Annotated in this window: 54 protein-coding genes (2 of these 54 running past the window's edge); 29 read left to right on the top strand and 25 right to left on the bottom strand. The window is 64.6% G+C overall.

Translation table 11 applies throughout. The features are described from left to right. The 3 genes from ABIB80_RS05625 to cobS all read right to left on the bottom strand — a co-directional run. A protein-coding gene (locus tag ABIB80_RS05625) for an esterase-like activity of phytase family protein (protein ID WP_007599235.1) crosses the window boundary here: on the bottom strand, positions 1-164 show its 5' end (the start). 910 nt of this gene lie to the left of the window's left edge; the window shows 164 of its 1,074 coding nt (coding positions 1-164); its start codon is at positions 162-164; its stop codon lies off the left edge, out of view. Next, the gene (gene cobT, locus ABIB80_RS05620; protein WP_007599234.1) at positions 161-2,065 is read right to left on the bottom strand and encodes a cobaltochelatase subunit CobT; all 1,905 of its coding nucleotides are present in this window, start codon (positions 2,063-2,065) and stop codon (positions 161-163) included. The genes ABIB80_RS05625 and cobT overlap by 4 nt, the downstream gene beginning before the upstream one ends. Positions 2,066-2,210: 145 nt before the next feature. Further along, entirely contained in the window at positions 2,211-3,209 is a 999-nt protein-coding gene (gene cobS / locus ABIB80_RS05615) for a cobaltochelatase subunit CobS (RefSeq protein WP_007599232.1), read from the bottom strand. Between the two features lie 309 nt (positions 3,210-3,518). On the opposite strand from cobS, the gene ABIB80_RS05610 reads away from it, so the two are divergent. Beyond that, a complete protein-coding gene (locus tag ABIB80_RS05610) occupies positions 3,519-4,178 on the top strand; it encodes a DedA family protein (RefSeq protein ID WP_007599231.1) in 660 nt (219 codons plus the stop codon). A 136-nt stretch (positions 4,179-4,314) separates the two neighbouring features. Here ABIB80_RS05610 and ABIB80_RS05605 read toward each other — a convergent pair whose 3' ends face one another. Next, positions 4,315-5,544 carry a citrate/2-methylcitrate synthase gene (locus ABIB80_RS05605; protein ID WP_007599230.1) on the bottom strand — a complete coding sequence of 410 codons (1,230 nt, stop codon included), beginning with the start codon at positions 5,542-5,544 and terminating at the stop codon, positions 4,315-4,317. Between the two features lie 75 nt (positions 5,545-5,619). Here ABIB80_RS05605 and ABIB80_RS05600 point away from each other — a divergent pair, with 75 nt between their 5' ends. Beyond that, a complete protein-coding gene (locus tag ABIB80_RS05600) occupies positions 5,620-6,714 on the top strand; it encodes a citrate synthase/methylcitrate synthase (protein ID WP_354127127.1) in 1,095 nt (364 codons plus the stop codon). A gap of 147 nt (positions 6,715-6,861) precedes the next feature. On the opposite strand, the gene ABIB80_RS05595 is transcribed toward ABIB80_RS05600, so the two are convergent. After that, complete coding sequence (locus tag ABIB80_RS05595; RefSeq protein ID WP_007599228.1) at positions 6,862-7,497, bottom strand: J domain-containing protein; 636 nt, start codon at positions 7,495-7,497, stop codon at positions 6,862-6,864. A gap of 152 nt (positions 7,498-7,649) precedes the next feature. Between ABIB80_RS05595 and ABIB80_RS05590 the strand changes: the two genes are divergently transcribed. After that, complete coding sequence (locus ABIB80_RS05590) at positions 7,650-7,925, top strand: BolA family protein (RefSeq protein WP_026232423.1); 276 nt, start codon at positions 7,650-7,652, stop codon at positions 7,923-7,925. A 167-nt stretch (positions 7,926-8,092) separates the two neighbouring features. Here the strand turns inward: ABIB80_RS05590 and ABIB80_RS05585 are convergent, their stop codons facing one another. The 3 genes from ABIB80_RS05585 to ABIB80_RS05575 form a co-directional block, all read right to left on the bottom strand. After that, a complete protein-coding gene (locus tag ABIB80_RS05585; protein ID WP_007599226.1) occupies positions 8,093-9,397 on the bottom strand; it encodes an HlyC/CorC family transporter in 1,305 nt (434 codons plus the stop codon). A 92-nt stretch (positions 9,398-9,489) separates the two neighbouring features. Then, the gene (aroB, locus tag ABIB80_RS05580; protein ID WP_007599225.1) at positions 9,490-10,638 is read right to left on the bottom strand and encodes a 3-dehydroquinate synthase; all 1,149 of its coding nucleotides are present in this window, start codon (positions 10,636-10,638) and stop codon (positions 9,490-9,492) included. Further along, positions 10,635-11,258, bottom strand: a complete 624-nt coding sequence (locus ABIB80_RS05575) for a shikimate kinase (RefSeq protein ID WP_007599224.1) — start codon at positions 11,256-11,258, stop codon at positions 10,635-10,637. Before ABIB80_RS05575 ends, aroB begins: the two co-directional genes overlap by 4 nt. Before the next feature lie 184 nt (positions 11,259-11,442). On the opposite strand from ABIB80_RS05575, the gene ABIB80_RS05570 reads away from it, so the two are divergent. From ABIB80_RS05570 to ABIB80_RS05550, 5 genes are all read left to right on the top strand, one after another. Further along, positions 11,443-11,589 carry a hypothetical protein gene (locus ABIB80_RS05570; protein WP_035669499.1) on the top strand — a complete coding sequence of 49 codons (147 nt, stop codon included), beginning with the start codon at positions 11,443-11,445 and terminating at the stop codon, positions 11,587-11,589. 17 nt (positions 11,590-11,606) lie between these two features. After that, entirely contained in the window at positions 11,607-12,587 is a 981-nt protein-coding gene (gene xerD, locus ABIB80_RS05565; RefSeq protein ID WP_007599222.1) for a site-specific tyrosine recombinase XerD, read from the top strand. Between the two features lie 285 nt (positions 12,588-12,872). Next, entirely contained in the window at positions 12,873-13,835 is a 963-nt protein-coding gene (locus ABIB80_RS05560) for an acetyl-CoA carboxylase carboxyltransferase subunit alpha (protein ID WP_007599220.1), read from the top strand. A 453-nt stretch (positions 13,836-14,288) separates the two neighbouring features. Beyond that, positions 14,289-15,833 carry a L,D-transpeptidase family protein gene (locus tag ABIB80_RS05555; RefSeq protein ID WP_245285965.1) on the top strand — a complete coding sequence of 515 codons (1,545 nt, stop codon included), beginning with the start codon at positions 14,289-14,291 and terminating at the stop codon, positions 15,831-15,833. A gap of 77 nt (positions 15,834-15,910) precedes the next feature. Continuing rightward, complete coding sequence (locus tag ABIB80_RS05550; RefSeq protein WP_007599216.1) at positions 15,911-16,141, top strand: AbrB/MazE/SpoVT family DNA-binding domain-containing protein; 231 nt, start codon at positions 15,911-15,913, stop codon at positions 16,139-16,141. Positions 16,142-16,576: 435 nt separating this feature from the next. On the opposite strand, the gene ABIB80_RS05545 is transcribed toward ABIB80_RS05550, so the two are convergent. The 7 genes from ABIB80_RS05545 to ABIB80_RS05515 form a co-directional block, all read right to left on the bottom strand. Continuing rightward, positions 16,577-17,272 carry a branched-chain amino acid ABC transporter ATP-binding protein gene (locus ABIB80_RS05545; RefSeq protein ID WP_007599215.1) on the bottom strand — a complete coding sequence of 232 codons (696 nt, stop codon included), beginning with the start codon at positions 17,270-17,272 and terminating at the stop codon, positions 16,577-16,579. Beyond that, positions 17,265-17,999 (bottom strand): ABC transporter ATP-binding protein, encoded by a 735-nt coding sequence (locus ABIB80_RS05540; protein WP_007599214.1) that lies wholly within the window; start codon positions 17,997-17,999, stop codon positions 17,265-17,267. Before ABIB80_RS05540 ends, ABIB80_RS05545 begins: the two co-directional genes overlap by 8 nt. After that, positions 17,986-19,083 (bottom strand): branched-chain amino acid ABC transporter permease, encoded by a 1,098-nt coding sequence (locus ABIB80_RS05535; RefSeq protein WP_007599212.1) that lies wholly within the window; start codon positions 19,081-19,083, stop codon positions 17,986-17,988. Before ABIB80_RS05535 ends, ABIB80_RS05540 begins: the two co-directional genes overlap by 14 nt. Before the next feature lie 6 nt (positions 19,084-19,089). Further along, complete coding sequence (locus tag ABIB80_RS05530; RefSeq protein ID WP_007599205.1) at positions 19,090-20,307, bottom strand: substrate-binding protein; 1,218 nt, start codon at positions 20,305-20,307, stop codon at positions 19,090-19,092. A gap of 4 nt (positions 20,308-20,311) precedes the next feature. Continuing rightward, entirely contained in the window at positions 20,312-21,169 is an 858-nt protein-coding gene (locus tag ABIB80_RS05525; protein ID WP_007599204.1) for a branched-chain amino acid ABC transporter permease, read from the bottom strand. A 108-nt stretch (positions 21,170-21,277) separates the two neighbouring features. Then, entirely contained in the window at positions 21,278-22,792 is a 1,515-nt protein-coding gene (locus tag ABIB80_RS05520) for an amidase (RefSeq protein ID WP_035993944.1), read from the bottom strand. A 174-nt stretch (positions 22,793-22,966) separates the two neighbouring features. Further along, the gene (locus tag ABIB80_RS05515; RefSeq protein WP_007599200.1) at positions 22,967-24,154 is read right to left on the bottom strand and encodes a substrate-binding domain-containing protein; all 1,188 of its coding nucleotides are present in this window, start codon (positions 24,152-24,154) and stop codon (positions 22,967-22,969) included. Between the two features lie 178 nt (positions 24,155-24,332). On the opposite strand from ABIB80_RS05515, the gene ABIB80_RS05510 reads away from it, so the two are divergent. Further along, positions 24,333-24,767, top strand: coding sequence for a MarR family winged helix-turn-helix transcriptional regulator (locus tag ABIB80_RS05510; RefSeq protein WP_007599198.1), 435 nt, complete (start codon positions 24,333-24,335; stop codon positions 24,765-24,767). Positions 24,768-24,979: 212 nt separating this feature from the next. Here the strand turns inward: ABIB80_RS05510 and secA are convergent, their stop codons facing one another. Then, entirely contained in the window at positions 24,980-27,820 is a 2,841-nt protein-coding gene (gene secA, locus ABIB80_RS05505; RefSeq protein ID WP_007599197.1) for a preprotein translocase subunit SecA, read from the bottom strand. A gap of 361 nt (positions 27,821-28,181) precedes the next feature. Between secA and ABIB80_RS05500 the strand changes: the two genes are divergently transcribed. After that, on the top strand, positions 28,182-29,114 hold the full coding sequence (locus ABIB80_RS05500; protein WP_007599196.1) for a peptidylprolyl isomerase: 933 nt from the start codon (positions 28,182-28,184) through the stop codon (positions 29,112-29,114). A gap of 103 nt (positions 29,115-29,217) precedes the next feature. After that, positions 29,218-30,459, top strand: a complete 1,242-nt coding sequence (gene argJ, locus ABIB80_RS05495) for a bifunctional glutamate N-acetyltransferase/amino-acid acetyltransferase ArgJ (protein ID WP_007599195.1) — start codon at positions 29,218-29,220, stop codon at positions 30,457-30,459. A gap of 16 nt (positions 30,460-30,475) precedes the next feature. Here the strand turns inward: argJ and ABIB80_RS05490 are convergent, their stop codons facing one another. After that, the gene (locus ABIB80_RS05490; protein ID WP_007599194.1) at positions 30,476-32,032 is read right to left on the bottom strand and encodes a TadE/TadG family type IV pilus assembly protein; all 1,557 of its coding nucleotides are present in this window, start codon (positions 32,030-32,032) and stop codon (positions 30,476-30,478) included. 140 nt (positions 32,033-32,172) lie between these two features. Between ABIB80_RS05490 and ABIB80_RS05485 the strand changes: the two genes are divergently transcribed. Beyond that, positions 32,173-32,583 (top strand): (deoxy)nucleoside triphosphate pyrophosphohydrolase, encoded by a 411-nt coding sequence (locus tag ABIB80_RS05485; RefSeq protein ID WP_007599192.1) that lies wholly within the window; start codon positions 32,173-32,175, stop codon positions 32,581-32,583. A gap of 115 nt (positions 32,584-32,698) precedes the next feature. On the opposite strand, the gene ABIB80_RS05480 is transcribed toward ABIB80_RS05485, so the two are convergent. Then, entirely contained in the window at positions 32,699-33,568 is an 870-nt protein-coding gene (locus ABIB80_RS05480) for a methyltransferase domain-containing protein (RefSeq protein WP_007599189.1), read from the bottom strand. Between the two features lie 117 nt (positions 33,569-33,685). Between ABIB80_RS05480 and ABIB80_RS05475 the strand changes: the two genes are divergently transcribed. From ABIB80_RS05475 to ABIB80_RS05455, 5 genes are all read left to right on the top strand, one after another. Next, entirely contained in the window at positions 33,686-34,000 is a 315-nt protein-coding gene (locus tag ABIB80_RS05475) for an NIPSNAP family protein (protein WP_007599187.1), read from the top strand. A gap of 65 nt (positions 34,001-34,065) precedes the next feature. After that, positions 34,066-34,863: a ComF family protein gene (locus tag ABIB80_RS05470; protein ID WP_007599185.1), complete on the top strand. Its 798-nt coding sequence runs from the start codon at positions 34,066-34,068 to the stop codon at positions 34,861-34,863. 47 nt (positions 34,864-34,910) lie between these two features. Continuing rightward, positions 34,911-35,186 carry a glutaredoxin 3 gene (grxC, locus tag ABIB80_RS05465; protein WP_035995401.1) on the top strand — a complete coding sequence of 92 codons (276 nt, stop codon included), beginning with the start codon at positions 34,911-34,913 and terminating at the stop codon, positions 35,184-35,186. Beyond that, positions 35,183-36,061, top strand: coding sequence for a carbon-nitrogen hydrolase family protein (locus ABIB80_RS05460; RefSeq protein WP_007599182.1), 879 nt, complete (start codon positions 35,183-35,185; stop codon positions 36,059-36,061). Before grxC ends, ABIB80_RS05460 begins: the two co-directional genes overlap by 4 nt. Beyond that, positions 36,058-36,543 (top strand): DUF1178 family protein, encoded by a 486-nt coding sequence (locus ABIB80_RS05455; RefSeq protein WP_007599181.1) that lies wholly within the window; start codon positions 36,058-36,060, stop codon positions 36,541-36,543. Before ABIB80_RS05460 ends, ABIB80_RS05455 begins: the two co-directional genes overlap by 4 nt. On the opposite strand, the gene ABIB80_RS05450 is transcribed toward ABIB80_RS05455, so the two are convergent. From ABIB80_RS05450 to ABIB80_RS05440, 3 genes are all read right to left on the bottom strand, one after another. Further along, positions 36,540-37,439, bottom strand: coding sequence for an EamA family transporter (locus tag ABIB80_RS05450; RefSeq protein WP_007599180.1), 900 nt, complete (start codon positions 37,437-37,439; stop codon positions 36,540-36,542). The genes ABIB80_RS05455 and ABIB80_RS05450 overlap by 4 nt on opposite strands. 264 nt (positions 37,440-37,703) lie before the next feature. After that, on the bottom strand, positions 37,704-38,477 hold the full coding sequence (gene ubiG, locus ABIB80_RS05445) for a bifunctional 2-polyprenyl-6-hydroxyphenol methylase/3-demethylubiquinol 3-O-methyltransferase UbiG (RefSeq protein WP_007599179.1): 774 nt from the start codon (positions 38,475-38,477) through the stop codon (positions 37,704-37,706). Between the two features lie 15 nt (positions 38,478-38,492). Further along, positions 38,493-38,960 (bottom strand): PH domain-containing protein, encoded by a 468-nt coding sequence (locus tag ABIB80_RS05440; protein WP_007599178.1) that lies wholly within the window; start codon positions 38,958-38,960, stop codon positions 38,493-38,495. A gap of 149 nt (positions 38,961-39,109) precedes the next feature. Between ABIB80_RS05440 and ABIB80_RS05435 the strand changes: the two genes are divergently transcribed. From ABIB80_RS05435 to prfA, 3 genes are all read left to right on the top strand, one after another. After that, positions 39,110-40,366, top strand: coding sequence for an aspartate kinase (locus ABIB80_RS05435; protein ID WP_035993939.1), 1,257 nt, complete (start codon positions 39,110-39,112; stop codon positions 40,364-40,366). 269 nt (positions 40,367-40,635) lie between these two features. After that, positions 40,636-42,903 (top strand): phosphoenolpyruvate--protein phosphotransferase, encoded by a 2,268-nt coding sequence (gene ptsP / locus ABIB80_RS05430; RefSeq protein ID WP_007599176.1) that lies wholly within the window; start codon positions 40,636-40,638, stop codon positions 42,901-42,903. A gap of 57 nt (positions 42,904-42,960) precedes the next feature. Next, positions 42,961-44,046: a peptide chain release factor 1 gene (gene prfA, locus ABIB80_RS05425; protein ID WP_007599175.1), complete on the top strand. Its 1,086-nt coding sequence runs from the start codon at positions 42,961-42,963 to the stop codon at positions 44,044-44,046. Positions 44,047-44,061: 15 nt separating this feature from the next. Here the strand turns inward: prfA and ABIB80_RS05420 are convergent, their stop codons facing one another. Further along, positions 44,062-44,544 (bottom strand): MarR family winged helix-turn-helix transcriptional regulator, encoded by a 483-nt coding sequence (locus ABIB80_RS05420; protein ID WP_007599174.1) that lies wholly within the window; start codon positions 44,542-44,544, stop codon positions 44,062-44,064. 113 nt (positions 44,545-44,657) lie between these two features. Further along, entirely contained in the window at positions 44,658-45,275 is a 618-nt protein-coding gene (locus tag ABIB80_RS05415; RefSeq protein WP_245285964.1) for a hypothetical protein, read from the bottom strand. A gap of 251 nt (positions 45,276-45,526) precedes the next feature. On the opposite strand from ABIB80_RS05415, the gene ABIB80_RS05410 reads away from it, so the two are divergent. The 4 genes from ABIB80_RS05410 to ABIB80_RS05395 all read left to right on the top strand — a co-directional run bounded on the left by ABIB80_RS05410 (position 45,527) and on the right by ABIB80_RS05395 (position 50,390). Next, positions 45,527-46,861: a substrate-binding protein gene (locus tag ABIB80_RS05410; RefSeq protein WP_007599170.1), complete on the top strand. Its 1,335-nt coding sequence runs from the start codon at positions 45,527-45,529 to the stop codon at positions 46,859-46,861. Between the two features lie 99 nt (positions 46,862-46,960). Next, on the top strand, positions 46,961-47,836 hold the full coding sequence (locus tag ABIB80_RS05405) for a branched-chain amino acid ABC transporter permease (protein ID WP_007599169.1): 876 nt from the start codon (positions 46,961-46,963) through the stop codon (positions 47,834-47,836). 11 nt (positions 47,837-47,847) lie between these two features. After that, entirely contained in the window at positions 47,848-49,695 is a 1,848-nt protein-coding gene (locus tag ABIB80_RS05400; protein WP_007599167.1) for a branched-chain amino acid ABC transporter ATP-binding protein/permease, read from the top strand. Beyond that, positions 49,692-50,390: an ABC transporter ATP-binding protein gene (locus tag ABIB80_RS05395; RefSeq protein ID WP_007599164.1), complete on the top strand. Its 699-nt coding sequence runs from the start codon at positions 49,692-49,694 to the stop codon at positions 50,388-50,390. The genes ABIB80_RS05400 and ABIB80_RS05395 overlap by 4 nt, the downstream gene beginning before the upstream one ends. On the opposite strand, the gene ABIB80_RS05390 is transcribed toward ABIB80_RS05395, so the two are convergent. Then, positions 50,387-50,806: an HIT family protein gene (locus ABIB80_RS05390; protein ID WP_007599163.1), complete on the bottom strand. Its 420-nt coding sequence runs from the start codon at positions 50,804-50,806 to the stop codon at positions 50,387-50,389. The genes ABIB80_RS05395 and ABIB80_RS05390 overlap by 4 nt on opposite strands. An 89-nt stretch (positions 50,807-50,895) precedes the next feature. On the opposite strand from ABIB80_RS05390, the gene prmC reads away from it, so the two are divergent. Continuing rightward, entirely contained in the window at positions 50,896-51,789 is an 894-nt protein-coding gene (prmC, locus tag ABIB80_RS05385; RefSeq protein ID WP_007599161.1) for a peptide chain release factor N(5)-glutamine methyltransferase, read from the top strand. Between the two features lie 462 nt (positions 51,790-52,251). After that, positions 52,252-53,049 carry a DUF4167 domain-containing protein gene (locus ABIB80_RS05380; RefSeq protein ID WP_007599159.1) on the top strand — a complete coding sequence of 266 codons (798 nt, stop codon included), beginning with the start codon at positions 52,252-52,254 and terminating at the stop codon, positions 53,047-53,049. A 72-nt stretch (positions 53,050-53,121) separates the two neighbouring features. Here the strand turns inward: ABIB80_RS05380 and ABIB80_RS05375 are convergent, their stop codons facing one another. Next, the gene (locus ABIB80_RS05375) at positions 53,122-53,868 is read right to left on the bottom strand and encodes a class I SAM-dependent methyltransferase (RefSeq protein WP_007599158.1); all 747 of its coding nucleotides are present in this window, start codon (positions 53,866-53,868) and stop codon (positions 53,122-53,124) included. A gap of 109 nt (positions 53,869-53,977) precedes the next feature. Between ABIB80_RS05375 and gloB the strand changes: the two genes are divergently transcribed. From gloB to ABIB80_RS05360, 3 genes are all read left to right on the top strand, one after another. Next, positions 53,978-54,745 carry a hydroxyacylglutathione hydrolase gene (gloB, locus tag ABIB80_RS05370; RefSeq protein ID WP_007599156.1) on the top strand — a complete coding sequence of 256 codons (768 nt, stop codon included), beginning with the start codon at positions 53,978-53,980 and terminating at the stop codon, positions 54,743-54,745. A 37-nt stretch (positions 54,746-54,782) separates the two neighbouring features. Then, positions 54,783-55,205 (top strand): cupin domain-containing protein, encoded by a 423-nt coding sequence (locus ABIB80_RS05365; RefSeq protein ID WP_007599155.1) that lies wholly within the window; start codon positions 54,783-54,785, stop codon positions 55,203-55,205. A gap of 75 nt (positions 55,206-55,280) precedes the next feature. Continuing rightward, positions 55,281-55,915 carry the 5' portion of a flavin reductase family protein gene (locus ABIB80_RS05360; RefSeq protein ID WP_007599153.1) on the top strand. The gene runs 49 nt beyond the window's last position, so 635 of the gene's 684 nt are visible here — the first part of the coding sequence; it begins with the start codon at positions 55,281-55,283; the stop codon falls past the right edge of the window.

The raw sequence follows: 55,915 nt of genomic DNA, 5'->3' as shown, positions 1-55,915 counted from the left end.
ATCGGCCGCGCGTTGACCTCGATGCCAACGGGCGCGGCGACGGCGTGCTCGATGAGCGCCGGCTTCGGCGCGGGCTGTGCCTGCGCCAGACGAGACAGTGCGAGAGTGGAAAATCCCGCCGCCGCGTGGCCGATAAAGCTGCGGCGGGATCGATGCTTGCTCACGAATGCAATTTGCGTCGCGGGCGGTTGGCCGGCTGCGTGGGCGCGGTGTTGGTCTCGCTGAAGAGTTCGGCGAGTTTTTCGGTGATGGCGCCGCCGAGCTCTTCGGCGTCCACGATCGTCACCGCGCGGCGGTAATAGCGCGTCACGTCATGGCCGATGCCGATCGCGATCAGCTCGACCGGCGAGCGGGTCTCGATCTCCTCGATGATGTGGCGCAGGTGCCGCTCGAGGTAGTTGCCGGGATTGACCGACAGCGTGGAATCGTCGACCGGCGCGCCGTCCGAGATCATCATCAGGATCTTGCGCTGCTCGGGCCGGCCGAGCAGGCGCTTGTGCGCCCAGTCGAGCGCCTCGCCGTCGATGTTCTCCTTCAGCAGCCCCTCGCGCATCATCAGGCCGAGATTCTTTCGCGCACGACGCCACGGGGCATCGGCCGACTTGTAGATGATGTGGCGGAGATCGTTGAGGCGGCCGGGACTGGCCGGCTTGCCGGCGGCAAGCCACGCCTCGCGCGATTGGCCACCCTTCCAGGCGCGCGTGGTGAAGCCGAGAATCTCGACCTTGACGCCGCAACGCTCCAGCGTGCGGGCGAGGATGTCGGCGCAGGTCGCCGCGACCGTGATCGGCCTGCCGCGCATCGAACCGGAATTGTCTAAGAGCAGCGTCACCACGGTGTCGCGGAACGTCGCCTCCTTCTCGTGCATGAAGGACAGCGGGTGATAGGGATCGGTCACCACGCGGGACAGGCGCGCGGGGTCCAGGATGCCCTCTTCGAGATCGAACTCCCAGGCGCGGTTCTGCTGCGCCATCAAGCGCCGCTGGAGGCGGTTGGCGAGACGGGCGACGATGCCCTGCAGATGTGCGAGCTGCTTGTCGAGATAGGCGCGCAGGCGCTCCAGCTCGTCATGGTCGCAGAGGTCTTCGGCGGCGATGATCTCATCGAACTTCGGCGCGAAGGCGTGATATTCCGGCCCGCGCGGCTCGTTCTTGCCGTGCGAATTCGGTCGCGTCGCCTCGCCCGGCGTCTCGTCGTCGCCGAGTTCGCCGTCGTCGAAGGTGTCGGAGGTCGAGGCCTGCGCGCTTTCCATCGCGCTCTCGCTCATCTCCTCGCTCGACGCCTGGGCTTGATCAGCGCTCATCTCCTGCGCGGCGTCGGAATCGGGCGAGCCCTCGGCGCCGGACTGATCGTTGTCGCCGTCCTGGTTCTCGTCGTTCTCGTCATTGTCTTCGCTGTCGGCGCTGCGCTCGTCGCCGATCTCGAGCGCCGTCAGGAGATCATGCACGGCATCGCCGAACCTGGTCTGGTCCTCGACCACGGTATCGAGCCGATCGAGCCGCCTGCCGATCTTGTCTTCGAGGATGGGACGCCAGAGATCGACCATCTTCTTGGCGGCCGTCGGCGGCGCCATGCCGGTCAGGCGTTCGCGCACCAGCATCGCCAGCGCGTCGGCGAGCGGCGCGTCGGCGCGATCGGTGATCTCGTCGAACTTGCCGCGATGGAAATGGTCGTCGAGCATCGCAGTGAGGTTCTTCGCAACGCCCGCCATGCGCCGCGCACCGATCGCCTCGACACGGGCCTGCTCCACCGCCTCGAACACGCCGCGCGCCTGCGGATTGCCGGGCATCAGCTTGCGATGCAGCTTCGGATCGTGACAGGCGAGCTTGAGCGCGATCGAGTCGGCATGGCCGCGCACGATCGCGGCATCGCGCCTGGTCATTTTTCGCGCGGGTTCGGGCAGCCGCGCCTTGCCCGGTGCGAGCCCGGGACGCTCGGCGGCGAAGCTGACGTCGAGCTCGGGCGCCTTGGCGATCGCCTTCAGGCAGGAGGCCACCGAGCGCTTGAACGGCTCGGTCGGAGCTTCCTTGGTGTTGCGGAATTTGGAGTTGGAGGTGGTGCTCATCTCGCCCTTACCCGTCGTCCCGGCGAAGGCCGGGACCCATAACCACCGGCGATCATTGCGTCAGGAGAAATTATCGGCGGCGCTTCACTCGAGACATCACGCGGTATGGGTCCCGGCGTTCGCCGGGACGACATATCGCGTGAAATCAGCTGAGCGCCACGTTCACCGCCGATTCCGGCAGCTCCGCGTTGAAGCAGCGCTGGTAGAACTCGGCGACGAGAGGACGTTCGAGCTCGTCGCACTTGTTGAGGAAGGTGACCCGGAACGCAAAACCGATGTCGCTAAAGATGTCGGCGTTTTCCGCCCAGGTGATCACCGTGCGCGGGCTCATCACCGTCGACAGATCGCCATTGGCGAAAGCGTTGCGGGTGAGATCGGCGAGGCGAACCATCTTGTTGACGATGTCGCGGCCCTCCGTGGTGCGATAGTGCTTGGCCTTGGCCAGCACGATCTCCACTTCCTCGTCATGGCTGAGGTAGTTCAGCGTGGTGACGATCGACCAGCGGTCCATCTGGCCCTGGTTGATCTGCTGGGTGCCGTGATAGAGGCCCGAGGTGTCGCCGAGGCCGACGGTGTTGGCGGTCGAGAACATGCGGAATGCCGGGTGCGGCTTGATCACCTTGTTCTGGTCGAGCAGCGTCAGCCGGCCGGAGACTTCCAGCACGCGCTGGATCACGAACATCACGTCCGGGCGGCCGGCGTCGTATTCGTCGAACACCAGGGCGACGTTATGCTGGAGCGCCCAGGGCAGGATGCCGTCGCGGAATTCGGTGACCTGCTTGCCGTCGCGGACCACGATCGAGTCCTTGCCGACGAGGTCGATACGGCTGATGTGGCTGTCGAGGTTGACGCGCACGCAGGGCCAGTTCAGTCGCGCGGCGACCTGCTCGATATGGGTGGATTTGCCGGTGCCGTGATAGCCCGTGACCATGACGCGGCGGTTGTGGGCGAAGCCGGCGAGAATGGCGAGCGTGGTGGCGCGATCGAAGCGGTAATCGGAATCGACTTCGGGGACGTGAGGATCGACTTCGGAATAAGCGGGGACTTCGAGATCGCTGTCGATCCCGAACACCTGGCGCACCGACACCTTCATGTCGGGCAAACCGGAAACTTCCTCAACTTTGGACATCGCGGCGGTCGTCATCAATCCTCCGAGGTCCCGGGCGATCCCGAGACCAGTTATTGCACGTTGGCTGCGGCTGGGTGCGATCGCGAACCTATCAGAGACAACCCGCGGGCAGAAGCCCGCCCCCCAATCAAAGTTCCGTTGTCTTTTCATTTAGATAGGCAAGGAACGCGATTTTTGGAAGGCTGCCCTGCGAATCACGCCTGAATTTCGTGCCGAGGGCACGGTCCTGCTCACGCGGGTGGCACTTTTACCGGCGCTCGTTACTTATGTAGGGTCCGAATGTAGGGTTCGAACCCCAAGGCCCAATCCCACCACAGAGACGATGTGACGTCCTTTCTCGATCCCCTCATTTCATTCGTCTCGGCCCATCCGTGGCTGGCCTATCTGACCCTCTTCCTGGCGGCCCTGCTGGAGGCGGTTCCGGTGGTGGGCTCGGTCATCCCCGGCTCGACCATCATCCTGGCGCTGAGCGCCCTGGTCCCAGGCGGCGAGCTCAGGCTGCAATGGGTGTTGCTGGCGGCAGCGCTCGGCGCAGTGCTCGGCGATGGTTCGGCTTACTGGATCGGGCACCGGCAGCAGCGGGAGATCCTCAACACCTGGCCGATGACCAATTATCCGCGTGTGGTCGAGCAGAGCGAGACTTTCTTCCACCGCTTCGGCACCTGGGCGGTGTTCTTCGCCCGCTTCGTGCCGCCGATCCGGGCCTTCGTCCCGGTCACCGCGGGCGCGCTGGGCATGCCCCCGGCCCGCTTCTACGCCATCAACATCCCCGCAATCCTGGTCTGGGCGCCGGCGCATGTGCTGCCGGGTGTTTTGGCGGTGTCGGCCCTGCACGAATATGCCGGGCTGCCGCACCATGGGCATCCGTACAAGCACATGTGGATTTTGACCGTGGTCGGCGTGGCAATCGTCGTAGGCGCGGCGGTTTGGATCTATCGCCGCCGGAACGGCGGCGGTGTCGCGGTGGCGAAGCCGCGGGGGTGATAGAGTGTATCCAGGCGCACCGCCTCATCCTGAGGGCCCGCCAACGGCGGGCGTCTCGAAGGATGGCCGCGGGCGAAAGCCGGGCCTGCATGGTTCGAGACGCGCGTTCCGCGCTCCTCACCATGAGGGTTTTTGATTATCCCTTGGAATCCGCAACCCCCGCCCTTCGTCCCGGTGCCGGTCCCACATACCTTGCCCTTGGCCTGATCAGCTTGCCGAACTGCAATTGCTCGCTGGCATGGGCGACCCAGCCGACGCTGCGGGCCATCGCAAACAACGCGAGCTCGCTGCCTCCCGGCAGGCGCAGCGCGTGCACGAGCACCGCGAGCGCGTAGTCGATATTGACGAGTTCGCCGGTCGCCTCCGCGATGCGCTCCGGCACCTCTTTGGTGAATTTGCGCGGTGCGCCGGCGCGGGCCAGGGCATTCAGCAGCGACTGCGCGCGCCGATCGCCCCGCTTGTAGACACCGTGACCGAAGCCCGCAAAGCGTTCGCCGAGCGCGACGCGTTCGCGGACCATCGGCTCGACGTCACGATCCACCAGCGCCTTGACGAGTTGCGAGGCGAGCACGCCGGCGCCACCGTGCTTCGGTCCCTTCAGCGCGGCGAGGCCGGCGATGACGGAATCATAAAGATTGAGGCCGGTCGAGGCCGCGCAGCGCGCGGTGAAGGTGGACGCGTTCAATTCATGCTCGGCGAGCAGAACCAGCGCGCGGCGGATGAGATCGGCCGCGTGCTTGTTGTCGGGCGCCCAGGCCCTCGCGATCTGCTGGTGCAGCGGCTCGGCGGACGGATCCGTGTTGAGCATGGTCGCGACCAGAAGCCGGACGATGCGCGCACCGACCATGGCGCGGCCATCCGGCGCACGCGTGAACGCGCGGGGATCGGCGCTCGATGCGAGCGCCAGCACGGCAATGGCGCGATCGATCGGTGCCGCCCGGCGCGCGGCCTGCGCGATCAGGCGCATCTCGTCGGACATCGCAGGCTGATTATGCGGGGCGAACGGATCGACGCCGGAGACGTCCCACAGCAGCGTCGCCGTGTGCTCCAGCGTATCGTTTTCGGCGAGATCGACGCAGTTGACGCCGCGATAGATCGCGCCGTCCTCGGTGATGGTGGAGATCTCCGTGTCCATGACCGGCAGATCGGCATCGAAGCTGCGCAGGCCGCGCGGCTCCGGCGACGGCACCCGGCGCTCCTTCAGCGCCCGGACGTCCTCGGCGCGATAGCGGTTCTTGCGCGAGTCCGGCGTCGGCTCGGAGCGGACCAGGCCGCGGCTGACATAGGCGTAGAGCGTGGCCGGCGAGATCGCGAGCTCGGCGGCGGCTTCCCGGGCGGAGAGGTAGAGACCTTCCGAATTTTTCATATTGATTTATGTAATCAAGATTGATCAATCTGTCGAGAGGCCCGACCTTTGGCTGGTGCAAAGGAGATTTGGGCCATGAACATCCACCTCACCAAAAGCCAGATCGGGCTGGACGGCGTTCCTGCAGCCGAAACCGTGCTGAGCCATGTCGACGGCGAGCGCGGCGAGTTGATCATCGCCGGGGAGCATGTTGGCCGACTGGCGAGCCAGTCGAGTTTTGAGGGCGTCACCGCCCGGCTCTGGAACGGCGCCAGCACGACCACGCTGAGCGAAGCTAATGTGCGCGCGAGCCTGGGCGCCGCACGCGAGCGCGCCTTCGCGCGGCTGGATGAGTTGCTGCCAGCAACGCGCGGCATGGGCATCATCGACGGGTTTCGCGCGGCGGTCGCGGGACTTCGCGCCGAGCACGGCCTTGCCCATGAGGCGACAATCGTCGGCGCATTCCCGGTGATTGCGGGCGCGCTCGTCCGCCGCGCCAGGGGTCTCGATCCCGTGGCGCCCGATCCGAACGTGAGCCATGCTGCCGATACGCTTCGCATGCTGCACGGGCACGCGCCCGAACCACGCGAGGTCACGGCGCTGGACGCCTATCTCGTCACCGCCAGCGACCACGGCATGAACGCCTCGACCTTCACCGCGCGCGTGGTGGCCTCAACGCAGGCTGATCTGTTTGCCGCCGTCACCGCCGGCTATTGCGCGCTGACGGGTCCGCTGCATGGCGGCGCGCCGGAGCCGGTGCTGGAAATGCTCGACGCGATCGGTTCGCGCGAGCGCATCCAGCCCTGGGGGGACGCTGCACTCGCCCGCGGCGAGCGGATGATGGGTTTTGGCCACCGCGTCTATCGCGTGCGCGACCCCCGCGCAGATGTGCTCAAGACCGCGATCGAGGCGCTGGCATCGGACGGCGCCGGCCTGCCCTTTGCCGGCGAGGTCGAGGCCTATATCCGCAGCGCGCTGCGCAAGAAGAATCCGGAGCGGCCGCTGGAGACCAATGTGGAGTTCTTCACCGCGATCCTGCTCGATGCGCTGGCGATCCCGAGGCAGGCCTTCACGCCCATCTTCGCGGTGGCGCGCGCCGCCGGTTGGACGGCGCATGCGCGCGAGCAGCAGCGGACCGGGCGGTTGATCCGGCCGAGCTCGTCATATGTGGGGGCGATGCCGGAGGCGTGAGGGACCGCGGATATCTCCGCAAGCCGGGAATCGTAGGGTGGGCAAAGGCGCACTTGCGCCGTGCCCACCATCGATCCAACACCGCAACAGAAGTGGTGGGCACGCTTCGCTTTGCCCTCCCTACGATACTACGGCGCGGGGAGAGGCCTACGCCTCGCGCACCACGGTCTTCAGGTAATTATACGCCTTGATGATCTCGATCAGGCGGTCCTCGGTGGAGCGGTCGCCGCCGTTGGCGTCGGGGTGGTGCTGCTTCACGAGCGCCTTGTACTTGGACTTGACGTCGGCGAGCGTGGACTCGGGGCCGAGGCCCATCACCTGGAGCGCCTTGCGCTCGGCATTCATGATCTTGCGCGTCTCGGCCTTGGGCGCGGCCTGCGGCCCGGCGCGCCAGCCGGTGCGGCCGTTGAGCTCCTGGAACATGCTGAACGGATCGAAGGCGCCGTCGATCTCGGCTTCCGCGCCTTTCTTGACGCCGCCATTGGCGCCCATCTTCCAGGTCGGACGATGGCCGGTCAGCGCATCCTTCTGATAGCGCGCGACAGCGTCGGCATTCATGCCGGAGAAGAAATTGTAGTTCTGGTTGTACTCGCGCACATGGTTCAGACAAAAGTGCCAGTACTCACGCTGGTTGTCGCGACCCTTGGGCGCACGATGCGCGCCCTTGTTCTGGCACCCGGTCCATTCGCAATTGACCACGGCGTCGCGCGGCTTCACTTCCGGTTGCTTGCCTTTCGGCTTGACCCGGATGGAGTCGAAGAACTTTGATGAATCGATCGGCATGGCTGACTTTGACTACGCAATGCAAAAACCTTCAAGTCTTGACATTGCAATTAGCTGAAAAGCATAGCCGAAGCTATGCTGAGGCGTCCTTGAACGGCCGCCAGAGGCGGCCTATGCAATACGGAGAGCGATCTCGCACCGTAATGACCCAGATGGCCATCAGAGACACTATCAGCAACAAGTTGCAGGAAGCTTTCACGCCGGAAAGCCTGCAAGTCGTCGACGAGTCACATTTGCATGAGGGCCACGCCGGCCATCGGCCGAGCGGCGAGACGCACTTCCGCGTTTATATTGTGTCTTCCGCCTTCAAAGGGAAGAGCCGGGTCGATCGCCACCGCATGATAAATTCGGCGCTGGCCGCGGAACTCTCCGGCAGCGTGCACGCGCTGGCGATCCACGCGCAAGCGCCGGGGGAAGGCGGGAGCTAGCTCGCCAGTTCAAGCGTCGGACGGCGCCATTTCTCCTCATCCTGAGGAGCGCGCAGTTGCGCGCGTCTCGAAGGATACAGGCCCCCGCGGCGGCATCCTGGCCTGCATGGTTCGAGACGCGCCTTTCGGCGCTCCTCACCATGAGGGGCAACAGGGTCATGCGAATCCTAAAACGACGTCCCCGCCCGCCGCCGCTTGGCTTCCTCCATTTCCGTCTCGCGCGGCACCGGTGAAATACGGAGTGCGGTGATGCGGTTGCGTTCGCGGCGGAGGACGCGGAAGCGGAAGCCGTGAAAGGTGAAACTCTGGCCGCGGTCGGGGATCGAGCGCGCCTCGTGAATGACGAGGCCGGCGACCGTCGTTGCCTCTTCGTCGGGCAGGTGCCAGTCCATGGCGCGGTTGAGGTCGCGGATCGGCACCGAGCCGTCGACGACGACCGAGCCGTCCGGCTGGGCCCGCACGCCCGCGACCACGACGTCATGCTCGTCGGAGATGTCGCCGACGATCTCTTCCAGAATGTCTTCCAGCGTCACGAGCCCTTCAACTTCGCCGTACTCGTCGACGACCAGGGCGAAATGGGTCTTGCGGCGGCGGAACGCCTTGAGCTGCTCGGAGACGGGCCGCATCTCCGGCACGAACCAGGGCGGCAGCGCGATGGTGGAGACGTCGATGCGCGAGGTCTCGCCGTCGGCCGCGCGGATCGCGCGCAGCAAATCCTTGGCGTGGAGCACGCCGATGATGTTTTCCGGCTTCTCGCGCCACAGCGGGATGCGAGTGTATTCGGCCGCCAGCACCTCGCGCACCAGATCCTCCGGCGGCAGGTCGGCGTTGATCATCGTCATCTCGGTGCGATGGATCATGACGTCGGAGACCTGGAGCTCGCGCAGATCGAGCAGCCCTCCGAGCATGTCGCGGTCGTGCTTCTCGAACTTGCCTTCATGATGCAGCAGGTCGACCGCGCCGCGGAGGCGCTCGGTCGGCGACAGGATCGCCTGGTGCTCGCCGGCAAGGCCAAACAGGCGCATCAACAGCCGCACGATGACTTCCACGATCCGCAGCAGCGGCCCCAGCACGTACATCGTCAGCCGCATCGGGCGCGCGACCGCGAGCGCCATGCGGTCGGGCGCGTTGATCGCGATGGTCTTGGGCAGCACCTCGGCGAAGATCACGACCAGTGCGGTCATCAAGCCGGTGGCATAGAGCACGCCGACGTCGCCGAACCAGGCCGTGAAGATGCTGGTGGCCAGTGCGGATGCACTGATATTGGCGATGTTGTTGCCGAGCAGCAGCGCGCCGATCAGGCGCTCGCGCATGTCGAGCAGTTGCGAGACCACGTCGGCGTCGCGATTACCCTGCTTGGAGAGCCGCAGCATGCTGGCGCGCGAAGCGCCGGTCAGTGCGGTCTCGCTCGCGGCGAAGAAGCCGGAGACGAGCAGGCAGAGAATGACGATGGTGAAGCCGAGCCAATCCATGAACCACTCTGGTTTCTTGTTTTGACGCGTTTTCTTGACGCGAACCGGTACCCACTTCGCTCGAAAACGCTTTAGCGCCGTTCAACCGCGTGTCACGCCTTGAGGGCGAGCTTGTCCTTCAGGAAGTCGCGCACCGGAGCCGGCTCGACGTTCTTCACGACGACGGCCCGCCCCACGGCCTCCAGCAGGATGAAGGTGAGCCTGCCGCGCTCGACCTTCTTGTCCTGCGCCATCAGCGCCAACAGCGCGTCGGCATCGGCAAGCCCCTCCTGCGCGAAGCCCGCGATGTCCTGCAAGCGCGTCGGCAGGCCGGCTTCGATCAGGTGGCGCTCGACGCGCGCGGCGTCCGCGTCGCCGATCATGCCGAGCTTCGCGGAAAACTGCGCCGCCAGCGTCATGCCGATAGAAACACCCTCGCCGTGAAACAGGCGGTCGGAGAAACCGGTCGCGGCTTCCAGCGCGTGACCGAACGTGTGGCCGAGATTGAGCAGCGCGCGCTCGCCGGTCTCGCGCTCGTCGCGCGAGACCACGCCGGCCTTGGCGCGGCAGGAGGTCGCGATCGCATGCTCGCGCGCCGAACCGCCTTTGGCGATGTCGGAATGGTTTTTCTCGAGCCAGGCGAAGAACGCCTCGTCGCCGAGCACGCCGTATTTGGCCACCTCGGCGTAGCCGGCGCGGAACTGCCGCGGCGACAGCGTATCGAGCACGGCGGTGTCGGCGATCACAAGCACCGGCTGGTGGAAGGCGCCGAGCAGGTTCTTGCCCTGCGGCGAGTTGATGCCGGTCTTGCCACCGACGGAGGAATCGACCTGCGCCAGCAGCGAGGTCGGCACCTGCACGAAGTCGACGCCGCGGCGCAGGATCGCCGCCGCAAAACCGGCGAGATCGCCGACCACGCCGCCGCCAAGCGCGATGACGAGATCGTTGCGCTCGATCTTCGCGGCGATCAGGGCTTCGCTGACCTTTTCGAGACCGGCATAGGTCTTGGAGATCTCGCCTTCCTCGACGACGATGCGCGATGTCGGAATGCCCGCGGCTGCGAGCGAAGACTCGGCGGGCTCGAGCCAGTATTTCGCGACGGTGCGATCCGTCACGATCGCGGTGCGTACGCCGGGGCGCAGGCGCGCGACCCGTTCGCCGAGCGAGGCCAGCACGCCGCGGCCGATGACGATGTCATAGGCGCGATTCTCCAGCGCGACCTCGACGTTGACGGGATCGGAATGTTTCAAAGGCGCGGTCATCGTGCGGCACTCGCGATGTCGGCTGATGGCGGGGACGCCCGTTCGCCGCAAAGATGCGCGCGTAGCGTCTCGATGGTCTCGTCAACGATTCTGTCGTGCGGCACGTCGCGCGAGGCGATGGTGAGGTCGGCATGGCCGTAGACCGGCTCGCGCTCGGTGAGCAGGCGCGTCACGGTTCCTTCGGGATCGGCGGTCTGGAGCAGTGGACGGTCGGCGCGCCGGCGCACGCGGCGCATGATGACATCGTGATCGGCCTTGAGCCAGATCGAGATCGCCTTCGCGGCGATGCGGGCCCGCGTCTCCTCGCGCATGAAAGCGCCGCCGCCGGTCGCCAGCACGATGGGACCGCCGTCGAGCAGACGCGCGATCACCCGGGCCTCGCCGTCGCGGAAATGCGGCTCGCCGTGGCGCTCGAAGATTTCCGGTATGGTCATGCCGGCCGCCGCCTCGATCTCGGTGTCGGCATCGACGAAGGGCAGCTTGAGCCGGAGAGCCATGCGGCGGCCGATGGTGGATTTGCCGACCCCCATCATGCCGACGAGCACGATCGAGCGCGTCCCCAGCGCCGACAGGATGTCGGCCTCGGGCGAGGCTTGGATCGGCAACGCGGCGTCGGGCATTTGTCTCGCTCGAATGGGTCTCGCTCGATCTGCCGCCAAAGGCGGCATCCTTTGGCCACCTATACGACCCCGCAGGGGCCCTCGCCAGAGGACTCTTGCCACGAAACGGCGAACGTGTTGGATGATTTCATTGGTTAATTTGCCCGCCAAGCCCCTGACCGAGACCCTCTCCGAGATCCTGCCGATGCCCAGCCTGTTCCGCTTCCTGACGGTCGTCGCCGTGATCGCCGGCATCGTCTACGGCGTGGTCTTCGCGCTGGCGAACTTCGTCAATCCAAAGCCGCGGGAAATGACGGTGACGATCCCGCCGGATAAGTTTCTCAAGAAATAGGGGCTAGCCTCCGGGGCATGCGTGCCAGATCTTCCGATAACAAGCCCTCAGATACAAAACTTACCGGCCTGTTCCTCGACATGCTCGCGGCGGAACAGGGCGCCGGCCCCAATACGCTCGACGCCTACCGCCGCGACCTCACCGACTTCTCCGAATTTCTCGGCCGCGTCGGCCATGCATTCGCGGACGCGGAAACACAGACGCTGCGCGACTATCTCGCCGATCTCGACACGCGCGGCTTCAAGTCCACCAGCGTCGCGCGACGGCTGTCGGCGCTGCGGCATCTCTATCGCTTCCTCCTGAACGAACGCATCAGAACCGACGATCCCGCGGCGATCCTGTCCGGCCCCAAGCGCGGCCGCGGGCTGCCGAAGGTGCTGTCGATCGCGGATGTCGATCGCATGCTCCGCCGCGCCAAGGAATTGAGCGAGGCTGAGGATGCCTCGCCGTCGAAACGGCTGCGCGCCCTGAGACTCTATTGTCTACTCGAGGTCCTCTACGCCACCGGCCTGCGCGTCTCCGAGCTGGTGGCGCTGCCGCGCACGGCGGCGAAGCGCGACGCCCGCATGATCGTGGTGCGCGGCAAGGGCAACAAGGAACGGCTGGTGCCGCTCAACGAGGCCTCGCGCCAGGCGATGGCCGATTATCTCGCGGCGACAGAGGCGGCCAAGGACAACAAGGCAGACAAGAAGAACAGCGTGGCGGCCTCGAAATGGTTGTTCCCCTCGTTCGGCGAGAGCGGACATCTGACGCGGCAGCATTTTGCCCGCGACTTGAAGGAGCTCGCGGTCGCTTCAGGGCTGCAGGCCCGGCTGGTCTCCCCCCATGTGCTGCGCCACGCCTTCGCCAGCCACCTGCTGCACAACGGCGCCGATTTGCGTATCGTGCAGACGCTGCTCGGCCACACCGACATCTCGACCACCCAGATCTACACCCACGTGGTCGAGGAGCGGCTGAAGAGCCTGGTCCGCGACCTGCACCCGCTGGCGGAGAAGTAGTTGCTGCCCTAGCTGCAGTAGCCCGGATGAGCGAAGCGACATCCGGGATTGACGATTGGGGCGACCTGCGCCGGATATCGCTTCGCTCATCCGGGCTACGGTACGGGTCGGAGCCCGAAACCGCCTTGACTTCGGCCACATCTCCGCAGAAAGAGCCGAGGCCTCACGATGATTTGGCCTGCGCTCGTTGCGAGCACACAAGCCAACTCATTGACGAACCTACATTTCTTTCCACGACATCGAATCCGCTTCGCCGCCTCGCCCCGTTCTCCCTATATTGAGTTGATGCCAGACCAGATGCGCAGCTATCTCGATTTCGAAAAGCCCGTCGCCGAGCTCGATTCCAAGCTCGACGAATTGCGGACGCTTGCGGCCTCCGGCAGCGACATCGCCGAGGAGATCGGGCGGATCGAGGACAAGGCGGCGCAGGCGATGGCCGACCTCTATCTGAACCTGACGCCGTGGCAGAAGACGCTGGTTGCGCGGCATCCGCAGCGGCCGCATTTCAACGACTTCATCAAGGGCCTGATCACCGAGTTCACCCCGCTCGCCGGCGACCGCAAGTTCGGCGAGGACGAGGCGCTGGTGGCCGGCTTCGGCCGCTTCCGCGGCGAGGCCATCTGCGTGATGGGCCAGGAAAAGGGCGATTCCACCGAGAGCCGCATCAAGCATAATTTCGGCATGGCGCGGCCCGAGGGCTATCGCAAATGCGTGCGGCTGATGGAGATGGCGGAGCGGTTCGGCCTGCCGGTGCTGTCGCTCGCCGATTCCGCCGGCGCCTATCCCGGCATCGGCGCGGAAGAGCGCGGTCAGGCCGAGGCGATCGCGCGTTCGACCGATGCCTGCATGGCGCTGACCGTGCCGAACGTCGCCATCATCACCGGCGAGGGCATGTCGGGCGGCGCCATCGCCATCACCACCGCCAACAAGGTCCTGATGCTGGAGCACGCGATCTACAGCGTGATCTCGCCCGAGGCGGCGTCCTCGATCCTCTGGCGAGACGGCTCCAAGGCGCAGGAAGCCGCTAACAACATGAAGATCACCGCCCAGGACATGCTCCGCTTCGGCGTGATCGACAGCATCCTGAAGGAGCCGGTCGGCGGCGCCCATCGCGACCCCGCCGCCATGATCGCCACCACGGGCGACGCCATCGCCAAGGCTTTTGACGAGCTGCGGGGCCTGGACGGCGACGCCATCCGCAAGCATCGGCGGCAGAAATTCCTCGATATCGGCCGGAAACTGGGCTGATTCGGGCGGTTTGGGACCGCAGCGGCGGTGCGCTCCCTCCCCCGCTTGCGGGGGAGGGTCGGGGAGAGGGTATTTCCTCTCGCGATACTCCCGATGCGGCACGAGCCCTCTCCCGGCCTCCCCCGCAAGCGGGGAGGTGAAGAGCCCCCGGTAACCCCGCGTTAACCCTTTTTTTGCCCAAATCAGCGATCTCTGTACCGGTTTGGCCGCGAGGCCCAAGTTACGGCCCAGTTTAAGTCTTCGTTGACCACGCCTTTGGGCCAACGGGCTCGTGATCCCCGTTCGGGTTGCGACCACATGACCCAGAGGTTAGAATTTTAATCAATGGCTTCAGGGCATAAGCGCTGGAGCGTGATTGCGAAAAAGCCCGTCGCGACGGGTCCGGGTCTCCGGTCGGATCATGCTTCAAGATTGGGGTTTGCGCGCGATGCCCTGGACGGTGTGGGGTCCATCTTGATTTCTCGTTCGCTTGCTCGCGCGTTTCTGGTTTCGGTGGCGCTTGCCGCCAGCTTTGTGCTGGCCGGGTGCGACACCGACCAGGTTTCGCTTGCGACCAATGCCAAGGCCAACCAGCCGGTGCCGCCAAAACTTCTCGCCGCGATGGTCGAGAAGGACATGGATCTGCAATCGCCGATCCTGGTGCGCCTGTTCAAGCAGGAGGCCGAGCTTGAGGTCTGGAAGCAGACCCGCAACGGCCAGTTCGCGCTGCTCAAGACCTATCCGATCTGTCGCTGGTCCGGCGATCTCGGCCCGAAGGTGCGCGAAGGCGACCGCCAGGCGCCGGAAGGATTCTACTCGATCAATCCGGGCCAGATGAATCCGCAGTCGGCGTACTATTTGTCGTTCAACACGGGCTATCCGAACGCGTTCGACAAGGCTTTGGGCCGCAGCGGCTCGCAGCTGATGGTGCATGGCGATTGTTCCTCGCGCGGCTGCTACGCGATGACGGACGAGCAGATCGCCGAGATCTATTCGCTCGGGCGCGAGTCCTTCTTCGGCGGCCAGAAGGCGTTCCAGCTGCAGGCCTATCCGTTCAAGATGACGCCGGTGAACATGGCCAAGCACCGGAACAATCCGAACATGCCGTTCTGGAAGATGATCAAGGAAGGCTATGATCATTTCGAGGTGACGCGGCAGGAGCCGAAGGTCGATTTCTGCGAAAAGAAGTACGTGTTCGACGCGGCGAAGCCGCCCGACGCCAAGCGTGATCCGGTGTTCGACGCGTCCGCAAAGTGCCCGGCCTATGTGATCCCCGAGGAGATCGCCAGCGCCGTGCGCGAGAAGGATGCACGCGACCAGGCCGAGTACAACAAGCTGGTCTCGCGCGGCACGCCCGTTGCGCGCATGAACACCGGCATCGACGGCGGCATGAACAAGATCTTTGCCGCGAAGATTCCGGAGGGCTCGACCGGCCTGTCGGAAGGCGCCGAAGGCACCACGCTCCAGATGCTGGCGATGGCGAAGGCGCCGGGCACGATTCCTGGACACGTCAATCCGCCGAAGCCGAATCTCGATGCGGCCGCGCCCTCGCCGCAGGAAGAGCCGGTCGTCGCCGTCAGCGCGCCCGCCGCCAACACGCGTGTCGCCACCGCTGCTCCGGCGGAGAAATCCGGCTTCTTCTCCAACCTCGGCCGCAAGATGGGCATCGGCAACGCCGACGCCACGGCGACCACGCCGCCGCCGCAGGCCACGGCATCCGTCGCCCCGGCTGCGACTTCCACGACGCCGCCTACCGCGGCGTCCCGGCTGAAGGCCGCGGTAACCCGGTTCGTGCCGGGACACGACAAGTCCAAGGATGCAGGGAAGGATGCGCCGAAGCCAGCCGTTGCCGTCGCCAAGCCCGCCGAACCAGCGAAGCCCGACACCCGCCTCGCGGCGACCCGCCCGACGCTGAAGCCGTCGGTGTCCGATGGCGCGGGTGAAGCGACCCAGATCATGGGCGCCGCGCCGGTGGTCCAGTCGAACTCGTTCGACAGCCGGTTCGGGGCGGTGAAGTAAGCGGGCGGGAACCTCTCGCCCTATCCCGATTTTTACCGAGCTGACGGCGGTCCCGAATGATCAGGGCATATCATTCCATGCTGGTCTCCAAATGGGGTAACAGCCTCGCAGTCCGCCTGCCTAAGGCACTCGTTGAGGCTTTGAACCTCTCCCCCGGTGACGAGCTCAATGTCGTAGAGACTTCGACAGGCCAGATCGCAGTAGAGAAGGTCGACAGACGAGCGGAATTTCTCAGGCAAGCCGACCAGTTCCGGATTCCCCTGCCCGAGGGTTACAAATTCGACCGGGACGAAGCGAACGAGAGATAAGCCCGTTCTTCGACAGCAACATCCTGGTCTATGCCTTTTCGGCCGACATCCGGCGCGAGCGCGCGCTGACCACAATTGCCGGCGGCGGCGTCATCTCACTGCCGACACGCACGCTACGGCGCTTGCGCTTGCGCGCGACCATACGCTTGCCTTTTTGCGATGCTCTGATCGTAGCGACCGCAATCGAGGCTGGCTGCGAGACCCTGTATAGCGAGGACATGCAGCACGGACGCAGCATCGGCGGGCTGTCCATCGTCAATCCATTTTTCGGAAGCACTTCACCGTCACCCTGAGGTGTCCGCTTCTTCAGCTACCCTCGAAGGCCGACGGCCCGCTTGGCCGCGCGGCCGTGCATCCTTCGAGGCTCGCTGCGCGAGCGCCTCCAGCGACAATGGCTTCGCCATTGCGCGGGGATGACCGGACTGGCAGGGCGCCCTACGGCGCCAGATACCGCAGCAGCTCCGGATTGCCCCTCACCTCGCCTGCCTCGCCTTGCAGCGCGACTCGTCCGCGGTCGAGCACGTAGGCGTAGTCCGCGACGCGAAGCGCGAGGTCGAGGTGCTGCTCGACGATGATCACGGCGATGGTTTTCGCGAGCTCGATCAGGCGCTCGGTAATTTCCTCGATCACGCCGATCCAGACGCCCTCGGTCGGCTCGTCGAGCAGAAGCAGTTTTGGATCGCCCAGCATGGCACGGCCGATGGCGAGCATCTTGCGCTCGCCGCCGGACAGCGTGCCGGCGGGCTGGTCGAGGCGCTGGCCGAGTTTTGGGAAGATGGTCAGCACGTGGTCGACCGCGTCGGCCTTCCTGCTCGCGAGCGAGCCGACCGCGAGATTGTCGCGCACCGACAGACGCGCGAACACCGAATGCTCCTGCGGCACGTAGCCGATGCCGGCGCGGACGCGCTCCTGGGTCGCGCGGCGGCTGATGTCGCGGCCATCGAAGGCGACCTCGCCCTTCCACGCCGGCAACTCGCCGACGATGGTCTTCATCAACGTGGTCTTGCCGGCGCCGTTGCGGCCGAGCACGGCGACACCGCCGCGCCAGGGAATGCCGAGGTTGACGTCGAACAGGACCTGGCTGCGGCCATAGCCGGCGTCGAGATGCTTGATGTCCAAAAATTCAGGCACGGCGCAAATAGATCTCCTGGACGGCCTTGTTGGCCTGGATCTCCGACACCGTGCCGGACGCCAGCACCTTGCCCTGGTCGAGCACGGTGAGACGATCGCAGATGTCGCGGATGAAATCGAGGTCGTGCTCGACGATGACAAGCGAGCAATGCTTTTTGATCGGCTGCAGCAATTCGCCGGTAACGCGGCGCTCCTCCAGGCTCATCCCGCCGGTCGGCTCGTCCAGCAGCAGGAGTTTCGGCTTGCCGGCCAGCGCCATCGCGATCTCCAGCCATTGCTGCTGACCGTGCGACAGCGCTGCGGCCGCATCGAAAGCGCGGTCGGCGAGGCGGAACTGCGTCAGCATGGTCATGACCTGATCGTGCAGGAGCCCGCGCGTGCGCGAGAACACGAGATCGAACAGCGAAGATTGCGCCTGCAGCGCGAGCAGGATGTTGTCGTAGAGCGTCAGCGTCGGCAGCACGGATGTGATCTGGAATTTCAGGCTCATGCCGGCGCGGGCACGCTCGGTCGGCGTGAACGCGGTGATGTCGGTGTTGATGAAACTCACCTTGCCCTGCGTCGGCACCTCGGCGCCAGCGATGCACTTCATCAGCGTGCTCTTGCCGGAGCCGTTCGGTCCGATCAGGCCGTGAAACTCGTTCTCGCCGACAGTGAGCGCGGCGCCGTCGAGCGCGGTGAGCTTCCCGAAAATCTTCTTGACGCCGGTGGCTTCAAGGAGCGGCATCGCGCTTCTCCTTCCCGGTTTTCCTGGACTTGCCACCAAAGCTGCCGACCCGCTCGCGCTCGCCGAGCACAAAACTGATCAGACCGAGCGGCCGGAACAGGATCACGAGCAACAGCAGCACGCCAAGGATGATCGGCCAGACCTCGCGGTAATTGTCCGAGAGCCAGAAGCTGACGCCCTCGACGATGACGGCGCCGATGACGGCGCCGATCAGCGTGCCGGAACCGCCGAACAGGACGTAGAGCACGACTTGCGTCGAGACCACGACGCCGACCATGTTGGGCCAGACGAAACCCTCGTGGAAGGCGTAAAGGCTGCCGGCAAGACCCGCCACCGCGCCGCCGATCGCGAAGATGATCGCCTTCAAGTGCTGCGTCTTGTAGCCGAAGAAGGCGATGCGCTGCTCGTTCTCGCGCAAGCCCGCGAGCGCCAACCCGAACTGCGAGCGCACCAGAAAACGGCAGAGGAGATAGACCACGACAAGAAGGCCAAGCACGAGATAGTAGAACGGCGGCCCTTCCGAGAATTCGTAACTGCCGAGCGTCATCGACGAGATCGAGGGGATACCGTTCTGGCCGCCGAGATAGTACCAGCCGCGCGCCAGCCGGTCGGCGGCGTAGGAGCCGGTTAGCGTGCCCAGCGAGACGAAGATCACGCTGGAGGGATGTCGTCCCAGCAGCAGGAAGCCGCCGAGCAACAGCGCGAACGTGAGCCCGATCAGCGTTCCCGCGGGCAGCACCAGGAAGATGTTGGTGATGTCGAGGTCGCGCGCGAGCAACGCCACGCCATAGCCGGCCGAGCCGAAGAACAGCGCCTGGCCAAAGCTCATGATGCCGGCATAGCCCCACACCAGGTCGAACGAGAGCGCGAACAGCGCGAGGATGATCACCCGCGTCGCGAACACCGTGAGGTAGTCCTGCAGCACCAGCGGCGCGACCAGCGCCGCAACGAGCACGACGCCCTCCACGATCGGCAGGACTTTTCGTCCTGCCGCGACCTGTTCCGCTACCGCGCGCTCAGCCATCGCATCGTCCGCTTCGTCGCCGGCGATGGCCTCTCTTACCACACTCATCGACTTCGGCATTCCGCCTCAGCATTCCTTGGGATCGACGAGCCCGTCGCTGCGTCCGACGATCTCGTAATTCCCGCCCTTGGCGACCGCGGTGTACATCTTCATCTTGCAATGCCGCTTGCCCGGTACCATCTCGGCCGGTCCGCCGGGGCCTTCGGCGATCTTGGCGTGGTCGAGCGTCGCGGCGACCGACTCGCGGTCGATCTTGCCGGCTTCCTTGACGGCGGCTTCCCACAGCTTCAGGCCGCGATAGGTGCCGGTGGCGGCGCTGCCGGCGGCGAACAGGAAGTTGCCCGGGAAATCCTTCTCGTAGGCCGCCTGGATTTTCGCGTCGAACGGGTTCTCCTTGGTCAGCACCTTGAAATAATCGAGGCAGCTGGCGAGACCCTCGATCTCGGCGGCCTGATTGATGTTGAGCGTGTTCTCGTCATAGTAGACGCAGGCCAGCCGTCCGCCATTCTTGAGGAAGCCGGCCTCATAGAGCTGCTTGAAGAACGGACCGACGCCGGGCGGGATGACGGTATTGAAGACGACGTCGACCTTGTTGGAGATGATGCGGTTGACGGTCGAGGAGAAGTCGACCTGGTCGAGCGGATAATATTCCTCGAACACGACCTCGCCGCCATTGGCCTCGATCACCTTGCGGGCGTAGACGTTGAGCGTGTGCGGCCAGACGTAGTTGGCGCTCGGCAGCGCGAACTTCTTGCCGCCGTTCTTGATCAGCCAGGGAATGAACTCGTCGCACTGCTGCGCGGGCGTCGGCCCGGTGCAGAACAGATAGGGCGTGCACTCCTTGCCTTCGTACAGCTGCGGATAGATGTAGAGCGTCTTGCCGCGCGCGACGATCGGGTCCTTGATGGCGTTGCGCATCGACGAGGTGATGCCGCCGAGCACCATGTCGACCTTGTCGCGCTGGATTAGCTTGCGGACGTTGCCGACAGCGACGGACTCGTTGGAGGCCGTGTCCTCGATATAGAGCTCGAGCGGGCGGCCGAGCAGGCCGCCGCCGGCGTTGATCTCCTTGATCACCATCTTGGCGACGTTGGCGTCGGCATTGCCGGCGTAGGCGATCGGCCCGGTGAGGTCGGTGGCGATGCCGACCTTGATCGGGGCTTCGGCCGCATTGGCCCAGGGCGCGGGGATCACCCAACTGCCGACGCCGGTTGCGACCGCGCCGGAGGCAAAGGCGAAATTCGAGAGGAAGCGGCGGCGGGAGAGCTGAGTGCGATCGGACATGTGACTAAACCCCTTTTCCAGCGATGAGGCCCTGCGGCCGGAATTTGATGAAGATGATGGCAAGAACGAAGACGAGGACATCGGCGACGACCGGCGCCATCACCCAGGGCAGCGCGGCACTGAGCGTGCCGATGACGCCGGCGCCTGCGACCGGCCCGATGAAGGAGCCGACGCCGCCGACCATCACCGCGACGAAGCCCTGGATCAGGAAGCGCAGGCCGAGATCGGCGAACAGGCTGAACACCGGCACGATCAGAGCGCCGGCAAGGCCGGCAAGTGCCGCGCCGAAGGCGAAGGTGGCGCCGTAGATCAGCGGCGTGGAGATTCCGGAGGCGCGTGCCAGCGAGGGATTTTCCAGCGTGGCGCGCACGCGCAGGCCGAAGCTGGTGCGCGCCAGCAACAGATAGCAGCCGCCCATCACCAGCGCTGTGATGACGATGATGGTGAAGCGCCAGGCCGAGATGTGCATGGCGCCGACATCGATCGAGCCGCCGATCGGCTCCGGCACGGTGAGATAGAAGCCGCCGATCAGGCCGCGCACGGATTCGCGGATGATCAGGCCGAGCGCATAGGTGCCGAGCATGGCGACGATGGGCGCTGCGTAGAAGCGTCGGATGATCAGCGCCTCCAGCACGAAGCCGAGCGCGCCGACGACGAAGGGCGCGGCGACCATGCCGGCCCAGATCGGCAGGCCCTTGGCGTAGGCGAGATAAGTGATGTAGGCCCCGAGCAGGACGAACTCGCCCTGCGCGAAGTTGAAGATGCCCATCATGCTGGCGATGATCCCGAGCCCCAGCACGATCAGGACGATGATCGCGCCAAAGCTCAGGATCTCGAAAGCCGCGACGAATGCGTTAGCCATGCGCCAGAGCCTTTCCCGTTCCGACGGGATCGGAACGGGGCTCCGGCTTGTTGTCTTGACGCGTCCGAAAACGCTTCCCTGTTCCGTTGGCCCGCATCAATGCCTCGCTCACATCTTCTTCCAGTCGCCGATCTGCTCGAAGGCGTGGGCGGCACGGTAGATGGTGGATTCCTCGAACATGCGGCCGACCAGCATGAGGCCGACGGGAAGGCCGTCGACCATGCCGCAGGGCAGCGACATCGCCGGATGATGAGTGATGTCGAACGGCGCGGTGTTGGAGATCATCTCCAGCGCACGCGCGACATAGTCCTCGCGGCTGGCCGTGGCTTCCGGCAGCTTCGTCGCCTTCATGGGCGTGGTCGGCAGCAGCAGCAAATCGTAGTCTTTGAAGGCCTTGTCGTAGGCCGCGGTCAGGCGTCGGGAGATGTTGAGCGCCTTGCCGTAATAGCGCGGACCGAAAGTGTTGTTGATGTAGGTGCCGAGCAGCAGGAACAGCTTTGTGGTCTCGGACAGGGAATCCGCCTGCCGGCGCCAGCCGCGATGGAAGTCCATCAACGTGGTCGAATAGAGGTCGGAGCGGGACAGACCATAGCCGTCGCCATACATCATGGTCTGGGTCATGCCCTCGGTGCCGATCGGCGTCCAGATCGCGGGGCCCATGAGATGCATCGGAATCGAAACGGTCTCGACCGTGGCGCCGAGATCCCTAAAACGCTTTGCGGCCTCCCGCACGCTCTCGTTCACGGCGGCTTCGGCATTCGCCTGCTCAAAGCCTTCCTTGAGGATCCCGATCTTCATGCCCTTGACGCCCTGGCCGAGCGCCTTGGTGTACTCCTCGACTTTGGGCGCCTTGATGCGGGGATCGTAGCCGTCGTCGCCGGCCAGCACTTCGAGCAGCAGGGCGTTGTCGGCGACGGTCGCCGTCATCGGGCCGGTGTGATCGACGAACACCTCGATCGGCATGATGCCGGTGTAGGGCACGAGGCCCCAGGTCGGCTTCATGCCATAAGTGCCGCAGAAGGAGGACGGCATGCGGATCGAACCACCCTGGTCGCCGCCGATCGCCATGTCGACCTCGCCGAGCGCGACGACGACGCCTGAGCCTGACGATGAGCCGCCGGCCGAATAGCCCATCTTGTGCGGATTGTGGACGGCGCCGACCGCATTGGTGTGGCTGCCGCCGGACATGCAGAAGGATTCGCAATGGACTTTTCCGGCAATCTCGGCGCCGGCATCGAGCATGCGGGTGACGATGGTGGCGTCGAAATCCGGGACGTAGCCTTCGAGCGTCGCCGAGCCGTTCATCATGGGAACGCCGGCGAGCATGATGTTGTCCTTGAGAGCAACCGTCTTGCCCTTGAGCTTGCCGCTCGCCGCACCCTTCACCGTCGACTTGCGATACCAGGCGTTGCGCGGGTTTTCTTCCGGCGAGGGCCGATAGCCCGGGGTGCGCGGATATTTGACCTCCGGCACCTCGTCCGGCATGGCGCCGACGAGATTGTAGGCCTCGATCGAGCCCTGCATCAGGCCGCGGAACGAGGCGACATCGTCGTCGGTCAGCGAAAGGCCGCACTGGTCGGCGACACTGCGCAATTGGGCTGGCGTGGGAAGGACAACTGTCACGGCGCTCTCCTCAAGGCTTCTTGATCCCTGGAATTGGAATCCCTGGCATTGGAGCCTCATGGGCGCGCGTGCACGGCGCGGGCCCATCGGCTCCACCTCGATATTACAGACGGAAATATTTTCCTTTTCAAGTATTATTTTGAATTCGGGCGTTTGCGGATGGCCGCGCCGGCATCAGATCGGTTTGATCAGCTTGAAATCGAGGCCATCCGCCCCGGCGAGATACATTTGCATCCGGGTATGACCGTTCCTGACGGTGACGGGGCCGCGCGCGCCGCCATAGACGATGTTGCGGCCGGCCGCGAGCATGGGCGCCATCGCCAACGTGCCCGCCTTGTTTGCTACGGCCTCAAGGAAGCGCAGTCCCTCATAGCTGGATTGACCGAGCGACCCGATCGGGGGGCCGTTCGGTCCGAACATCGCGCGATAGCGGCTCTGGAAGTCGTCATTGACCCGCGATCCGATGCCGGGGAAATAGCCGGAGGCGCAGAACAGATTCTCGCTGTTGTCGGCGCCGATTCCGAGCAGCACGGTCTCGTCCATCGCCCCGGCCAGCCGCAGCGTCGTGGCGCCGAGACCGCATTCGCCGAACGCGCGATTGAACGTGATGCTGTCGGTGCCGATCAACGAGATCAGGACGACATCCGGCCTCGCGGCACGGATGCGCTCCAGATGCGGCTCGTGGTTGTCTTCGCCGAGGGGAACGAACTCTTCGCCGACGACATGGCCGCCGGCCTCCTTGATGTAGCGCTTCACCGCGCGGTGCGACTGCCAGGGCCAGACATAGTCGCTGCCGATCAGGTACCAGCGCGCCGCCTTTTTGACGTCGGCAAGCCAGTGGATCGACGGACGGCTCTGCCAGCGCGGCGTCTCGCCGATCGCCATGACACCCGGCGTCTGCTCGCCGCCTTCGTAAACGGGTGTGTAGATGTAGGGGATGCGGTGGCGGGTGGTGACCTTGCGCAGCGCCACACGCACCGCGCTGGTATGTAAGCCGACGATGAGATCGATCTCATCGGACGCGATCGCCTGCTCGGCGCGGCTCAGAATCTCGTCGAGCGGGCCGCCGGCGTCGTAGATCGAAAGCTCGATTTCGCGCCCGAGAATGCCGCCGCGCTTGTTGATCTCGGCGACGGCGAGCTGCGCACTGCTTGTCGCGCACGGACCCCAAACGCCGGGCGAGCCGGTGCAGCAGATGAAGCCGCCGACGCGGAGCTTGTTGTGTGCGCCGCGGCGCTTCATGAAATGCGCGTCAACCGGCGACAGGTCGAAATCCGCTGCCGCGGGCGACAGATTCCTGAACAGCAAGGACGGCGGTAACGCCGGACCGCCGTGAGCCGGGAAGTTTACCGTCGCGCGCACGCCAACTCCTGTCTGATACCAGACTTGAAAGCTCATTCAGCAGGCGGCCGCGGCACCCGCCCTATTGTTGGGCAATATCCTATTTTGAAAATATTGAATATTCAAGAATTGAAGTGCATATAGATGCAGCATCGATTGCAAGACATTCACTCATTTGGGTCAAGACAAAGTCTTAGCCGTGGCAAAACCAAACACCCCGATCACCGAACACCTCGCCTACCTGCTCGCGCAAGCCAACCGGGAGATCAATCGGCAGCTCGAACTGCGGTTGAGCAAGGAAGGCGTGCCCGTCGAGCAGTGGCGCATCCTGAAAGTGCTGTCGGATGGCAACGGCCATTCGATGGGCGAACTCGCGGATGCCGTGCTGCTCAACCATCCGACGCTGACCAAGATGATCGATCGCATGGTCTCGGACACGCTGGTCTACCGCGTGCAGGACCCGAACGATCGCCGCAAGGTCCTGATGTTCATCTCCGATCGCGGCAAGGTGCTGAGCAAGAAGCTCAACTCGCTCGCGGTCGACCAGGAAGAGCACATCCTGGAGAGCTACGGCGACAAATCGACGAGCGAATTGAAGCGGCTGCTGGAGAGCTTGATCGATAGTTCGAATTGAGAATTCGTCGTCCTGGCTTTCGCCAGGACGACGATGGAGATGGAGCTGCGCGCCACATACTCGCTGTCATCGCCCGATTTAATCGGGCGATCCAGTATTCCAGAGACTGATGTGATTTGAACCGAGAAGCCGCGGCGTACTGGGTCGCCCGGTTAAACCGGGCGACGACAGTGGGGTGTGAGGCGTCGACGTCGGCGCTTCACATTCAAGCCTTACGCGTACCGCCCGTGGCAGTGCTTGTACTTCTTGCCTGAGCCGCACGGACAATCCTCGTTGCGGCCGATCTTGCCCCAGCTGGCCGGGTTCTTGGGATCGCGCAACGCGGCGTCGGTGGCCTGCGCTCCGAGCGTGACGCTGGCGAGCGCCATTTCGTCCTCGCCGGTGTTCGGGTCGAATTTGTGCGCTTCCATCTGAGGCAGCACCGGGGCTTCCTGCTCCGGCGGCACGATCTCGACCCGCATCAGCTGCGCCGTAACGGCCTCGCGCAGATGCGCGCTCATCTCCTGGAAAAGGTTGAACGCCTCGGTCTTGTACTCCTGCAGCGGATCGCGCTGGCCGTAGCCGCGCAGGCCGATGACCTGGCGCAGATGGTCGAGCATGATCAGATGCTCGCGCCAGAGATGGTCGAGCGTCTGCAGCAGAATGGTCTTCTCGACGTAACGCATCACGTCGGGACCCCATTGCCCGACCTTGGCCGCCATGTGCTCGTCGGCGCGGGTCTCGATGCGCGTGAGCAGCTCCTCGTCGGCGATGCCCTCTTCCTTGGCCCAGTCCTCGACCGGCAAGTCGAGATCGAGCACGCGCTTGAGCTCTTCCTTCAGGCCCGCGACGTCCCACTGTTCGGCATAGGCGTGCTCGGGCACGTGCTTGGCGACGAGATCGTCGATGAAGGCGTGGCGCATGTCGGCGACGGTCTCGGCGACGCTGTCGTCCTTCATCAGGTCGACGCGCTGGTCGAAGATCACCTTGCGCTGGTCGTTCTGGACGTTGTCGAACTTGAGCAAATTCTTGCGGATGTCGAAGTTGCGCGCCTCGACCTTCTGCTGCGCCTTTTCGAGCGCCTTGTTGATCCAGGGATGGATGATGGCCTCGCCCTCTTGCAGGCCGAGACGCTGCAGCATGCTGTCGAGGCGATCCGAGCCGAAGATGCGCATCAGATCGTCTTCCAGCGACAGGAAGAATTTCGAGCGGCCGGGGTCGCCCTGACGGCCGGAACGACCGCGGAGCTGGTTGTCGATGCGGCGGGATTCGTGGCGTTCGGAGCCCATGATGTAGAGGCCGCCGGGCTTCTTCACCGTCTTGGCGGGCTTCGAACCCTTCGCCGGCTCGATCTCGACCTCTTCTTCGGCCTTCAGCACGATGTCGCGGAAGTGCTCGATGTCGGCCTTGATCTGCTCGATCTTCAAGGCCTTCTCGGCCTCGTCCTCGATCGAAGCGGCCTCCTGCTGGATGCGCATTTCCAGCGAGCCGCCGAGCTTGATGTCGGTGCCGCGGCCGGCCATGTTGGTCGCGATCGTGATCGCGCCGGGGACGCCGGCTTCCGCGACGATGTAGGCTTCCTGCTCGTGGAAGCGCGCGTTCAGCACCGCGAACAGCTTTGCCGGCTTGCCGGCGCGGGCCGCGGCGTACAGCTTCTGCATCGAATTTTCGCTGCCGAAATCGATCTGCCGATAGCCGTGCTTCTTGAGATATTCGGCGATCACTTCCGATTTTTCGATCGAGGCGGTGCCGACCAGCACCGGCTGCAGCCGCGCGTTGGCGCGCTCGATCTCGGCCAGGATCGCGGCGTATTTCTCGTTCTGGGTGCGATAGACCTCGTCGTCCTCGTCGAGACGGGCGACCGGCAAATTGGTCGGGATTTCCACGACCTCGAGCTTGTAGATGTCGAACAATTCGTCGGCTTCGGTCAGCGCCGTGCCGGTCATGCCGGCGAGCTTTTCGTACATCCGGAAATAGTTCTGGAAGGTGATCGAGGCCAGCGTCTGGTTTTCCGGCTGGACCTGCACGTGCTCCTTGGCTTCCAGCGCCTGATGCAGGCCTTCCGAATAGCGGCGGCCCTGCATCATGCGACCGGTGAACTCGTCGATGATGACGACCTCGTCGTCGCGGACGATGTAGTCCTTGTCGCGCGTGAACAGGGTGTGGGCGCGCAGCGCCTGGTTGATGTGGTGCACGACGGAGACGTTCTCGACGTCGTAGAGCGACTCGCCCTTGAGCTGGCCGGCATCGCGCAGCAGCGTCTCGATCTTCTCCATGCCGGCTTCGGTCAGCGTCACTGTGCGCTGCTTCTCGTCGACGTCGTAGTCGGACTTGTCGAGCTTGGGCAGGAAGCCGTCGATGGTGTTGTAGAAGTCGGAGCGGTCGTCGAGCGGACCGGAAATGATCAGCGGCGTGCGCGCTTCGTCGATCAGGATGGAATCGACTTCGTCGACGATGGCGTAGAAGTGCGGCCGCTGGACCATGTCCTCGAGCCGGTACTTCATGTTGTCGCGCAGATAGTCGAAGCCGTATTCGTTGTTGGTGCCGTAGGTGATGTCGCAGGCATAGGCCGTCTTGCGCTCGGAATCGTCGAGGCCGTGCACGATCACGCCGGTGGTCAGGCCGAGGAAGCCGTAGATCTGGCCCATCCAGGCGGAGTCGCGGCGGGCGAGGTAGTCGTTGACGGTGACGACGTGGACGCCCTTGCCGGCGAGCGCGTTGAGGTAGACCGCGAGCGTTGCGACCAGGGTCTTGCCTTCGCCGGTCTTCATCTCGGCAATGTCGCCCTCGTGCAGCACCATGCCGCCGATCAGCTGGACATCGAAATGGCGCTGGCCGAGCGTGCGCTTGGCGGCTTCACGGACCGTGGCGAAAGCGGGGACCAGAAGGTCGTCCAGGGTCTTGCCCTCGGCGAGCTGCTGCCTGAACTCGACGGTGCGGGCCTTGAGGGCTTCGTCGGAGAGTTTCGAAACCTCGGGCTCCAGCGCGTTGATCGCGTTGACGCGGGACTGATATCCCTTCACCCGCCGGTCGTTGGCGGAGCCGAAAAACTTGCGGGCGAGCGCGCCGATCATGCTTAGTTCCTGTGTTCGCGATTCAACCGCGTTCGCGTTGCAGCCAAGAGGTTGTCACCCGCCTGCCTATCAACTCACCGTGACGCCTGCTGGGCGCCGGAGCCCGGACTGCGGGGGGTCCATCCGCCATATGGGTGGGAGTTGGGCAAGTCTGGGTTCAACGGCCAAAAACGCAGCAAAATAAACGCCATCGCATGGACGCGACCGGGCAGAGATATGGCCCGGTCAGGGCCTTGTCAACGGCGGGTGCATTGCGGCTAATTCATCATTTTGACAGACTTTTCGCGTTGCCAAGGCCCCCTGAATTGGGCGAGTGTCCGCCCCGCTCGAGCAGCCCCCTGCTTCAACAAAAGGATTTTCCATGACCACCTCGTTCCCGGTAACCAAAACCGGCCTGCGCTTCGGCCTCGCCACCGCCCTCGTGGGCTGCCTTGCGCTGGCGCTGATCGCAGGTCCCGGCCGGGCTGCCGACGATCCGGTGCTGGCGAAGGTCAATGGCGCGGAAATCAAGAAGAGCGACGTCGCCATGGCCGAAGAGGAACTCGGGCCGAGCCTTGCCCAGATGGACCCGGCGACCAAGGACGAGAACGTCCTGTCCTTCCTGATCGACATGAAGATCGTCGGCAAGGCCGCCGAAGACAAGAAGCTCGCCGACGGCGAGGAGTTCAAGAAGCGGCTCGCGTTCGCCCGCAACCGCCTGCTGATGGACAGCCTGCTCGCCGGCGAGGGCAAGGCCGCCACCACCCCGGATGCCATGAAGAAGGTCTATGAGGAGGCCTCCAAGCAGATCACCGGCGAGCAGGAAGTGCACGCCCGCCACATCCTGGTCGAGACCGAGGACGAGGCCAAGGCGGTGAAGGCCGAGCTCGACAAGGGCGCCGATTTCGCCGAGCTCGCCAAGAAGAAGTCCAAGGATCCGGGTTCGGCCGACGGCGGCGACCTCGGTTTCTTCACCAAGGAGCAGATGGTGCCGGAATTCTCGGCGGTCGCCTTCGCGCTCGAGCCGGGCAAGATCTCCGACCCCGTGAAGTCGCAGTTCGGCTGGCACGTCATCAAGGTCGAGGAAAAGCGCAACCGCAAGGCGCCGGACTTCGAGCAGGTCAAGGCGCAGATCGAGCAGTATGTCACCCGCAAGGCCCAGGCCGATTACGTCGCCAAGCTGCGCGCGGAAGCCAAGGTCGAGCGGCTGGACCAGCCGGCGGATGCTGCCAAGGACGCCAAGCCGGCTGATGCGGCCAAGCCTGCCGATGCGAAGCCGTCCGACAGCAAGATGGCGCCGCCTGCGAAGAAGTAAGAATTCGCTGTCACTTCGGTGACGTGAAGAGTATCTAAGCCTTTGTGATGCCCGGCCCCCGCGCCGGGCATCTGCATATCCAGATCCCATCAAGGCGCCCGCGATGTCCTCCTCCGTCTCTCCCCTCGCCCCGAAACACGTTCCCGACATGCCCGTGATCGCGGGGGTCCGTCTCGCGACGGCCGAGGCCGGCATCCGCTACAAGAACCGCACCGACGTGCTGCTCGCGGTGATGGACAAGGGCACCGCGGTCGCCGGCGTCTTCACCAAGTCGAAATGCCCCTCCGCGCCGGTGGAATGGTGCCGCGCCAAGCTGAAGGGCGGCAAGGCGCGCGCGCTGGTGGTGAATTCCGGCAACGCCAATGCCTTCACCGGCAAGACCGGTCGCAGCTCCACCGCGCTGACCGCGAAGATCGCGGCCAAGGCCGTCGGATGCACCGAGGGCGAGATCTTCCTGGCCTCGACCGGCGTGATCGGCGAGCCGCTGGATGCGACCAAGTTCGACGGCGTGCTCGGGCGGCTCGCGGAAACCGCCGAGGCCGGCGATTATCTCGCCGCCGCCAAGGCGATCATGACCACCGACACCTTCCCGAAGGTCGCAACCGCGACCGTGAAGCTCGGCAAGGCCAAGGTCACCATCAACGGCATGGCCAAAGGTGCCGGCATGATCGCCCCCGATATGGCGACGATGCTGTCCTTCATCTTCACCGACGCACCGATCGCGCCGGCCGCGCTGCAGGCGCTGCTCAAGAGCGGCGTCGAAGACACGTTCAACGCGGTGACGATCGACGGCGACACCTCGACCTCGGATACGCTGCTGGCGTTCGCCACCGGTGCTGCCGCAGAACACGGCGCGCCGAAGATCAGCCGCGCCAGCGACCCCCGCCTGAAAGCCTTCGTCAAGGCCTTCAACCAGGTGCTCGCCAATCTTTCCGAGCAGGTGGCCCGCGACGGCGAAGGCGCCCGTAAGCTGGTCGAGATCACCGTCGAGGGCGCCAAGACCAAGGCCTCGGCGCGCAAGATCGCGATGTCGATCGCGAACTCGCCGCTGGTGAAGACCGCAATCGCCGGCGAGGACGCCAATTGGGGCCGCGTGGTGATGGCGGTCGGCAAGGCCGGCGAGCCGGCCGACCGCGACAAGCTCTCGATCTCCTTCAACGGCATCCGCGTCGCCAAGAGCGGCGCGCGCGATCCGTCCTATGACGAGGCGCAGGTGTCGGAAGCGATGAAAGCGCCGGAGATCGCGATCAAGGTCTCGCTCGGCCTCGGCAAGGGCCGCGACCGCGTGCTGACCTGCGACCTCACCAAGGAGTATGTCGCGATCAACGGGGATTACAGGTCGTAAGCGTCCCGACCGGCGGCTATTTCGTGATGTGCGCAGTGATCAGCGCCTGATTGAACATGGCGTTCAGGGCGGCCGTGATGTCCGCCGGGGTATTCGCCGTATAGAAGTAGCCCGGCGTCGCGCAGCCCTGCAGGCTCGCCGGAATGAGCGGTATGTTCCAATTGGCGTAATCGTCCTCGTCATTGGCAAAAGACGCGTTCACCGGATCGATCACCTGGTAAGGAATGTAGAGCACCGAGATGATGATACCCTTGTCCTTCAAGGGTTTGCAGACGGTCGCCGGATTGATGACCGTGGCATGGTTACTGCCCGACCAGCCTCCATTCGGAACGCCTTTGACTTGCGGATCTTGTGCGCCGTCGGTGACGAGGAATACATAGGGTCGCGCGTTGCTCGAGGCGCTGCCGTCGCCGGCGCTGACGATCAAGCTGTTGAGCGAACTCAACGCGTTGTCGATATGGGTGCCGCCCGATCCGAGAGCCGTATTCATGTTGGTGTCGAGCAACGAAGCGAGGTTGGCGGCTGCGTAGTTGATTGTCGACGGATTCGTCGAAGAACCGTTGATGCTGGACGTCAGCGGAAAATAGTTCTTATCGAGGTACTGAATGAACGGATAGATACCAATCCGGAATTGATTAGCGACCTTCATGCTGCTGTTGGCGGTGATAAACAGCTGGTTCACGGCGTAGCCGACCGCATCCAGCCGGAGCTGAATGCAGTTATCGGTTCCGGCGGTGGGGCAGTTCGCAACGGTCGGAAGGGTCGAATACAGTGAGCCCGGTAGACCGGACACGACTGAAGACGACAGCTTCTTGCCCTTTGGATACGTTGAATTCACAGTCGTCGTCGAAAGCAGACCGGCATAGCCGCTTTGACTGACGCGCGAGATCGCATAGCCCAGACAGTAATTGTTGGTAGGATATCCCTGCGTTCCGCTATCGGTGCACGCACTGTTCTGGGGCGCGAAATGGCAGGCCAAGGTGCAGCCTGTGGGGTATTGCCTGAAGTTGTCCGGGTTGATCGATTGCATTCGGACGGCCTCGGCCGAGGTCGACGGCAGGCCCATGGATCCGGAGACGTCGAGCGTGAGATAGAAATCGAGATAGGGCGGCAGCGACGCGGAGGCATTCGAGGTGCCGGAGACGCTGAGCTTTTGGTAGCCGAGAATCTTCAGGAAGGTGACGGGGACGTCGGCACTGAACTGGACGCTGGCGGCCACGGCGATCCCAGTCTTCGTCACCGTGCTGTTGCGAGACAAGTTGGGCGGTGCCGTGACATTGCTCATGTTGGCGTCGAACACGTTATTGGCGTCGTTCACGCCCTCCGTGACGGAGCCATTGCCCGTCATGGCTGCGGCAGCGATAAAGCCGGGGGCCTTCTGTGAGACGGCGGCGACAGCGGCGCCATCGGCAGCAGCTTGCAGCTTTGCCTTCATCCTGGTCGCCATCGAATAGTCGACGGCGCAACCGATGAACGTGATCAGGGGGACGCAGCAGATTGCGAAGATCACCGCGACATTGCCGCGGCGATCGCGGAGAAACCGACGGAAGATGGGACGAAACTCAACGCGCATGGATCTGGCCCGGAATAGTTTCAGCGTTTCCACTCTAGGAACCGTGGATTAAATATGACTTATGGAGACCTCGGAAACACGGGCCGTCACAGGGTTAACGAACCGTTGCGGATGATCCTTCAGCGAGCGGAATTCCAGGGATGGCTGATCTCAAACTGACGCTCGTGGTGGCTTGCGCGCTGGTCGACGCCGACAAGCGCGTCCTGATCGCGCAGCGCCCCGAGGGCAAGACGCTGGCCGGCCTCTGGGAATTTCCCGGCGGCAAGTGTGAGCCCGGCGAGCGGCCGGAACAGAGCCTGATCCGCGAACTCCACGAGGAGCTCGGCATCAGCGTCGCGGAGCCCTGCCTGGCGCCGCTGACATTCGCGAGCTACGGCTACGAGACCTTTCACCTCCTGATGCCGCTCTACATCTGCCGGCGCTGGGAGGGACAGGTCACGCCACGCGAAGGCCAGACCCTGGCCTGGGTTCGCGCCAACAAGCTGCGCGACTATCCCATGCCGCCCGCGGACATTCCGCTGATCCCGCATTTGATCGATTTACTGATGTGAGCTCGGACCTCATCCTGAGGAGACCGCGCAGCGGTCGTCTCGAAGGATGGCTGCGGATGAGAGCCGGGCCTGCATGGTTCGAGATGGCGCCGACGCGCCTCCTCACCATGAGGAGTTACGTCCCTCCCGCCTTCTTCACCGCCTCCGCCAGGCTCGCCTTCGCTGATCCGGGCTTGAGCGGCTGCTGCTGGCTCGCATGCGGGGCCCAGCCTGAGAGCCAGATGATGTCGAATGTCGCACGGATGCGGCCGTCGGCATCGGCAAAGCGTTCCGCGTAGATTTCAGCCATCCGCAGCAGCGTCGATCGCCGGCTGGGCGTGCGTCGCCGTTCGATCAGCACATTGGCGGCGCCCATGCGCCTGATATCCTGCATCAGCGCGAAGGCATTGCCATAGCGCACCACGACGCGGTCGACATCGGTGACCGGCAGCGCAAATCCTGCCCGCTGCAACAGCGCGCCAACGTCGCGTAAATCGGCAAACGGCGCCACACGCGGCGAAACACCGCCCTCGCATTCGGCCTCGGCGGCGGCAAAAGCCTGGCGCAGCTCGGTCAGGCTGTCGCCGCCGATCATCGCCGCCAGCAGAAGGCCGTCCGGCCTCAGCGCGCGACGGATTTGCGCGAGCACCCCCGGCAGATCGTTGACGAATTGCAGCGCCAGCGCCGAGACCACGAGGTCGAGGCCCTCGGGCGCAAAGGGCAGCTTCTCCGCACCCGACGTATCGAGCTCAATGCGCTCGATCGAGGGCAGTCGCGCGCGCAACACGGCGAGACCCTCGCCGGGCGTCCAGAGATCGGCCGCTGTACGAAACTCCCGCATCACTGCGGCCAGCCGGTCGGACATGTCCTCGGCGACCCGATCCAGCAGGAAGCTCACGGCACCTTGCGCCTGCGCGCGGCGCTGTCGCGCGTGCAGCAAAGCACGGTCGAACAGAGCGGGCGCGGTTTGCGGGGTTGTGGCCATGGCGCTGGTTACGCCGATCATGCTGGTTCTGGCAATCCACTGCGCGCGGCGCTAGCCTTGCCTCGTGGAGGCCGACGCCGGCCCCCGTGTTCCAAACTAGCAATGCGCACCAGGTCCGCGGCGCCGGAGCGTCAAACGATGATCACCTGTTATCTGCGATACGAGATCCCCCCGGACAAGCTCGCCGAATTCGAAGCCTATGGCAGGATGTGGCTGGAACTGGTGCCAAGATTCGGCGGCATCCACCACGGGTACTTCCTGCCATCGGAAGGCGCGAGCGACGTCGCCCTCGCAATGTTCAGCTTCCCGAGCTTCGCGGCGTACGAACAATATCGGAAGGACAGCGCCGAAGATCCGGACGTCCAGAAAGCGATCGAATTCGCAAGGCAAACGCGCTGCTTTCGCCGTTATGAGCGATCGTTCTTCCGGCCCGTGCTGCCGAAAGAGCCGTAGGCCGGGCGCGGACGAGAACAGCCCATTGGCTTGAGCGTGGCGCAGGACGGCGCTAGCCTTGCCCAATGGGCGCCGAGGCATCACCACCACGCTCCATTTCCAGCCATCTGCGCGGCGCGCTCGAGGCCTGCCGCGGGGTATTGGCCCATCTGCCACGGCTCGCGCTCGACATCGCGCTGCCGACGCTGTGCGTGTCCTGCCGCGAGCCGGTCGATGGCGAGGGCGTGTGCGCTTCGTGCTGGGCGCGGCTGTCGTTCATCGAACGGCCCTACTGCCCACGGCTCGGCATTCCCTTCGTCTATGACCCCGGCCCCGACATGCTATCGATGGAGGCCATTGCGAGCCCGCCGGCCTACCAACGGGCGCGCGCTGCGGTGCGCTATGACGACGTCGCGCGCACCCTGGTGCATGCTCTGAAATACCAGGACCGCACTGATCTCGCGCCGGCCATGGGGCGCTGGATGGCGCGGGCGGGCGGCGAGTTGCTCGCCGGCGCCGACATGCTGGTGCCGGTGCCCCTGCATTGGCGGCGGGCCTGGCGCCGCCGCTACAACCAATCCGGCGCCCTGGCACGCATCATCGAGCGGCAGAGCGGGGTGAAAGTGAAAGCTGAGGTGCTGCGCCGGGTACGCGCCACCGAGCAGCAGATCGGCCTGTCGCGGGCCCAGCGCGCCACCAATGTGCAGGGCGCATTCCAGGTATCCCCGGACCGTCAGGCGGACGTCCAGGGTCGGCGCATTGTCCTCATCGACGACGTCCTGACGTCGGGTGCGACGCTGGATGCCTGCGCGCGAGCCCTGCTCCGGGCCAAGGCGGCGCAAGTGGACGTGCTGGTGTTTGCCCGGGTTGTCGAGAGCCGGTGAAGTCCCATATAATTCAATGAATTCATGACATGAAAGCGCCAGACAAGATGACCGCTGCTGTCGAGATCTACACCAGGCCGGGCTGCGGCTATTGTTCCGCCGCCAAGTCGCTGCTGACCCGCAAGAAGGCGACGTTCACGGAGTTGGATATCGCCAAGAACCCGTCCTGGCGCCAGGAGATGTACGATCGCTCCGGCGAGGGCTCGACCTTCCCGCAGATCTGGATCGGCGGAACCCATGTCGGAGGCTGCGACGAACTCTACGCGCTCGATCGTGAAGGCAAGCTCGACGCCATGCTCGAAAGCGTCAAGGCGGAGTCATGAGCGACAACAGGACCTTCACGGCAGCGATGGTGCAGATGCGCACCGGCCTGATGCCCGAGCCAAGCCTCGCGCAGGCCACCAGGCTGATCCGCCAGGCTGCGGCCAATGGCGCCGACTACGTGCAGACGCCCGAAGTCAGCAATATGATGCAGCTCAACCGCAAGGCCCTGTTCGAGCACCTCCAGAGCCAAGACGACGACAACTCGCTGAGGGCGTACCGGGCGCTCGCGGCCGAACTGAAGATCCACATCCATGTCGGCTCGCTGGCGCTGCGCTTTTCGGACGAAAAAGCGGTCAACCGCTCGTTCCTGATCGGGCCCGAGGGCAATGTGCTCGCGAGCTACGACAAGATCCACATGTTCGACATCGAGCTCCCTGACGGCGAGAGCTATCGCGAATCCGCCAATTACCAGCCGGGCGAGACGGCCGTGATCTCCGACCTGCCCTGGGGCCGCGTCGGGCTGACGATTTGCTACGATGTCCGCTTCCCCGCGCTCTACCGCGCGCTGGCCGAAAGCGGCGCGTACTTCATCACGGTGCCCTCGGCCTTCACCCGCAAGACCGGTGAAGCGCATTGGCACGTGCTGTTGCGTGCGCGCGCGATCGAGACCGGTTGCTTCATCTTCGCCGCGGCGCAGGCAGGGCTGCATGAGAACAAGCGGGAGACCTATGGCCATTCGCTGATCATCGATCCCTGGGGCGAGATCCTCGCCGAAGGCGATGTCGAGCCCGGCATCATCATGGCACAAATCGATCCGGCCAAGGTCGAGACCGCGCGCCGCGCGATCCCCTCGCTCCAGCACGGCCGCCGCTTCGGCGTCGCCGACCCCAAGGCCGGGCCGGACCACCTGCATCTGGTGCGGGGATCGGCATGATCCGCTACGCGCTCCGCTGCGACCGGAGCCACGACTTCGAGAGTTGGTTCCAGAGCTCGGCCGCGTACGATTCTCAGGTGAAGCGCAAGCTCGTGACTTGTCCGATCTGCGGCTCGGCCAAGGTCGACAAGGCGATCATGGCGCCGCGCATCGTCGGCAAGAAGGGCCGCGGACGCGCCACGCCGCCGCCTGAGCCCACCGCCACGACGACCGCGCCCGAGGCTGCGCAATCCGCACCGACCTCGCTGTTGATGGCGCAGGAGCGCGAGCTGCGCGCCAAGCTCAAAGAGCTGCGCGATCACATCGTGAAGAACGCCGACAATGTCGGTGAGCGATTCGCCAATGAAGCCCGCGCGATGCATTACGGCGACAAGGAGCACCGTCCGATCTACGGCGAAGCCTCGCCCGACGAGGCCAAGTCGCTGATCGACGAAGGCATCGAGGTGTCGCCGCTGCCGACGCTGCCGGAAGACCGGAATTAGACTCCCACCAGCACCGCCACGCCGAGCACGATCAGCGCGATGCCGATAATTTCGCGCGGCGCGATCGGCTGCTTGAACGAGTAATAGGCCACGCCTTGCGCGAACAGCACCTCGATCAAGGCCAGCGTGCGGACATTGGCGGCGGCCGTCAGCGCGAACGCCAGGAACCAGAACTGCGAGGCGAAGGCGCCGGTGAAGCCGGCCAGCATTGAGGGCCGCCACATTGAGAGGATGCCCTGAAGCACCTTTGGCGCGCGCCAGAGCAGATAGATCGTCAGGATCAACGTCTGCACGAACAGGCCGAGCACCAGCGTGAACGATGCCGCCGTCACGAACGAGACATCAGGCACGTTGATGATGGCGCCGCGGAAGCCGACCGCTGACAACGCGAACGCCGCCGCCGCGACGAGACCGGTGATGGTCGGCTTCAATTCGGCAAAACTCTTCTCGCCACCGGGCCGTAGCGCGGTGATGACGACGCCGATTGTCGCGATCACGATCGCCAGCACCTTGAGCCATGTCAGATGATCGCCGAGGAAGACGAAGCCGAAGATGGCGGTCTGGATCGCCTCGGTTTTCAGATAGGCCGTCGTCACCACGAAGGAGCGGTCGTTCATGGCGAGCAGCATCAGGCCGGTCGCGACGATCTGGCTGAGCGCGCCGAGCAGCAGCCACGGCCAGAACACACCGGGCGGCATGCCGAGATGATCGCCGGTGGCAACCAGCACCACTGCCAGGAACAGGAGCGAGAACGGAAAGCCGAATAGGAAGCGGATATTGGTCGCGCCCCAAGTCCCCAGCGGCTTTGTCAGTGACCGCTGCATCGCATTGCGCGCGACCTGGCCGAGCGCGGCAATGACGGTGAAGGGAATCCAGAGGCTGGCGATGGTGAACATGGGGAAATGGGTGGGAGGGCCAATGATTGCGGCCAACCTGCCGCTAGCTGTTCAATGGGTCAACCACACGAACGTCATGGGAGCGATGCTATCGCCAAATTCATCGTCGTCCTGGACAAGCGAAGCGCAGATCCAGGACCCATTACCCCTGGGAGTGGTTTGGCGAAGACTCGAGATTATCTGTCTCGCGCCACAACTTCTCCCAGGGGTAATGGGTCCTGGCTTTCGCCAGGACGACGCCGAATGTTTGGAAGCAGCAACGCCTCACACCATGCCTTCCGCCACCACCATGTAGTTCACGTCCATGTCTGACGAGAGGGTCCATTTGTCGGCGAAGGGTGAGTAGACGACGCCGGTCTGCTCGGTGATGACCAGGCGGTTGTCGAGCAGGTATTTCGTCAGTTCGTCGGGGGTGACGAATTTGTTCCACTCGTGGGTGCCGCGCGGCAGCCATCGCAGCACATATTCGGCGCCGACGATGGCGAGCGCAAAACTCTTCCAGTTCCGGTTCAGCGTCGAGACCACCATCAACCCGTTCGGCTTCAGCATCGCGGCGCAGCGCTTCAGGAAAACGCCGACGTCGACGACGTGCTCGACCACCTCCATCGCCAGCACGATGTCAAAGCGCTCGCGCGGGTCGATCTCCTCAACCGTGGTGCAGCGATAGTCGATCGCGAGATGCGCCTTGTCGGCATGCAGCTTCGCGGCCGCGATGTTGCTGACCGACGGATCGACGCCGATGACCTGCGCACCCAGGCGCGACAGCGGCTCGCAGAGCAGGCCGGCGCCGCAGCCGATATCGAGCACGCGCAGACCGCCGAGGCAGTTGAGGCTGCGCAAATTGCGCTCGAACTTGCGGCAGGCGGCATCGCGGATGTAGCCGAGCCGCAGCGGGTTGATCCGGTGCAGCGGCGCCATCTTGCCGTTGGGGTCCCACCACTCGGCCGAAAGTTTTGAGAATTTCGCGATCTCGGCGGCGTCGACGGTCGAGCCCGGCTGCGGGCTTGCGGTAGCGGAAGTATTTTGCTGCATGCTCATGGGTTGCGCGCGGTCCTACCGCGTGGTGATCGAACTGCGGAAGGCGAGCGGCGAGGCGATGGTCCGGATGGTTTCGCGACCTTCCCCCACGCCATTGATGGTGACGTCGCCATAGTTGAGAATACGTCCGAGAATGGTCTGATTCACATCGACGCTCTCGACCTTATCCAGCGCCATCTCGAAGGTGCGGCGCTTGATGAAGCCGGTCTTGTGCACGACCCGCAAATTGGTCACGTCGGTCTCGGTGGTAAAGCGATGGAACCAGCCCTTCACGGTCCAGTACAGCGCCGCCAGAGCCACTAGGCCGGCCGCGACCAGACAGAGCAGGACGAGCCCCTCGACGATGGTTTGCCGGGACAGGACGAACAGGACCAGCGCCACGATCCAGGCCAGGATCGCCGGAAAATAGAAGATCCAGTGCGCATTGGTCGAATACAGCACCCGCTCGCCCGGTTGCAGGATCTCGTCGATGTAACGCGCCATGACCTCGAATAACCCATTGCCCGGATTGGCCCGCGCAGGAACCTGCTTGCCCCCGGCCCCGCCCCTCTGTATACGCGCGGTCGGTATCGCAGGCACCCGTCCAGCGCGGGTCACCATACTTATCCTTATGAGGGAATGCACGCGTCGTCATGAGCCGCCTCGTGATGAAATTCGGCGGCACATCCGTCGCCAACATCGAACGTATCCGCAACGTCGCACGCCATGTGAAGCGTGAGGTCGACGCCGGCCATGAAGTGGCCGTGGTCGTCTCGGCGATGTCCGGTAAAACCAACGAGCTGGTGGCCTGGTGCACCGAGGCCTCGCCGATGCACGACGCACGCGAATACGACGCCGTGGTCGCCTCGGGCGAACAGGTGACGTCCGGCCTGCTTGCCATCGTGCTTCAGGGCATGGGTATCCAGGCCCGCTCCTGGCAGGGCTGGCAGATCCCGATCACGACCAGCGACGCCCATGCTTCGGCCCGGATCGAGGGCATCGACGGCAGCGAGATCATCAAGCGCTTCAGGGAGCGCAAGGAAGTCGCCGTGATCGCCGGCTTTCAGGGCATCAACCCCGAGACCAACCGCATCACCACGCTCGGCCGCGGCGGCTCCGACACCTCGGCCGTGGCAATCGCCGCCGCCGTCAAGGCGGACCGCTGCGACATCTACACCGACGTCGACGGTGTCTACACAACCGATCCGCGAATCGTGCCGAAGGCGCGCCGGCTCGACAAGATCGCGTTCGAAGACATGCTGGAGCTGGCCTCCCAGGGCGCCAAGGTGCTCCAGGTCCGCTCAGTGGAACTCGGCATGGTCCACAACATGCCGATTTTCGTCCGCTCGAGCTTCGACAAGCCCGAGGATATCGACCCGCATGCCAACCAGCCGCCCGGCACGCTGATCTGCAGCGAGGAGGAGATCATGGAAAGCCACGTCGTCACCGGCATCGCCTTTTCGAAGGACGAGGCCCAGATCTCGGTACGCCAGATCGAGGACAAACCCGGCGTGGCGGCGTCGATCTTCGGCCCGCTCGCGGAGGCCAACATCAACGTCGACATGATCGTGCAGAACGTCTCCGAAGACGGCAAGACCACCGATCTCACCTTCACGGTCCCGGCCGCCGACTATACCAGGGCCAAGGAGACCATCACCGCGGCCAAGAGCCAGATCAATTACGCCCGGCTCGACACCGCGACCGACGTTGCCAAGATCTCGGTGATCGGCAGCGGAATGCGCAGCCATGCCGGCGTCGCCGCCCAGGCGTTCTCGGCCCTCGCAGGACGGAATATCAACATCCGGGCCATTACAACCTCCGAGATCAAGTTCTCGGTTCTGATCGACACCGCCTATACCGAGCTTGCGGTGCGCACGCTGCACACGCTCTACGGTCTCGATCAGGCGTAGGCTAATTTTCTCTTAGCGGTCGCAGCAAACGCTGAGGTCTCCACACTTTCGCGTTTGGCAGGCGTTTTGCTTGGCAAAACAAGCCCCAATTCGCTATACGGCGAACAGGGTGGGCTGCCAGAAACTGTGCCCCAGTTGAGGCGGTGCTGATTCGGCCCAGGCAACCGCCGGGGCCGGCGCCGGACGAGCAAATTTGTTGTTTTTCTGGATTTCTGGGCGAGCCGCCGCGGGCCCTTTCGGCCCCGGCTGACGAAGGAGATTGACGGTTCATGCGGAGCGCGTCGGGAGGTCCCCGCGTCTTGTTGAGACGGCTCCGCGAAACCATGGCGGAGCAGGTCTCGGCCCAGGAGCGGCTGGACAAGATCGTGGTGCTGATCGCCGCCAACATGGTGGCCGAGGTGTGCTCGGTCTATGTGCTGCGCGTCGACAACACGCTCGAGCTCTATGCCACCGAAGGCCTCAACCGCGAGGCCGTGCATCACACCGTGCTCAGCGCCCATGAGGGCCTTGTCGGCCTGGTCGCCAGCGAGGCAACCCCTCTCAACTTGAACGACGCGCAGAGCCATCCGGCCTTCTCGTTCCGCCCGGAGACCGGCGAAGAGATCTACCACTCCTTCCTCGGCGTGCCGATCCTGCGCGCCGGCAACACGCTCGGCGTGCTGGTGGTGCAGAACCGCGCCAAGCGCAACTATGTCGAGGAGGAACTCGAGGCGCTTCAGACCACGGCGATGGTGCTGGCGGAGCTGATCGCCTCCGGCGAGCTGTCCGCGCTGGCCCAGCCGGGCCATGAGCCCGCCGCGCGCCATTCGGCGCAGAAGGTCGGCGCCATCCTGTCGGAAGGCATCGCGCTCGGCCACGTCGTGCTGCACGAGCCGCGCGTCGTCATCAAGGACTACATCGCCGAGGACCTGCCGAAGGAGATCAAGCGGCTCGACACCGCGCTCGCCAAGCTGCGCGCCGATCTCGATCGCATGCTGGAGCGCGGCGACGTCGCGGAAGGCGGCGAGCATCGCGAGGTGCTGGAAGCCTACCGCATGTTCGCCAACGACCAGGGCTGGTCGCACAAGCTGCACGAGGCGGTCGCCACCGGCCTGACGGCGGAAGCCGCCGTCGAGCGTGTGCAATCCGACACCCGCGCGCGCATGCTGCGCTCGACCGATCCCTATTTACGCGACCGGCTGCATGATCTCGAGGATCTCGGCTATCGCCTGATGCGGCAACTGGTCGGCCAGGATCACGCGCCGTCACGCGAACAATTGCCCGACAATGCCATCGTCATCGCCCGCGCGATGGGCCCGGCGGCGCTGCTCGACTACGACCGCAAGCGCCTGCGCGGCATCATATTGGAGGAAGGCACCGCCAATTCCCACGTCTCGATCGTGGCGCGCGCGCTCGGCATTCCCGCGGTCGGTGAGGTCCCGAACGCGCCTGGGATCGCCGATCCCGGCGACGCCGTCATCGTCGACGGTACCTCCGGCATGATCTATGTGCGCCCATCGCAGGAGGTCGAAGCGGCCTTCGCGGAGCGCGTGCGCTTCCGCGCCCGCCGCCAGGCGCAGTATCTGGCGCTGCGCGACCTGCCCTGCGTCACCAAAGACGGCCAGAAGGTCGAGCTGATGATCAATGCGGGTCTCGCGATCGACCTGCCGCATATCGAAGATACCGGCAGCGCCGGCATCGGCCTGTTCCGCACCGAGCTGCAATTCATGGTCGGCCAGAGCCTGCCGCGCACCAGCGACCAGCTCGCGCTCTATCGCACCGTGCTGGATGCCGCCGGCACCAAGCCCGTCACCTTCCGCACCCTCGACATCGGCGGCGACAAGGCGCTGCCTTACATGGAGGCGGTGATCGAGGAGAATCCCGCGCTCGGATGGCGCGCGATCCGGCTCGGGCTCGACCGTCCCGGGCTGTTGCGCGGCCAGATCCGCGCCCTGCTGCGCGCCGGCGGCGGCCGCGCGTTGCGCATCATGTTCCCGATGATCTCGGAGGTGGGTGAATTCGATTCGGCGAAGGCGCTGGTCGAACGCGAGCTGACCTATCTGCGCCAGCACGGCCACACACTGCCGGAGCGGATCGACATCGGCACCATGGTCGAGGTGCCGGCGCTGCTCTATCAGCTCGACGAGCTTCTCAAGAAGGTCGACTTCATCTCGGTCGGCTCCAACGATCTGTTCCAGTTCCTGTTCGCGGTCGACCGCGGCAATGCAAAGGTCTCCGAACGCTTCGACACCATGTCGGCGCCGATCCTGCGTGCGCTGCGCGACATCGCGCGCAAGTCGCAGGAGGCGAAGAAATCGCTGTCACTCTGCGGCGAGATGGCCTCGAAGCCGATCGGCGCACTGGCCCTGATCGCGATGGGCTATCGCTCGCTGTCGCTCTCGGCCACCGCGCTCGGCCCGGTCAAGGCGATGGTGATCGATCTCGACGCCAAGAAGGCCGAAGCGATGCTCGGCCCGTTGCTGGACGCGCCCGCCGGCAGCGTCTCGATCCGGCAGAAGCTGACGGAATTTGCCGAGGCTGAAGGCCTGGCGTTGTAGCGGGCCTGTCGCCCCTTCCTGCCGCCTCGCCCTTTCCCGCATTTTGAGACTGAACCGATGTCGTCACTCCCCGAAGCCAAACTGGACGTCCTGCTCGCGCATCACGCCTCGCTCGAAGCCGAATCGCTCGGTCAGCTCGCCTCCGAACGCTATGTGCAGATCACGCGTGAGCTCGCCGAGCTCACGCCATTGATCGAAGCGGTCAAAACCTATCGTTCGGCCGTCAAGGAGCTCGCCGACACCGAGGCGCTGATCGCCGATCCCGCGACCGATGCCGAGATGCGCGCCATGGCGGAAGCCGAGCGCGACGAGCTGACGCCGAAGATCGAGGATCTGGTCCAGAAAATCCGCGTCGCGCTGCTGCCGAAGGACGCCATGGACGACCGCAACGTGGTGCTGGAAATCCGCGCCGGCACCGGCGGCGACGAGGCTTCGCTGTTCGCCGGAGATTTGTTCCGGATGTACGAGCGCTTCGCGGCCCTGCAGGGCTGGAAGGTCGAGGTGATCTCGGCGAGCGAAGGCAGCGTCGGCGGCTACAAGGAAATCATCGCCGAGGTGCAGGGCCGCGGCGCGTTCTCGAAGCTGAAGTTCGAGTCCGGCGTGCACCGGGTGCAGCGCGTGCCGGACACCGAGACGCAGGGGCGCATCCACACATCCGCCGCCACGGTCGCCGTAATGCCCGAGGTCGAGGAGGTCGATGTCGAGATCCGGAACGATGATTTGCGTATCGAGACCATGCGCGCCGGGGGCGCCGGCGGCCAGCACGTCAACAAGACCGAATCGGCGATCCGCATCACCCACATCCCGACCGGCATCGTGGTGATGATGCAGGACAGCCGCTCGCAGCACAAGAATCGCGCTTCTGCCATGAACATCCTGCGTTCGCGCATTTACGACGCCGAGCAGCAACGCCTCGACGCGGCGCGCTCGGCCGAGCGCAAGGAGAAGGTCGGCTCCGGCGATCGCAGCGAGCGCATCCGCACTTACAATTTTCCGCAAGGACGCGTCACCGATCACCGCATCAATTTGACGCTCTACAAGCTGCCGCAGGTGATGGCGGGCGAAGCGCTGGGCGAACTGACCGACGCGCTCACCACCGAGCATCAGGCTGCGCAGCTCGCCGCCCAGGGCGCGGCGGCGTGAGGATCTGACGTCGCGTCAAGCCCCGCTGGAGGCGCGGAACGACTTCAGGAGCCGGCTCAATGCCGGGCTCGCGGCGCGGCGGAGCTCCTCGAGGTTCTTGCGCGAGAGCGCCTGGAGCTTCTGCTCACCCTTTTTCGTCAGCTTGAGATGAACGCGTCTGGCGTCTTCAGGGTCGGCAATGCGGCTGACCAGCCCAAGCTTCGCGAGGCGGTTGATCAGTTCCACGGCGGAGTGATGCCGGATCAGCAGAAACCGCGCGACATCACCGATGCTCGCGGGACCCGGACGCACGAAGCCCTTGATCCCAAGCAGCGCCTGATGTTGCGTCGGCGTCAATCCCTGCTGTGCTGCGGCTGCCTCGCTGAACGCCAGAAAGCTTCGGATCTGGTAGCGGAACTGCGCCAGCCCAGCATAGTCGGAGTCGCGCATCGTGCGGCGGCGTGAAGCCCGCGCAGGTATCGCCGCCGTCGACCGTTGCGCCTTCTTCGCCTGAACCATGCCGTGCCCCTCCGTTCTTGCCACTCGGCAACGCGGGCAGCCCAGCCAAAAGTAGCAAGCAGCGGCGCCGGGACCAACCAGCGGGAACTCCGGATACACAGCTATCCGTCGATCTATTCGAAGCTGGACAGCAGGATCTTCACCAGGATGACCTGGAACGCGATCGGGATGCGGACGCTTTTCCGCCGGATCGAGCGCTGCAGCGCGCCGGCAATCTCGGCGCTGGTCAAGGCACCCGCGGATGCATTGCCAATCAACTCCGCCCACATCTGCGACAGCGAGCCTCCGGGCGGGATCACCGGCTTGATCGTCACGCCACAGCCCTGCGCCCAGTCGATGATTTCCCTCATCGTGTGAGGACCGCAATTGCGCGCGGTCGCGAGGCGTTCGGCCGTCAGCGCAAGCAGCAACTCGCGCGAGGGCGACCAATTCCCCTTCGGCGGCTGCTCGGCAGTGAGCTCGACCGCGAGCTCCTTGAGGACGTTCTGGGCGCGCACGCTCAGCTTCTGCATCGGACCGGGTGCGCGCTTCGCCTGAGCGGGGCCGACGGCGGGCCCGCGCCGGCCGGCCGGCCAATTACGCGGATCCGGCATGCGCGACGCATCGCCGGATTGCGGTGTCGCCCGCTGCCCGTTCGCCTCTTCCACCGGCCACGCCGCCTCCTGCCGCCCCGCACCTTGCGGCCATGACCGTCGCTTCCGGGTACCCGCCACTGTCGTCTGCCGCGCCATTTTTCTCGCCGAACCCGCCAGCCTCGTACTCACAAAGGCTAATATATATCGTGATACGATATGTTTTCACGAGATAATTTTCGGCGTTCGACCAAAGACGAAATTGACAGAAGGCGTTCACAAGCAATGCTTGCGCCCAGGAGCTACACGCGGATGTGACGTGCCCGGCGCGGGCAGGCCCTCGAGGCCGGCCGCCGCCGGACAGGTCGTGCTTTGCCTGCAAACAACAACGATGTTCGGAGGAAACGATCATGACTGACAATCTCGTCCGCCGCGGCCTCTCGCGCCGTGGCCTGCTTCAGACCACCGCGGGCCTCATCGGCGGCGCGGTACTGCCGGGAATGCCGGCGTTTGCCGAGGACAAGCCGGCGATCGGCTCCTACCCCGCGGGGGTTTCGGGCTCCACCGCCTTCATCGGCATCTCGGTGCCGCGCACCGGCACCTATGCCGTGCAGGGTGAAGACGAGCTCAAGGGCTACCAGCTCGCGATCGAGCACATCAATGAAGGCCATGAGCTGATCAAGAAGATCTCGCCCAAGACCAGCAAGGGCGTACTCGGCAAGGAGCTGAAGTTCGGCGTCGCCGATTCCGCGGCCAAGCCGAACGAGGCGGTGCAGGCGCAGCAGCGCTTCATCAGCGAGAACAAGGCGATCATGATCACCGGCGGCACGTCGAGCGCCGTTGCGGTGGCGCTGAACAAGCTCGCCCAGCGCGAACATGTGATTTTCGTATGCGGCATTTCCGGCTCGAACGACACCACTGGCAAGGATTGCGTCCGCTACGGCTTCCGGCAGAACTTCTACGGCCAGACTGCGGCTGCAGCGATCGGCCCGGTGATGGTACGCGAGTTCGGCAAGGGCAAGAAGGCGGCGTATCTGACGCCCGACTACACCTACGGCCACACGGTTACCAAGTCGATGCAGGACTTCCTCGCGACGGCCGGCTGGACCACCGTGACCAACCAGGTCGCCCCGCTCGGCGCCCCCGACTACTCCTCGTACCTGCTGAACGTCGCGAATTCCGGCGCCGACGTGCTCATCAACGTCAACTGGGGTCACGACGCCGTGCTGTCGACCCAGCAAGCCAAGCAGTTCGGCGTGCTCGACAAGATGAAGCTGGTCGTGCCGTACCAGGTGCCTTTCATCGCGCGCGAGACCGGCGGCCTGATGCAAGGCGTCTACGCCGCCACCGACTATTGGTGGACCATCGAAGACAAATTCCCGCTGGCCAAGATGTTCAACGAAGCCTTCGAGAAGAAGTACGGCTACAAGCCCGAATGGGGCGCGGAGAACGCCTATGTCAGCTTCGCGCATTGGGCGCACATGTGCGAGCAGGCCGGCAGCTTCAGTCCGCCCGACGTGATCAAGGCCTACGAGAAAGGCGAGACGATCCCCTCTCTCGTCGGCGACGTGCATTACCGTCCCGAGGACCATCAGTGCGTTCGCCCGGTGATCATCGTCAAGGGCAAGCAGCAAAAGGACATGAAGAACAAGGAAGACTGGTACGATGTCGTCGAGATTGTCCCCGGTGAGGGCCTGATGCAGAAGCCCGACGCCTTCGGCTGCCATCTCGGCGACTACAGCTGAGACCTCGCTAATTCCTGTGACGCCGCGGACTGCACTCCGGTCCTGCGGCGTCACCCTTTTTGGACGCGCACCCTCGCGCGCCACAACAGCGATTGTCGCATGATAAGTTGGCCCAACCTCGTTTCACAGCTTTTCAACGGGCTCGCGCTCGGCGCTCTGCTCGCGCTGATCAGCTCCGGCCTGACCATCATTTACGGCACGCTCGGCGTGCTCAACCTCGCGCACGGCGCGATGTTCATGATCGGCGGCTATGCCGGCTTCGTCGCTTATCAGTACACGGAATCGTTCATCCTTGCGGTGATCGCGGGCTCGCTGTTCGTGATGCTGCTCGGCGTTCTCATGGAACGCGTCATCATCCGCCATTTCTATCATCGTCCGCACGAGGATCAGCTGCTCGTGACCTTCGGGCTCGGCATCTGTTTCGTCGAGCTCGTGCGCCTGATCTTCTCGAGCCAGTCGCAGCTGGTGCCGCCGCCGGCGCTATTCCAGGGCATCACCAATCTCGGCTTCATGTTCTATCCGACCTACCGCCTGGCCGTCGTCGGCATCGTCGCGGTCGCGCTCGGCGCACTGTTCATCGTCCTCTACCGGACCCGGCTGGGCATGATTGTGCGCGCCGGCATCGAGGATTCGGTGATGGTCGATTCGCTCGGCATCAACGTCTACCGCGTCTTCATGGTGGTGTTCGGCATCGGCGCGATGGCCGCCGGCTTTGCCGGCATCGTCAACGCGCCGGTGGTGTCGCTGACACCGGGCATCGGTGACGACATCCTGGTCCAGACCTTCGTGGTGGTCGTGATCGGCGGCGTCGGCTCGTTCCCCGGCGCGATTCTCGGCGGCCTGATCGCCGGCGAGATCATCAGCGTCACCTCCATGTTCAACCCCGGCTACGCCTATGTGATGCTGTTTGCGGCGATGACGCTCGTACTCGTGGTACGACCGCATGGCCTGCTCGGCGTCCAGGGCCGCGAGTAAGCGATCACCTGATGCTCAAGCAACGCCCGTTTCTGATCGAAGCCCTGACTGCGATCGGCCTGATCGCAGCCCCCTTCGTGCTGCCTCATCTCGGCTTCGCGCCGAACACCGTGAACAGGATCCTGGTCTGGGGCCTGTTCGGGCTCGGCTTCGACATCCTGTTCGGTTTCACCGGCCTGCTCTCGTTCGGCCAGTCCGCCTTCTACGGCACCGGCGGCTTCGTCGCCGCCTACCTGCTGACGCGCGCGGGCTTCGGCAACGTGCTGGGTGCGCTGGTCATCGGCATGATCGCGGCCGCCGCGACCGGCTATCTGATCGGCCTGATCGCGTTGCGCCGCACCGGCATCTACTTCGCGATGATCACCGTGGCGATCGCGGAAGTGTTCTTCTTCGTCGAGTTCAATCCGCTTTCCGATTTCACCGGCGGCGAAAACGGCCTGCCCGGCGTGCCGACGCCGAGCTTCGATCTCGGCTTCACCTCCATCCACTTCACCAATGGCTGGTCGCTCTATCAGTTCATCGCGCTGTGCTACTTCGTCGGCGTCGTCATCGCCCTCAGGATCGTGCGCTCGCCGGTCGGCGCGATTCTGAGTGCGATCCGCGACAATCCGCTGCGCGCCACGGCCGTCGGCCACAACATCCATGGCTACAAGCTGACCGCCTTCGTGATCGCAGCCGCTTATGCGGGCTTCGCCGGCGGCCTGCTCGGCGTGCTCCAGGCTTTCATGCCGCCCGACGCCTTCACCTTCGACACCTCGGGCCAGCTCGTGATGCAGACGGCCATCGGCGGCAGGGGAACGTTGTTCGGACCGCTGGTCGGCGCAACCGTTTGGCTCTTCCTTCAGGACTTCCTCCAGTCGGCGCTCGGCCTCGGCGCGGCCTGGAAGCTGGTGCTCGGCGTCGTGTTCGTGCTGCTGGTCTGCTTCCTGCGCGGCGGCATCATCGGCGGTCTTGCCGATCTCTACCGCCTCGTCTCGGGAAAGCGAAAGCAGACGGACGCGGAGATGGACCAGGAGGCCGCTGACGCCGCGGCCGCGCTGCAACCCCCACCGGCTCCGATGCAGGCCAAGGAAGTCGAGCATCCCGCCTATTCCGGGCCGATCCTGAAGGCCACCGGCCTGACCAAACGCTATGGCGGCCTCGTCGCCAACAGCGACATCGATTTCAGCGTCAATCAGGGCGAGCTGCGCGGGATTATCGGCCCCAACGGCGCCGGCAAATCGACCTTCTTCAAAATGCTGACCTGCGAGATCGCGCCGAGCTCCGGCCAGATCGTGTTCGAGGGGCGCGACATCACGGGATTAAAGATCACCGAGGTCTGCCAGCTCGGCCTCACCAAGAGCTACCAGGTCAACCAGCTCTTCACCGGGTTGACGGTGCGGCAGAACCTGACGATCGCCGCGCTGGCCGAGCTGCGTGGAAAATTCCGGCTCGACCTGTTCCGCAAGCTCTCCAGCGTCAAGGGCCTGACCGAGCAGGTGGAGCACACGCTTGCCCTCGTCAATTTGAGCCGCCGTGCCGATACGCCGGTATCCGAGCTCGCCTATGGCGAGAAGCGCAGACTGGAAATCGGACTCGCGCTCGCCACCTCGCCGCGCCTGCTGCTGCTCGACGAACCGCTTGCGGGCATGAGCCCACGCGAGCGCGTCGAGACCGTCAAGCTGCTCAAATCGATCGCGCGCGGGCGCACCATGATCATCATCGACCACGACATGGATTCGCTGTTCGAGCTGGTCGAGCGCGTGACAGTGCTCCAGGAAGGCAAGGTGCTACTTGACGGCACGCCGGAGGAAATCAAGGCCAACGCTGCCGTGCAGGAAGCCTATCTCGGCGGAGTTCACGGAGAGATCGCCGCATGAGCCTGATCGAGGTCAACGGCCTGAACAGCTATTACGGGGACTCCCACATCCTGTTCGACGTCGCCATGCGGGTCGAGCGTCATGAGGTGGTGGCGCTGCTCGGCCGCAACGGCGCCGGCAAGAGCACGACGCTGAAGAGCCTGATGGGCGTCCTGACGCCGCGTAGCGGCAGCGTGAAGTTCGACGGCATTGATATCGCCGGGCGAAAGAGCCACAGAATCGCCCAGGCCGGCATGCAGCTCGTGCACGAGGAACGCCGCATCTTCGGCAGCCTGTCGGTGGAAGAGAATATCCTGCTCGCCGGCATCACTGCGCCGAAACGCTGGCCGCTCGACCGCATTTACGAGATGTTTCCGCGGCTAAAGGAGCGGCGCAGCAACCGCGGCACCGAGCTGTCCGGCGGCGAACAGCAGATGCTCGCTATCGCGCGGGCGCTGGTGCGCGATCCCAAGATCGTGCTGCTGGACGAGCCGTTCGAGGGGCTTGCACCCGTCATCGTCCACGATCTCGTCAAGGCCTGCCGCGAGCTCGCGGCCGCCGGCCAGACCATCGTGCTGGTCGAGCAGAATTTGGCGGCGACGCTGGCGCTGGCGACGCGGATCTACATCATCAACAACGGACATATCGTGCACGAGGGGCCGGCGCGGGAGCTCAAGGCCCAGCCGGAGCTGCTCCAGCGCTATCTCGGCGTCTAGAGAGCGGCGATCATTCGCCTGGCGTGAGTGGCGAGCACCGTCGTGTCCTCCTTGTGCGTCTGCGCTGGCAGCAGCTCGATTCCGGCCCTGACAGGCATGACGTGCATGTGCAGGTGAAAGACCACTTGGCCGCTGGCGGGCTCGCTGAACTGCTGAAGGATGATGCCCTCGGCGTCGAACGCCTTCATCGCGGCAATCGCGATTCGCTTGGCGGTTCGGGCGACCGCGGCGAGGTCGTCATCCGCGATGTCGAGGATGCCGCGGGCCGGCGCCCGGGGAACGACCAGCGTGTGCCCGGGCGAACGCGGCATGATATCGAGGAAGGCGAGGCTGTGGTCGTCCCGGAAAACCTCGAAGCAGGGGACCTCGCCGCGCAGGATCTTTGCGAAGACGTTCTGATCGTCGTAGGGCGTCATGGACCCTTCTTCATTGCGAGGCGGGATCTGACGCGCTCCTTTCCGTTGACGCAAGCAAGCCAGCCGATCTATCCACGATGCCAGGCAGGATGGTTCCATTGGCGACAGATTTCGATCCCGGACATAGCATCGAGAGTGCGCGGCGCGCGCTTACGGCACGGCTGCAATCGGCCGGCATCGAGCAGCCCGCCCTCGATGCGCGCCTGCTCGTCGGGGCTGCGCTGAGGCTTGATCTGACCGGCATGGTGACGCAGGCGGCCCGGCAACTCGCACCTGAAGAGGCTGCGCGGCTGGAAGCATATGCGCAACGCCGGCTCGCGCATGAGCCGGTCGCCCGCATTCTTGGCGCCCGGGAATTCTGGGGCCTGCCGTTCCAGCTGTCCGAGGCCACCCTGGTGCCGCGGCCGGACACCGAGACCGTCGTCGAGCTGGCACTCGAAATCTTTCGCGAGCGGCAAGCCTCCCATCAGATGCGCATCGCCGATATCGGCACCGGATCCGGCGCCATCCTGCTCGCGCTGCTGCACGAAATTCCCGGCGCCTTCGGGGTCGGCACCGATCTCAGTCTGACCGCGCTCAAGACCGCAAGAGACAACGCCGCAGCTCTGGGCCTCGGCGACCGCGCCAGCTTCGTCGCCTGCTCCTACGCAGCGGCGCTCCGCGGCCCGTTCGACCTCGTCGTGTCGAACCCGCCCTACATCCCGTCGGCGGAAATTCCGAAACTGAGCATCGAGGTGCGCGAGCACGATCCGCATCTGGCGCTCGACGGCGGCAATGACGGTTACGACGCCTATCGCGCCCTGATCCCGCAGGCGAGCGAACGTCTCGCCCCCGGCGGGGCACTGATCGTCGAGGCCGGACAGGGCCAGGCCCGAAATATTGAAACCTTGATGACGGCTGCCGCGTTAGTCGTGGACAGGCCGCCCAAGGCCGATTTGGCGGGCATTCCCCGGGCGGTTTCGGCCCGGAAAATGCCCCCATAAAAGCCGGATTGGGCTGCAAAAAACCTCTTGGAATATCCCTTGGGAACGACTACCTTCCGATCAACACATCGGTGCCGGCCCCGTAGACCTACGGGCGAAAGCCGGGCTCTCGGGCGAGAGCTTACTGATAATGGTTCCAAGCCGCAGGTCCTGTTGAGCGCGATGGCCATTTGAGCTGCGCTGCTTACCGACCGCAACGTGAACGAAAGCCTGATATTGCGCTTGAAGACTTACGCAACAAAGCAGGGCTTGTTTCGGCAGGCGATATGAATGGGTTCGCTGGCGATGGATGCTGGCGGTGGGGAACGCGTCTTTTGTTGAACGCGACGGTCGACGAACATCGGCAGGGATCAATCCGCTCTTGCGTGCGGTTGCGCGCAAGCGATGTGAACCGCTGTCATCAGGTCACTCTCGGCAATCAGTAATGCGTGCAACCTTTAGGGCTGGAATTAAAGGCAGGACATGAGAAACGGTCAGAACAAGCAGCGGATGCGCAACCGCAACAACAATAATAATAACAATAACAACAATAATAACCGGCGCGGCCAGAACCCGATGACCCGGGTCTACGAGTCCAACGGACCCGACATCAAGATCCGCGGCACGGCTTCGCATATTGCTGAAAAGTATCTCCAGCTTGCGCGCGACGCGCGCTCCTCCGGAGACCCCGTTGCGGCCGAGAACTACTACCAGCATGCCGAGCATTATTTTCGCCTGATCGCGACGGCTCAGGAGCAGTTCCGGCAGAACCAGCAGCCGCGCGGCGACGAGCCCATCAGCAACAGCAGCGGCGACGACGGCGAGGACGACGGCGAGAATTTCTCGAACTTCGGCCAGGAGCCGGGTTTTGTCCCGCAGCCGCCACCGCAGCCCTTCACACGCGACCGCGACGGCCAGCGCGATCATCAACCGCGTGATCATCAGCCCCGCGACAACCACTATCAGCGCGACAACCAGCAGCCGCGCGAGCATCGCGAACGCGACCATCGTCCGCAGCCGCAATATCAGCCACAGCCGCAACCGCTGCCGCTGAACCAGCCCCAGCCCGTCGTCGCCGACGCCGTCAGCGTCGATCGTCTGCCCTCCTTCATCACCGGCCCGCAGCCGCAGGTGAGCGGTGGCGCGCCCGGTCAGGCCGGGTTCGAGGGTGGTGGTGGTGGCGAGCGCTTTCCGCGGCGGCGCCGCCGCCCGAATGGCCCGCGCCCCGAGCGCGAAGCCGCTCCGGCCGCCTCGAGCGACGAAGTGGCTCCCGGCGAGTAAGCCGCATTCACACGTTATCTTGCGCCAGATACCCTGACCTGAATCGTCCCGGCATGTCCGGGACGATTGTTTTTAGCCGCGCGTCGCCGTCGTCGAGGACGGCACCAGCACCGGCTTCGCCAGCGAGGGAATCAGTCGCGCCCGCTCGCGCTTGGCGGGGATCGCGCGGTAGACCTGCTTGGTCGCCTCGACGATGTGCACGCCGGCGAAAGGCAGCGACAGCGCCGCGCCGGCCCGCTCCCACATCTGTGCGGATTTCAGCACCCAGCCGCCGGCATAAGGCGGCATGAACAGCGCCTCGCCCCAGGCGGTCGGCGTGAACCAGGTCTGGCGCAACAGGTCGGTGATCTGCGAGCGCGAATAGGGCCGACCGTGACCGAACGGCGTGCTGTCGGTGCGGGTCCAGACCCCGCGCCGGTTCGGGATGACCGCAATCACACGACCGGACGGCGACAGCACGCGCCACGCCTCGCGCAGCAGCGCGGCCGGATCGTCCGACATTTCCAGTGCGTGGACCAGCAGGATGCGATCCACCGCGGCGTCGGGAAGCGGCAGCGAGAACTCATCCACCAGCGAGGCGAGCGCCGGCCGTCCCGTCGGCCATTTCAGGACGCCCTGGGCCGACGGCATGAAGGCGATGCAGCGCTCCGCATCCTCGCGGAACAACCCGAGATAGGGCGTGGGATAGCCGAAGCCGAGCACCCGCTGGCCGTCGACGCGCGGCCAGCGCTCCCGAATGCCGCGATTGATCATTTGCCGCGCCACAATCCCGAGGCGACGGGAGTAGAACTCGCGGAGGTCGACGACATCAATGGTCATGATCGCAATGTAACATGCACGAGGTGGCCCCCGCGCGCGGAATATTGCATTGCCTGCGCAACGTTAACGCCATATTTGTCTGACGGAGCTGAGCGCGATCGGAGATGACATGGCCGCCGAAATTCGTACTTTCACCTGTTTAAACGACAATTTCGGTTATCTGATCCATGATGTGGAAACCAAGGCGACGGCGTCGATCGACGCGCCGGAGGCCGGCCCCATCGTGAGGGCGCTCGAGCGCGAGGGTTGGCAGCTCACCGATATCCTGATCACCCATCATCATGGCGATCATGTCGGCGGGGTCGCCGAACTCAAGCAGAAATACAATTGCCGCGTCGTCGCGCCGCATGACAAGACGACCAAAATCGCAGACGTCGACCTGCGCGTCGCCAATGCCGAAATCGTCAAGGTCGGCAGCTTGCTGGGGCGCGTATTGGAGACGCCGGGCCACACGCTCGACCACATCTCCTACGTGTTCGACACCGAGAAAGCGCTGTTCGCCGCCGACACGCTGTTCTCGATCGGCTGCGGCCGCGTGTTCGAGGGCACCTATCCGATGATGTGGGATTCGCTTCTGAAGCTGCGCGCCCTGCCCGACGACTTCAAGCTCTATTGCGGCCATGAATACACGGCTTCCAACGTCAAGTTCGCGCTGACCGTCGATCCCGACAATGCGGCGCTGCAGGCGCGCGCGGCGGAGGTGGCGAAGCTGCGGGCCGAGAACAAGCCGACCATTCCCTCGCTACTTGGTGACGAGAAGCGCACAAACGTGTTCCTGCGCGCCGACGAACCATCGGTCGCAGCCAGGCTGCACATGAAGGGCGCGGATGCCACCGCGGTGTTCGGCGAGCTGCGCGAGCGCAAGAATAAATCTTGAAGAACAAATCCTGACGATCAAACCCTGACGGGAATCGATGCCGACCGCAGCCGAGATCATCGCGCGCCTCGAACTCCGCCCGCATCCCGAGGGCGGGCATTACCGCGAGACGTTTCGCGACCAGACCACGGACGCCAACGGCCGGTCACGTTCGACCCTGATCTATTTCCTGCTGGCGCGCGGCGAGCGTTCGCACTGGCATCGCATCGATGCTGTCGAAAGCTGGCACTATTACGCCGGCAGCCCGCTGACGCTGCGTATCGCCCATGACGGCTGCTCCCAGCACGAGGTACGGCTCGGTACGGACCTGTTGAACGGCGAGCGGCCACAGGCGATCGTGCCGGCGGATGCGTGGCAGACGGCGGAGACCACCGGCGAGTGGACCCTGGTCGGCTGCACCGTGGCGCCGGCCTTCGAGTTCGCAAAATTCGAGCTCGCGCCGAAGGGATGGGAGCCCTGAATCTTAATCTGGAATCGGGTGGGTTCGGTTCGCGTCACGCCTTAGGACAGCGCTTCCAGCGAACAGGAGCGCACGATGCACGGAACACTCGGCCCCACCGCCGTCCAGATCGACCCGGCCATTTTGTATTTCGGCACGCCCGTCGTCCTCATCGGCTCAACCAATGAAGACGGCACTTCCAATCTCGCGCCGATGTCGTCGGCATGGTGGGTCGGGTGGCGCTGCATGCTGGGACTGGCCCGGAATTCCAAGACCACCGAGAACATGATTCGCACCGGCGAATGCGTGCTCAATCTGCCGTCCGCCGATCTCGTCGCCGTGGTCGATCGCCTCGCACGGACCACAGGATCGGATCCGGTGCCGCCCGGCAAACTCTATCGCGGCTATCGGCACGAGAAGGACAAGTTCGGTCGTGGCGGACTAACCGTGCTGCCGGGCGAAACAGTCGCCGCACCGCGTGCGGCCGAGTGTCCCGTGCAGATGGAAGCCAAGGTCGCCCATGTCCATGAGATGGCACAAGACGACGCGGTTTGGCGCGGCAATCTCGCTGCGATCGAGGTCCGCATCACCCGCGTGCATGCGCATCCCAACATCATGATGGACGGTGCAAGCAACCGCATCGATCCGGACAAATGGCGGCCGCTGATTCTCAGTTTTCAGGAATTCTACGGCCTGACGCCGCAACGCTTGCAGCGCTCCGAACTCGGACA

Origin of the sequence: Bradyrhizobium sp. i1.15.2, from assembly GCF_040548425.1 — a bacterium.
Classification (GTDB): domain Bacteria; phylum Pseudomonadota; class Alphaproteobacteria; order Rhizobiales; family Xanthobacteraceae; genus Bradyrhizobium; species Bradyrhizobium canariense.
The sequence above is the reverse complement of the archived record's forward strand: the minus strand, read 5'-3'. Positions and strand labels throughout refer to the sequence as shown.

Bases quoted from the DNA above. Each gene is read 5' to 3' on its own strand.
- ABIB80_RS05390 (WP_007599163.1), bottom strand. From the start codon at position 50,806: ATGACGCCCTACGACGATCAGAACGTCTTCGCAAAGATCCTGCGCGGC.
- ABIB80_RS05415 (WP_245285964.1), bottom strand. From the start codon at position 45,275: ATGGCGCGGCAGACGACAGTGGCGGGTACCCGGAAGCGACGGTCATGG.
- ABIB80_RS05530 (WP_007599205.1), bottom strand. From the start codon at position 20,307: ATGTCCGATCGCACTCAGCTCTCCCGCCGCCGCTTCCTCTCGAATTTC.
- ABIB80_RS05590 (WP_026232423.1), top strand. From the start codon at position 7,650: ATGGCCATCAGAGACACTATCAGCAACAAGTTGCAGGAAGCTTTCACG.
- ABIB80_RS05440 (WP_007599178.1), bottom strand. From the start codon at position 38,960: ATGGCGCGTTACATCGACGAGATCCTGCAACCGGGCGAGCGGGTGCTG.
- ABIB80_RS05410 (WP_007599170.1), top strand. From the start codon at position 45,527: ATGACTGACAATCTCGTCCGCCGCGGCCTCTCGCGCCGTGGCCTGCTT.
- xerD (WP_007599222.1), top strand. From the start codon at position 11,607: ATGCGTGCCAGATCTTCCGATAACAAGCCCTCAGATACAAAACTTACC.
- ABIB80_RS05460 (WP_007599182.1), top strand. From the start codon at position 35,183: ATGAGCGACAACAGGACCTTCACGGCAGCGATGGTGCAGATGCGCACC.
- ABIB80_RS05535 (WP_007599212.1), bottom strand. From the start codon at position 19,083: ATGCCGAAGTCGATGAGTGTGGTAAGAGAGGCCATCGCCGGCGACGAA.
- ABIB80_RS05570 (WP_035669499.1), top strand. From the start codon at position 11,443: ATGCCCAGCCTGTTCCGCTTCCTGACGGTCGTCGCCGTGATCGCCGGC.
- ABIB80_RS05395 (WP_007599164.1), top strand. From the start codon at position 49,692: ATGAGCCTGATCGAGGTCAACGGCCTGAACAGCTATTACGGGGACTCC.
- secA (WP_007599197.1), bottom strand. From the start codon at position 27,820: ATGATCGGCGCGCTCGCCCGCAAGTTTTTCGGCTCCGCCAACGACCGG.
- ABIB80_RS05470 (WP_007599185.1), top strand. From the start codon at position 34,066: ATGGGCGCCGAGGCATCACCACCACGCTCCATTTCCAGCCATCTGCGC.
- ABIB80_RS05600 (WP_354127127.1), top strand. From the start codon at position 5,620: ATGAACATCCACCTCACCAAAAGCCAGATCGGGCTGGACGGCGTTCCT.
- ABIB80_RS05450 (WP_007599180.1), bottom strand. From the start codon at position 37,439: ATGTTCACCATCGCCAGCCTCTGGATTCCCTTCACCGTCATTGCCGCG.
- ABIB80_RS05420 (WP_007599174.1), bottom strand. From the start codon at position 44,544: ATGGTTCAGGCGAAGAAGGCGCAACGGTCGACGGCGGCGATACCTGCG.
- ABIB80_RS05605 (WP_007599230.1), bottom strand. From the start codon at position 5,544: ATGAAAAATTCGGAAGGTCTCTACCTCTCCGCCCGGGAAGCCGCCGCC.
- ABIB80_RS05550 (WP_007599216.1), top strand. From the start codon at position 15,911: ATGCTGGTCTCCAAATGGGGTAACAGCCTCGCAGTCCGCCTGCCTAAG.
- ABIB80_RS05435 (WP_035993939.1), top strand. From the start codon at position 39,110: ATGAGCCGCCTCGTGATGAAATTCGGCGGCACATCCGTCGCCAACATC.
- prmC (WP_007599161.1), top strand. From the start codon at position 50,896: ATGGTTCCATTGGCGACAGATTTCGATCCCGGACATAGCATCGAGAGT.
- ABIB80_RS05455 (WP_007599181.1), top strand. From the start codon at position 36,058: ATGATCCGCTACGCGCTCCGCTGCGACCGGAGCCACGACTTCGAGAGT.
- ABIB80_RS05575 (WP_007599224.1), bottom strand. From the start codon at position 11,258: ATGCCCGACGCCGCGTTGCCGATCCAAGCCTCGCCCGAGGCCGACATC.
- ABIB80_RS05485 (WP_007599192.1), top strand. From the start codon at position 32,173: ATGGCTGATCTCAAACTGACGCTCGTGGTGGCTTGCGCGCTGGTCGAC.
- ABIB80_RS05400 (WP_007599167.1), top strand. From the start codon at position 47,848: ATGCTCAAGCAACGCCCGTTTCTGATCGAAGCCCTGACTGCGATCGGC.
- ABIB80_RS05365 (WP_007599155.1), top strand. From the start codon at position 54,783: ATGCCGACCGCAGCCGAGATCATCGCGCGCCTCGAACTCCGCCCGCAT.
- ABIB80_RS05560 (WP_007599220.1), top strand. From the start codon at position 12,873: ATGCCAGACCAGATGCGCAGCTATCTCGATTTCGAAAAGCCCGTCGCC.
- ABIB80_RS05595 (WP_007599228.1), bottom strand. From the start codon at position 7,497: ATGCCGATCGATTCATCAAAGTTCTTCGACTCCATCCGGGTCAAGCCG.
- grxC (WP_035995401.1), top strand. From the start codon at position 34,911: ATGACCGCTGCTGTCGAGATCTACACCAGGCCGGGCTGCGGCTATTGT.
- ABIB80_RS05525 (WP_007599204.1), bottom strand. From the start codon at position 21,169: ATGGCTAACGCATTCGTCGCGGCTTTCGAGATCCTGAGCTTTGGCGCG.
- ABIB80_RS05475 (WP_007599187.1), top strand. From the start codon at position 33,686: ATGATCACCTGTTATCTGCGATACGAGATCCCCCCGGACAAGCTCGCC.
- ABIB80_RS05405 (WP_007599169.1), top strand. From the start codon at position 46,961: ATGATAAGTTGGCCCAACCTCGTTTCACAGCTTTTCAACGGGCTCGCG.
- argJ (WP_007599195.1), top strand. From the start codon at position 29,218: ATGTCCTCCTCCGTCTCTCCCCTCGCCCCGAAACACGTTCCCGACATG.
- ABIB80_RS05585 (WP_007599226.1), bottom strand. From the start codon at position 9,397: ATGGATTGGCTCGGCTTCACCATCGTCATTCTCTGCCTGCTCGTCTCC.
- aroB (WP_007599225.1), bottom strand. From the start codon at position 10,638: ATGACCGCGCCTTTGAAACATTCCGATCCCGTCAACGTCGAGGTCGCG.
- ABIB80_RS05500 (WP_007599196.1), top strand. From the start codon at position 28,182: ATGACCACCTCGTTCCCGGTAACCAAAACCGGCCTGCGCTTCGGCCTC.
- ABIB80_RS05540 (WP_007599214.1), bottom strand. From the start codon at position 17,999: ATGCCGCTCCTTGAAGCCACCGGCGTCAAGAAGATTTTCGGGAAGCTC.
- cobT (WP_007599234.1), bottom strand. From the start codon at position 2,065: ATGAGCACCACCTCCAACTCCAAATTCCGCAACACCAAGGAAGCTCCG.
- ptsP (WP_007599176.1), top strand. From the start codon at position 40,636: ATGCGGAGCGCGTCGGGAGGTCCCCGCGTCTTGTTGAGACGGCTCCGC.
- ABIB80_RS05480 (WP_007599189.1), bottom strand. From the start codon at position 33,568: ATGATCGGCGTAACCAGCGCCATGGCCACAACCCCGCAAACCGCGCCC.
- prfA (WP_007599175.1), top strand. From the start codon at position 42,961: ATGTCGTCACTCCCCGAAGCCAAACTGGACGTCCTGCTCGCGCATCAC.
- ubiG (WP_007599179.1), bottom strand. From the start codon at position 38,477: ATGAGCATGCAGCAAAATACTTCCGCTACCGCAAGCCCGCAGCCGGGC.
- ABIB80_RS05490 (WP_007599194.1), bottom strand. From the start codon at position 32,032: ATGCGCGTTGAGTTTCGTCCCATCTTCCGTCGGTTTCTCCGCGATCGC.
- ABIB80_RS05380 (WP_007599159.1), top strand. From the start codon at position 52,252: ATGAGAAACGGTCAGAACAAGCAGCGGATGCGCAACCGCAACAACAAT.
- ABIB80_RS05375 (WP_007599158.1), bottom strand. From the start codon at position 53,868: ATGACCATTGATGTCGTCGACCTCCGCGAGTTCTACTCCCGTCGCCTC.
- gloB (WP_007599156.1), top strand. From the start codon at position 53,978: ATGGCCGCCGAAATTCGTACTTTCACCTGTTTAAACGACAATTTCGGT.
- cobS (WP_007599232.1), bottom strand. From the start codon at position 3,209: ATGACGACCGCCGCGATGTCCAAAGTTGAGGAAGTTTCCGGTTTGCCC.